The 40,821-nt window shown below is 66.6% G+C and carries 32 protein-coding genes and 2 pseudogenes; 14 read left to right on the top strand and 20 right to left on the bottom strand.

Annotated elements, in window-relative coordinates; genetic code table 11:
• The 3 genes and pseudogenes from ASF98_RS13535 to ASF98_RS13545 all read right to left on the bottom strand — a co-directional run.
• Window positions 1–438, bottom strand: a 438-nt coding sequence (locus tag ASF98_RS13535) for an ABC transporter substrate-binding protein (protein ID WP_162242332.1), incomplete at its 3' end; no start/stop codon positions are given.
• A 123-nt stretch (window positions 439–561) separates the two neighbouring features.
• A pseudogene (locus ASF98_RS13540) lies at window positions 562–1,878 on the bottom strand (aspartate aminotransferase family protein); the annotation flags it as partial.
• 33 nt (window positions 1,879–1,911) lie between these two features.
• Complete coding sequence (locus ASF98_RS13545) at window positions 1,912–3,078, bottom strand: RtcB family protein (RefSeq protein WP_055802647.1); 1,167 nt, start codon at window positions 3,076–3,078, stop codon at window positions 1,912–1,914.
• Between the two features lie 206 nt (window positions 3,079–3,284).
• Between ASF98_RS13545 and ASF98_RS13550 the strand changes: the two genes are divergently transcribed.
• Window positions 3,285–3,626 (top strand): GYD domain-containing protein, encoded by a 342-nt coding sequence (locus ASF98_RS13550; RefSeq protein ID WP_055802649.1) that lies wholly within the window; start codon window positions 3,285–3,287, stop codon window positions 3,624–3,626.
• Window positions 3,627–3,632: 6 nt separating this feature from the next.
• On the opposite strand, the gene ASF98_RS13555 is transcribed toward ASF98_RS13550, so the two are convergent.
• The 6 genes and pseudogenes from ASF98_RS13555 to ASF98_RS13580 all read right to left on the bottom strand — a co-directional run bounded on the left by ASF98_RS13555 (window position 3,633) and on the right by ASF98_RS13580 (window position 10,614).
• Window positions 3,633–4,643 carry a GTP pyrophosphokinase gene (locus ASF98_RS13555; protein WP_055802651.1) on the bottom strand — a complete coding sequence of 337 codons (1,011 nt, stop codon included), beginning with the start codon at window positions 4,641–4,643 and terminating at the stop codon, window positions 3,633–3,635.
• Window positions 4,644–4,815: 172 nt separating this feature from the next.
• A complete protein-coding gene (locus tag ASF98_RS13560) occupies window positions 4,816–6,237 on the bottom strand; it encodes a sulfate adenylyltransferase subunit 1 (protein WP_055802655.1) in 1,422 nt (473 codons plus the stop codon).
• Window positions 6,237–7,259: a sulfate adenylyltransferase subunit CysD gene (gene cysD / locus ASF98_RS13565; RefSeq protein WP_235505926.1), complete on the bottom strand. Its 1,023-nt coding sequence runs from the start codon at window positions 7,257–7,259 to the stop codon at window positions 6,237–6,239. Before cysD ends, ASF98_RS13560 begins: the two co-directional genes overlap by 1 nt.
• Entirely contained in the window at window positions 7,256–8,035 is a 780-nt protein-coding gene (locus ASF98_RS13570; RefSeq protein ID WP_082506843.1) for a phosphoadenylyl-sulfate reductase, read from the bottom strand. The genes cysD and ASF98_RS13570 overlap by 4 nt, the downstream gene beginning before the upstream one ends.
• Complete coding sequence (locus tag ASF98_RS13575) at window positions 8,032–9,777, bottom strand: nitrite/sulfite reductase (RefSeq protein WP_055802657.1); 1,746 nt, start codon at window positions 9,775–9,777, stop codon at window positions 8,032–8,034. Before ASF98_RS13575 ends, ASF98_RS13570 begins: the two co-directional genes overlap by 4 nt.
• Before the next feature lie 54 nt (window positions 9,778–9,831).
• A pseudogene (locus tag ASF98_RS13580) lies at window positions 9,832–10,614 on the bottom strand (sirohydrochlorin chelatase).
• A 61-nt stretch (window positions 10,615–10,675) separates the two neighbouring features.
• Between ASF98_RS13580 and ASF98_RS13585 the strand changes: the two are divergent.
• A complete protein-coding gene (locus ASF98_RS13585) occupies window positions 10,676–11,347 on the top strand; it encodes a trimeric intracellular cation channel family protein (protein ID WP_055802661.1) in 672 nt (223 codons plus the stop codon).
• Window positions 11,348–11,361: 14 nt separating this feature from the next.
• Window positions 11,362–11,787, top strand: coding sequence for a hypothetical protein (locus ASF98_RS13590; protein ID WP_055802665.1), 426 nt, complete (start codon window positions 11,362–11,364; stop codon window positions 11,785–11,787).
• Between the two features lie 139 nt (window positions 11,788–11,926).
• On the opposite strand, the gene ASF98_RS13595 is transcribed toward ASF98_RS13590, so the two are convergent.
• The 4 genes from ASF98_RS13595 to ASF98_RS13610 form a co-directional block, all read right to left on the bottom strand.
• A complete protein-coding gene (locus tag ASF98_RS13595; RefSeq protein ID WP_055802667.1) occupies window positions 11,927–12,766 on the bottom strand; it encodes an endonuclease domain-containing protein in 840 nt (279 codons plus the stop codon).
• A 421-nt stretch (window positions 12,767–13,187) separates the two neighbouring features.
• Window positions 13,188–14,291 carry a polyprenyl synthetase family protein gene (locus tag ASF98_RS13600; protein WP_055802669.1) on the bottom strand — a complete coding sequence of 368 codons (1,104 nt, stop codon included), beginning with the start codon at window positions 14,289–14,291 and terminating at the stop codon, window positions 13,188–13,190.
• Between the two features lie 9 nt (window positions 14,292–14,300).
• Window positions 14,301–15,635, bottom strand: coding sequence for a geranylgeranyl reductase family protein (locus ASF98_RS13605; RefSeq protein ID WP_156372408.1), 1,335 nt, complete (start codon window positions 15,633–15,635; stop codon window positions 14,301–14,303).
• Window positions 15,636–15,646: 11 nt separating this feature from the next.
• The gene (locus ASF98_RS13610; RefSeq protein ID WP_235505927.1) at window positions 15,647–16,420 is read right to left on the bottom strand and encodes a demethylmenaquinone methyltransferase; all 774 of its coding nucleotides are present in this window, start codon (window positions 16,418–16,420) and stop codon (window positions 15,647–15,649) included.
• A 131-nt stretch (window positions 16,421–16,551) separates the two neighbouring features.
• Here ASF98_RS13610 and ASF98_RS13615 point away from each other — a divergent pair, with 131 nt between their 5' ends.
• From ASF98_RS13615 to ASF98_RS13630, 4 genes are all read left to right on the top strand, one after another.
• Entirely contained in the window at window positions 16,552–17,985 is a 1,434-nt protein-coding gene (locus tag ASF98_RS13615) for an isochorismate synthase (RefSeq protein WP_055802673.1), read from the top strand.
• A 187-nt stretch (window positions 17,986–18,172) separates the two neighbouring features.
• Window positions 18,173–18,976, top strand: coding sequence for an ABC transporter substrate-binding protein (locus tag ASF98_RS13620; protein WP_055802675.1), 804 nt, complete (start codon window positions 18,173–18,175; stop codon window positions 18,974–18,976).
• Window positions 18,977–19,070: 94 nt separating this feature from the next.
• Window positions 19,071–19,862: an amino acid ABC transporter permease gene (locus ASF98_RS13625; RefSeq protein ID WP_055802677.1), complete on the top strand. Its 792-nt coding sequence runs from the start codon at window positions 19,071–19,073 to the stop codon at window positions 19,860–19,862.
• Between the two features lie 11 nt (window positions 19,863–19,873).
• A complete protein-coding gene (locus ASF98_RS13630) occupies window positions 19,874–20,686 on the top strand; it encodes an amino acid ABC transporter ATP-binding protein (RefSeq protein WP_055802679.1) in 813 nt (270 codons plus the stop codon).
• Window positions 20,687–20,846: 160 nt separating this feature from the next.
• Here the strand turns inward: ASF98_RS13630 and ASF98_RS13635 are convergent, their stop codons facing one another.
• Window positions 20,847–21,821, bottom strand: a complete 975-nt coding sequence (locus ASF98_RS13635) for a type IV toxin-antitoxin system AbiEi family antitoxin domain-containing protein (protein ID WP_055802681.1) — start codon at window positions 21,819–21,821, stop codon at window positions 20,847–20,849.
• A gap of 179 nt (window positions 21,822–22,000) precedes the next feature.
• Window positions 22,001–23,800 (bottom strand): 2-succinyl-5-enolpyruvyl-6-hydroxy-3-cyclohexene-1-carboxylic-acid synthase, encoded by a 1,800-nt coding sequence (gene menD / locus ASF98_RS13640; protein ID WP_200939366.1) that lies wholly within the window; start codon window positions 23,798–23,800, stop codon window positions 22,001–22,003.
• A gap of 265 nt (window positions 23,801–24,065) precedes the next feature.
• Here menD and ASF98_RS13645 point away from each other — a divergent pair, with 265 nt between their 5' ends.
• A complete protein-coding gene (locus ASF98_RS13645; protein ID WP_055802683.1) occupies window positions 24,066–25,166 on the top strand; it encodes a LacI family DNA-binding transcriptional regulator in 1,101 nt (366 codons plus the stop codon).
• Window positions 25,167–25,247: 81 nt separating this feature from the next.
• Here ASF98_RS13645 and ASF98_RS13650 read toward each other — a convergent pair whose 3' ends face one another.
• Genes ASF98_RS13650 through ASF98_RS13665 form a run of 4 tightly spaced genes read right to left on the bottom strand, consistent with a single transcriptional unit; the run spans window position 25,248 to window position 30,002 of the window.
• Window positions 25,248–26,690, bottom strand: coding sequence for a glycoside hydrolase family 32 protein (locus ASF98_RS13650; protein WP_055802708.1), 1,443 nt, complete (start codon window positions 26,688–26,690; stop codon window positions 25,248–25,250).
• 23 nt (window positions 26,691–26,713) lie between these two features.
• On the bottom strand, window positions 26,714–27,616 hold the full coding sequence (locus ASF98_RS13655; RefSeq protein WP_235505932.1) for a carbohydrate ABC transporter permease: 903 nt from the start codon (window positions 27,614–27,616) through the stop codon (window positions 26,714–26,716).
• Between the two features lie 8 nt (window positions 27,617–27,624).
• On the bottom strand, window positions 27,625–28,584 hold the full coding sequence (locus tag ASF98_RS13660; RefSeq protein WP_055802686.1) for a carbohydrate ABC transporter permease: 960 nt from the start codon (window positions 28,582–28,584) through the stop codon (window positions 27,625–27,627).
• Window positions 28,581–30,002: an extracellular solute-binding protein gene (locus tag ASF98_RS13665; RefSeq protein ID WP_055802688.1), complete on the bottom strand. Its 1,422-nt coding sequence runs from the start codon at window positions 30,000–30,002 to the stop codon at window positions 28,581–28,583. Before ASF98_RS13665 ends, ASF98_RS13660 begins: the two co-directional genes overlap by 4 nt.
• A 345-nt stretch (window positions 30,003–30,347) precedes the next feature.
• Between ASF98_RS13665 and ASF98_RS13670 the strand changes: the two genes are divergently transcribed.
• The 6 genes from ASF98_RS13670 to ASF98_RS13695 all read left to right on the top strand — a co-directional run bounded on the left by ASF98_RS13670 (window position 30,348) and on the right by ASF98_RS13695 (window position 38,688).
• Entirely contained in the window at window positions 30,348–31,442 is a 1,095-nt protein-coding gene (locus ASF98_RS13670) for a LacI family DNA-binding transcriptional regulator (RefSeq protein ID WP_055802690.1), read from the top strand.
• A 440-nt stretch (window positions 31,443–31,882) separates the two neighbouring features.
• Window positions 31,883–33,157, top strand: coding sequence for a sugar ABC transporter substrate-binding protein (locus tag ASF98_RS13675; protein WP_055802692.1), 1,275 nt, complete (start codon window positions 31,883–31,885; stop codon window positions 33,155–33,157).
• Between the two features lie 23 nt (window positions 33,158–33,180).
• Window positions 33,181–34,119 carry a carbohydrate ABC transporter permease gene (locus tag ASF98_RS13680; protein ID WP_055802712.1) on the top strand — a complete coding sequence of 313 codons (939 nt, stop codon included), beginning with the start codon at window positions 33,181–33,183 and terminating at the stop codon, window positions 34,117–34,119.
• 13 nt (window positions 34,120–34,132) lie between these two features.
• Window positions 34,133–35,068, top strand: coding sequence for a carbohydrate ABC transporter permease (locus ASF98_RS13685; protein WP_055802693.1), 936 nt, complete (start codon window positions 34,133–34,135; stop codon window positions 35,066–35,068).
• Window positions 35,069–35,119: 51 nt separating this feature from the next.
• The gene (locus tag ASF98_RS13690; protein ID WP_442854038.1) at window positions 35,120–37,066 is read left to right on the top strand and encodes a glycoside hydrolase family 3 protein; all 1,947 of its coding nucleotides are present in this window, start codon (window positions 35,120–35,122) and stop codon (window positions 37,064–37,066) included.
• The gene (locus ASF98_RS13695) at window positions 37,063–38,688 is read left to right on the top strand and encodes a glucoamylase family protein (RefSeq protein ID WP_055802695.1); all 1,626 of its coding nucleotides are present in this window, start codon (window positions 37,063–37,065) and stop codon (window positions 38,686–38,688) included. Before ASF98_RS13690 ends, ASF98_RS13695 begins: the two co-directional genes overlap by 4 nt.
• Window positions 38,689–38,792: 104 nt before the next feature.
• Here ASF98_RS13695 and argS read toward each other — a convergent pair whose 3' ends face one another.
• Complete coding sequence (argS, locus tag ASF98_RS13700; protein WP_200939367.1) at window positions 38,793–40,592, bottom strand: arginine--tRNA ligase; 1,800 nt, start codon at window positions 40,590–40,592, stop codon at window positions 38,793–38,795.
• Between the last annotated feature and the right edge of the window lie 229 nt (window positions 40,593–40,821).

The following is a 40,821-nucleotide window of genomic DNA, read 5'->3' on the forward strand; positions in this document are numbered from 1 at the left end:
CACCAGCTGCGCGCCGCCTGCAGCGGCGCCGGCGATGATGCTGACGGACTCGCCCTTGCTCTTCACGAACGAGTTGATCGCCGGGTTCGGGCCGATGTACGTCGCATCGATCGCGCCGGCATTCAGCGCCTCGATCGCGGCCGGGCCGGCGTTGAACACCTGCGTGCTCAGCTTGGTCTCACCCAGGCTCTTGGCGATGAAGCCCTGCTTCACGCCCACCAGCGCCGGGGCGTGGGTGACGTTGCCGAAATAGCCCAGCTTCAACTCAGCAGCAGGCGTCGGAGCGGGGGCCGCTGCCTGGGCTGAGGAATCACGGGACAGGGTTGACGCCACCACGGCACCGGCGGCAATGAGCAGCACCAGGCCGAGGGCAACCAGGACCTCCACGGCGCGCTTGCGCTTCGGGTTGTTGCTCTCTCCTGCCACGATGCGAATCATTCCGGGCTGGGGACTTGTCATTGTTTCACCATAGGGAGTGACATAAACCCGTTCAATGAAGCGGAAACGGGGGGTCACGCGGGTTCATCTAGCGTCACATTCGGACGCCCTCAGGCAGCACGGCTAGGCGACGTAGGCGTCGGCTGCCGCAAGGGCATCATCAAGAATGGCAAGGCCCGCGGCGGCGTCGGAGCGGTCCACGTTGAGCGGAGGCGCCACATGGACCCGGTTGCCCAGGACCAGCGGCAACAGGCCGCGCACAAGGCACGCCTTGACGACCGAGACCATCGGTGCGTTCGCCGTACCAGTGGCCCCGGCCGGCACAAGCGGCTCTTTGGTCTGCCGGTCGCGGACCAGTTCGAGGGACCAGAGGCCGCCGATGCCGCGGACGTCCCCGACGGACCCGTGCTTGTCGGCGAGCGCCCTGAGCCCTGGCCCCAGGACGTCCGCGCCGAGGCGGGCAGCTGCTGCGACTGTGTCCTCCTCGTGCATGGCATTGATGGCGCCGACGGCGGCTGCGCAGGCGAGCGGGTGGCCGCTGTAGGTCAGGCCCGCCGGGTACGGGCGCTTGGTGAACATCTCGTAGACCGCATCCCCCACGAGCACGCCGCCCAGCGGCACGTATCCGGAGTTCACGCCCTTCGCAAACGCCATCAAGTCGGGTGCCACGCCGTCGTGGTCGACGCCGAACCAGGCTCCCGTGCGTCCGAAACCGACCATGACCTCGTCCGCGATGTAGACGATGCCGTGGCGGTCGCACAGCTCGCGAACCCCCCGCAGGTAGCCGGCCGGTGGCACGATGACGCCCGAGCTGCCGATCACAGATTCCAGGACCAGGCCTGCGATCGTCGACGGGCCTTCCAGGAGGATGACCTGTTCGAGGTGGGCGAGTGCCCGCTCCGATTCCTCCTCCGGGGTGCTCGACCCGAACGCCGACCGGTACAGGAAGGGCCCGAAGAAGTGGACGGCACCGGCCGAGCCCGTGTCCGAGGCCCAGCGGCGCGGATCGCCGGTGAGGTGGATGGAGGCCGCCGTCGAGCCGTGGTACGAACGGTAGGCCGCCAGAACTTTGGGCCGTCCGGTGTAGAGCCGCGCCATCCGGACCGCATGCTCGATGGCCTCCGTCCCGCCGGTGGTGAACAGCACGTGCCCGAGGCCCTTCGGTGCGACCTCCACAATCAGCCGCGCTGCCTCGCTCCGGACATCGGACGCGTGGCCGGGTGCGAGCGTGCACAGGCGGTCGGCCTGCTCCTTGATCGCAGCCACGATGCGCGGATGCTGGTGGCCGAGGTTGGTGAACACCAGTTGCGAGCTGAAGTCCAGGTAGCGCCGTCCGGTGTCGTCGATCACATAGCTCCCGGAACCACCGACCAGGGTGGGCACGTCGCGCGGCCCCTGCACCACCCAGGGGTGGAAGACCAGGTCGTCGGGATTCATGACATCCTCCGTTTCTCTTCGTTGGACTGCCCGGGTTCAGTCGCCTTTGACGTTGACGAGCTGCCGGAGCCTGTGGCCGATCCTCACCAAGTCCTGCGCGTCGCGCATGACGACGTCAATGGGCTTGTACGCCGCCGGAATCTCGTCGATGAAAGCTTCCGTGGCACGGAACTCAATCCCCTGCATGGCCTTTTTCAGCTCAGCAAGGGAGAACGCCTTACGCGCCGCTGTCCGTGAGTACTCCCGGCCTGCACCGTGCGGCGAGGAATTCAGCGCCACGCGGTTGCCAAGCCCGGCCACTACATACGACGCCGTTCCCATGGAGCCGGGAATGAGTCCGGGATCGCCGCGCTCGGCTTTGATGGCCCCCTTCCGGGACACCCAGACGGACTTGCCGTAGTGCGTCTCCTGCCGGGTGAAGTTGTGGTGGCAGTTGATCCGTTCCCGTTCCAGCACCTTTCCGCCCGTCCAGTTGCCGAACTGGCTGATCACGCGGTCCATCATTTCCTCACGGTTCAGCAGGGCGAACTGCTGGGCCCAGTGCAGTTCCTCGATGTACCGCCTGAACTCGGCCGTGCCCTCTTCCAGGTAGGCGAGGTCGGCGTCGGGAAGCGCGATGCGTTTCTCCCGCGTGAGGCGCTGCGCGACGCTGATGTGGTGCTGCGCAATCTTGTTGCCCACACCGCGGGAACCGGAGTGCAGGAACAGCCAGATGGCATCCGTCTCGTCCGCGCAGACCTCGATGAAATGGTTGCCTGATCCCAGCGAGCCAAGCTGGAGCTCCCACTTCGGGACGTACTGGCCGGGATCAAACCTGGCCTTGGCAGCCTGCTTCCTCAGCTCCGCGATGCGTGGTTCGGCCGTGGCCATGACCCTGCGGTTGTTGTGTCCGGCCGAAAGCGGGATGACGTTCTCGATGGCCTCCCGCAGGCGTTTCCGGTCCGGTGGGAGGTCGTTGAGGAAGTACTGCGTCCTGACGGCAATCATGCCGCAGCCGATGTCCACCCCCACCGCAGCCGGAATCACGGCGCCCAGGGTGGGGATGACGGAGCCCACAGTGGCGCCCTTTCCCAGGTGGGCGTCCGGCATCAGCGCCAGATGCGGATAAATGAAGGGCAGCCGGGACGTTCTCACGGCCTGCTCCCGCGTCTGTGCGTCCAGGATGGAAGCCCAGTTGATGAGCCGGCTGTTGATGCGTTCCACGATCTTCCCTCCCGGCGGGATACGGCGAAAGTAAGGCCGCGGCCCGGCTGTGTCAACACCCCCGTGGCGACTCATGGGAGGGGATCCCGGCAGCCATTGCCGGACCGGGCGGCGGACTGCCATCCTTGCTGGACCGGCACTGCCGGCACAGCCCGCCGCCAGCCACCGGCACAACCAGCCACCCGCCAAGAGGAAAGGACGAGACGATGCCGCTCTACCTGTCGAGGTTCAGCTACACACCGGACACCTGGGCCAAACTGATCAGCAATCCCGAGGACCGCAGGAAGGCCGCCAAGACATACATCGAATCCGTCGGCGGCAAGCTCCACGGCTTCTGGTACGCCTTCGGCTCGCACGACGGCTACAACTTGTGGGAGGCACCGGACAATGTGTCCATGGCCGCGGTTGCACTGGCGATCAGCGGAGGCGGCGCGCTCAGCTCATTCGAAACGACGGTGCTTCTGAGCGTCGACGAAACACTGGAAGCCCTTCGCAAGGCCGATCAAATCAGGTACCGGCGTCCCGGCACCGGAGGAATGGATCCATAAAGGGCCTCAGTCCTGCATACGCTCCAGCCGGTACGTCAGTTTCGCCTCCCGCTTGGGGTCGTCCCCCAGGGATTTGGTGCGCGCAATGTAGTCCACGCCCCAGGTCTTCAGCAGGAAGTCGTCGGCGATCCGGACGTGGCCGGCGGGGAACTTGTAGTCCATTCTCTTGGCCACCCCGGACCAGTCGGCGGTGCCGAAGAGCTCCTCGGCATCGGCCACTGTCCGCACACCGTTGGCGGCAAGCAGGTCCCCCAGCCAGCCGTACTGCCGGGCCTGGCTCCTGGGGTGTTCGGAGAGCAACCGGGCCAGCATGTCCTGGAGGATGTCCCCGGTGAGCTCGGTTGCGGCGGGGTTGGCGGCGAACTCGGCCGTGCTTTCGGCCTGACGGCGTTTGACGATGTCGTTGATCGCCGAGAACTGGGCGTCCGCGAGTTCGATGAGGGTTGAGGCCATGGTGAACGCGCGGTCCACTTCCGCGTTGGCCTCCGCGAGGCTCTTGTAGCGGATGTCATGCTCGAAGGCAGCCCATGCATGCTGCAGCACGGTGCGGATTTGGACTTCGAAGCGATCCCCGATGAACGGCTGGCAGCCCACGGGAACGTTCTCGGCGGGGACTTCCAGGATCAGGTGCCGGCCGGCGTAGCCGATCTGGCCGTTGCGCCGCTGGGAGCTTGTTTTGTCATCGTCCTCGCGGCAGTTGAACTGCCCCTTGAGTGCCGTTGCAACGTCCGCGATGTCGGGTTCGAGGAACATAATCACCCGGACACCGATGAGGTCGTCGAGCTGCTCGAGTCCGTGTTCATACTTGAATCTGCCGTCGGCAGTGAGCCGGTCCAGCTTTCCCTTGACCGAACCGGGGTCCTTGACGCGGGCCTGCACGGTGTGGTGGTTGAGGCCGTCGTCGCGGAGCCGGGCGCGGATGGCATGCCCGATGGCATCGGAAGCCGCATTCAGCCGGGGCAGCAGCGCACTGTATTGCTCCAGGGAGCTGGCAACAACGGAATCATGATCTTCCAACCGGTCCCCCTCAGATCGTCGCGCAGCGCATCTACCCAGCAGAGTATCCAAGGCAGCGATTTTCAGCTACTGCCGGGCTCCGGGTCCTCCGGACAAAAACAGCGGCCTGTTCGCAGAACCTGTCCTCGAGGGTCAAGTTTGGCGAACAAGCCGCTGTTTCGTGCTGCAGGAATCAGATCGAGTAACGCTCATCCTCGTGGTCGCCCGGGTGGTCGTTGACCAGGCCGGCGGCCAGGGTGTTGCCGTCCAGCGGATCAATCACCAGGAAAGCACCGGTGCGGCGGTGGTGCAGGTAGTTTTCCAGCGGCAGCGGGGCGGCGAGCCGGAGCTGCGCGTGGCCGATGTCGTTGAGTTCCAGGCTGGACGCGCCCTCCAGCTTGAACGTGGCGAGGTCCAGTTTGCCGCTGACGCTGCGGACCAGGGCCTGCACGGTCCGGGTGCCGTGCTTGACCAGCACCTTGGCGCCTTCGCGGAGCGGCTTCGGGGACAGCCAGCACAGCGCGGCGTAGAGGTCTGCCGAGGCTTCGCGGACGGTGCCTGCGGCGGCGATGGTGTCACCGCGGGCGACGTCGAACTCGTCTGCCAGGCGCAGCGCCACGGACTGCGGTGCCACGGCTTCGGTGAGCTCGGCGCCCGCGAAGTCGATGCCCGTCACGGTGGTGGTGCGCGGGTCCTGGCCGGGGGTCAGCACGCTGACCTTGTCGCCCACCTTCACCGAGCCTTCAGTGATCTGCCCGGCGTACGCGCGGTAGTCGCGGTAAGCCTCGACGTCGAGTCCGCCGGCAACCGCGTCGGGAGCCAATGCCCCCTGCGGCCGGATGACCAGCTGCACGGGGAAGCGGAAGCTCTCCAGGTGGCTTTCCAGTTCGTCGGCGGCGGGCAGGGTCTCGAGCACCTCGAGCAGCGCGGGCCCGGTGTACCAGGGGGTGCGCTCCGAGCGCTCCACCACGTTGTCGCCGTCGAGCGCGGACACCGGAACCACCAGCAGGTCGGTGATCCCGTCGGAACCGAGGCCCAGCTCGCGGCCCACCTGCTGCACGTCGGCTTCGATCTCGCGGAACACGGACTCGCTGAAGTCCACCAGGTCGATCTTGTTCACGGCCACAATCACATGGGCCACGCGCAGCAGCTGCAGCACGGACAAGTGACGGCGGGTCTGCTCCAGGACACCCTTGCGGGCGTCGATGAGTACGACGACGGCATCCGCGGTGGACGCGCCGGTCACGGTGTTCTTGGTGTACTGCACGTGCCCGGGGCAGTCGGCCAGGATGAAGCTGCGGCGGTCCGTGGCGAAGTAGCGGTAGGCGACGTCGATGGTGATGCCCTGCTCGCGCTCGGCGCGGAGGCCGTCGGTCAGGAGGGCCAGGTCGATGCCGCCTGCCGAGCCGCCGAAGCCGCGGTCTGCGGACGTGCGGGCAACGGCGTCGAGCTGGTCGGCCAGGATTGCCTTGGAGTCGTGCAGGAGGCGGCCCACCAGGGTGGACTTGCCGTCGTCGACAGATCCGGCGGTGGCGAAGCGGAACAGCGAGGCATGCGCGAGCGGTGCGTCGTCAAGAAGGGCTGCCGCGCGGGCTGTATCGATTTCGGTGCTCATTAGAAATAGCCATCCTTCTTGCGGTCTTCCATGGCGGCCTCGGAGATGCGGTCATCCGCACGGGTGGCGCCACGTTCGGTGATGGTGGAGGCGGCAACTTCGATGACGACGTCGCGCACCGTGGCGGCGGCTGACTCAACAGCGCCGGTGCAGGACATGTCGCCCACGGTCCGGTAACGGACGGTCTTGGTGATGACTTCCTCGTCGGGGCGCGGCTGGGACACTTCGCCCACTGCGCGCCACATGCCGTCGCGGGCAAAGACCTCGCGGTCATGGGCGTAGTACAGGCCGGGCAGCTCGATGTTTTCGCGCTCGATGTAGCGCCACACATCCAGCTCGGTCCAGTTGCTGATGGGGAACGCGCGCACGTGCTGGCCCACGGTGTGGCGGCCGTTGTACAGGTTCCACAGCTCGGGACGCTGGTTGCGCGGGTCCCACTGGCCGAATTCGTCGCGGAGGCTCAGGATGCGCTCCTTGGCGCGGGCCTTGTCCTCGTCGCGGCGGCCGCCACCGAAGACGGCGTCGAACTTGTTGCGCTGGATCGCGTCCAGCAGCGGGACGGTCTGCAGCGGGTTGCGGGTGCCGTCGGCACGCTCGGCCAGTTCGCCTGAATCGATGAATTCCTGGACCGAGCCGACAACCAGCTTCAGGCCAAGGCGCTCAACAGTGCGGTCGCGGAAGTCGATGACCTCGGGAAAGTTGTGTCCGGTGTCGACGTGCAGCACGGGGAAGGGAACCTTGCCCGGCCAGAACGCCTTGGTGGCGAGGTGCAGCATGACCACGGAGTCCTTGCCGCCGGAGAACAGCAGCGCAGGCTTCTCGAACTCGGCCACTACCTCGCGGATGATGTGGATGGCCTCGGACTCGAGGGTGTCCAGGCTGGAGAGCCTTGCCACTGCTTCTCCACGCGGCTTAGACACACTCGCTCGTTCCTCGCTCGCGCGATGCGCCGCTTTCGGAGAATCAGCGTCAAGTTCCAGCACAGACAGCTCCAGGTCCTCGTTGGTGGTTTCGATGCTCATACGTGTAGTCCGCATTCTGTCTTGTCGGTTCCTGCCCAGCGGCCGGCGCGGGGGTCATCGCCGGGCGCTACCTTGCGGGTGCAGGGCTGGCAGCCAATGGACGGGTAGCCCTGTGAAAGCAGCGGGTTGACGGGAAGGAGGTTGTCGTCGGAGTACTGCACCAGCTGGTCGAAGCTCCACGCTGCCACCGGGTTGACCTTGACCAGGCCGTTGGTTTCGTCCCAGGTGATCAGCGGGGTGTTGGTGCGGGTGGGGGCTTCGTCGCGGCGCACGCCGGTGAACCACAGTTCGTAGCCGGCGAGCGTGCGGCGCAGCGGGGCCACCTTGCGGAGGGCGCAGCACTGGGCGGCGTCCCGTGCAAAGAGGTCCTTGCCGAGGAGTCGGTCCTGCTGCTCGACCGTGTTCTCCGGGAGGACATCCACCACATTGACGCGGAGGTTTGCGGCAACCTCGTCGCGCGTGGCGTAGGTTTCCGGGAAGTGGTAGCCGGTTTCCAGGAACAGTACGTCGACGCCGGGAAGCTGGTCGGCGACCAGTGCAGGCAGCACGGCGTCGGCCATGGAGCAGGCCACGGCGACGGCGGGCAGGTCGAAGTTCCGGGCAACCCAGGCGATGACGTCGCGGGCCGGAGCGTCCCAGCCGAGCTCGGCAGCGCCCGCCTCGGCCAGTGCTTTGAGCTCGTCGTGGGAGCGGAGGGTTGCGGCGGTCGAGCTTGTCGAGACCGGGGTTTCGGCGGGCTCAACCACCGGGTCTACTCCAAGTGCGTGCTTGCTCATTGCAGGTCCTCCTCATCTGCTGCGTGGGCCCACTCGGCGAAAGTCTGGCCTTCGGTGTGCTCGGCCACGAACTTACGGACGACGCGCTCGACGTAGTCCGGCAGGTCCTCGACGTAGACCTTCAGGCCGCGGACGGTGCGTCCGAGGCCAGCCTCTTCGCGGGTGGAGGAAGCCAGCCCGCCGCCCAGGTGGACCTGGAAGCCGGGGGTGGGGTCGCCGTCGGGGGTTGGCAGCATCATGCCCTTGAGCCCGATGTCCGCGGTCTGGATGCGGGCGCAGGAGTTGGGGCAGCCGTTGATGTGCAGGGACAGGGCGTGGGGCAGCTGGCCGCTCTCGGCGAGGTCCGCGAGGCGGCGTTCCAGCTCGGCCACGGCGGTGGCGGCGGTCATCTTGGTTTCCACGATGGCCAGCTTGCAGTATTCGATGCCGGTGCAGGCGATGGTGCCGCGGCGGAACACGGACGGCCGGGCGGAGAGGCCCAGGGCGTCGAGCTCGGCCACCAGCGGTTCAACCTCGTCCTTGGGCACGTCCAGCACCACGAGCTTCTGGTGCGGGGTGGTGCGCAGTCGGTAGGAGCCTCGGGCTTCGAGGGTGTCAGCCAGCTTCACCAGCTGCGCGCCGGAGAGCCGGCCGGCAATGGGTGTGGCGCCGATGAAGAACTTGCCGTCCTTCTGTTCGTGCACGCCCACGTGGTCGCCCGGTGTGGACGGCTTGGGCGCGGCGGGGCCGTCAGCCAGCTTGTAGCCGAGGTATTCGTCCTCGAGGATCTGGCGGAACTTTTCCGGACCCCAGTCGGCCATCAGGAACTTCAGGCGCGCCTTGGTGCGCATGCGGCGGTAGCCGTAGTCGCGGAAGATGCTGGTGACGCCGAGCCACACGTCGGCAGCCTGCTCAGGCGTGACGAACGCGCCGAGGCGCTTGCCCAGCATGGGGTTGGTGGACAGCGCGCCCCCGGCCCAGAGGTCGTAGCCAATGCCGAGTTCGGGGTGCTTGACGCCCACGAGGGCGAAGTCGTTGATCTCGTGCACCACGTCCTGGCTGGGGTGGCCGGTGATGGCGGTCTTGTACTTGCGCGGCAGGTTGGACAGCAGCGGGTTGCCGATGAATCGCTCCCCCAGCTCGGCGATGAGCGGGGTGGGGTCAATGATCTCGTCCTTGGCGATGCCGGCCACCGGCGAGCCGAGGATGACGCGGGGAACGTCGCCGCAGGCTTCGGTGGTGGACAGGCCGTTACTTTCGAGGCGGCGCCAGATCTCGGGGATGTCCTCCACACGGATCCAGTGCAGCTGGATGTTCTGGCGGTCAGTGAGGTCCGCGGAGTCCCGGGCGAAGTCGACGGAGATCTGGCCGATGACGCGCAGCTGCTCGGTGGTGAGCGCACCGCCGTCGATCCTCACGCGGAGCATGAAGTACTTGTCCTCGAGCTCGTGCGGCTCCAGCGTGGCGGTCTTGCCGCCGTCGATCCCGGGCTTGCGCTGCGTGTAGAGGCCCCACCAGCGGAAGCGGCCGTGCAGGTCCTGGCCCGGAATGGAGTCGAAGCCGTCCTTGGAGTAGATGGACTCGATACGCTCGCGGACGTTAAGGCCGTCGTCCTCCTGCTTCCAGGTTTCGTTGGCGTTGAGCGGCGTGGTGCCGTCCACCTTCCACTGGCCGTGCGGCTTCGCTGCCGGTCGGTTGGCGCGTGCGGGTCGCTTGGCGGCAGCGGAGTCCGCGGACGCTCCGGCTAGAGCTGTATCAGTCATGCATCGACTGTAGGTCCCACCGGAAAGCCGTCACAAAGGGTCAGAAACGCGAGGTCACCTAGGGAAATATTTCGTCATGAATCGCCGGGAAGCCTTGAAGTAGCCCGGGGCCTGTGCTTGGTCCGGGGGCTTTTAAGCACCCGCTGCGACGGCGGCGTCATAACGGTCCAGCGCGATCTGAGCCATGAGCCGGGACGGCAGCAGCGGCTCCGTGACGATGTCCGCTTCGGCCTTGGCCAACTGGTCGTGGAAGAAGCCGTGGGCCAGCAGGTAGGAGGCGATGATCACCCGTCCCTGCCCCTCGCCGCCGGGGTATTCGGCACGGAGGGAGGCGACGGCGTCGGGCACTGACGGTTTGGCGGCCGCACCGTAGGCAGGAACAATCCTGTTGCCCCGCAGAGCCCGGAGGTGTTCGGCGAGCTCCTCGACGCTGACCGAGGCTTTGGGGTTGGTGGATCCGGCGGCCGCCAGCACCACGGCGTCGTGCTCGGTGGCCCCGGCTTCCCGCAGCCGCTGGTCCAGGATCTCCGCCAGCCGGGGGTCCGGGCCGAGCGGCTCCGAGGCACTGGAACCTTCCCTGCTGCGCGCCGCCTTCGCGATGTCCACCTTGGTGTGGAAGCCCACGCTGAGCAGCAGCGGCACGATGACGGCCGCTTCTCCCTCCGGCAGCCCGGCCATGACGTCCACCAGGTCCGGGTCCTGGACATCCACATAGGCTTCCCGGACATCCAGGCCGGGGCGCAGCGAGCTGATGTCGGCACGGAGGCCGTTGACCTCGGCGCCGCCCAGCGGGCTGGACGTTCCGTGGGCACAGGCGATCATGATGGGGCTATTCATAGGGGCTAGCGTAACGTTGGAGCAGCCCCATCCGCCCCTTCCACACTGACCGGGACGCCCATTGACCATCTCATTCGACGCCGTTCAGGTATGGCTGGATCTGGCCGGCGTCTTCTTCTTCGCGGTCTCCGGATCCCTGCTGGCGGCGCGGAAGCAGTTCGACATCCTCGGGTCCCTGCTGCTCGCCTCCCTGGTGTCCCTGGGCGGCGGCGTCATCCGCGACATCATCCTCAACAGCGGCCCTCCCGCGGCGTTCACCAACCCGGCGTACCTGGCTCCCCCGCTGCTGGCCACCGTGCTGGTGTACTTCCTGTTTTCCAGCGTCCAGCGCTACACGTCGCTGCTCATCCTGTTCGACGCCGGCGGGCTGGCACTGTTCTGCATCACCGGCACGCTGAAGGCACTCTCCGCCGGGATGAACCCGGTGGCGGCGGTGCTGCTGGGGGTCACGACGGCGGTGGGCGGCGGCCTCCTGCGCGACATCACTGCCAATGAGGTGCCCCAGCTCTTCGACCCCAAGGACCTCTATGCGCTCCCCGCGTTCACCGGGTCGGCGCTCACCACCATCCTGTGGGTTTCGGGTTCCTTCAACGCGCTCACGGCCGGCACCGTCGCCGCCGTCGTATTCGCCTTCCGGGTGACGGCCTGGCGCCGTTCCTGGTACGTTCCGCTGGCCGTCCGGGGGTGGCACCGGCTGGGCCTGGGGACGGCGGAAAAGGGCGGCCGCGATTAGCTAGGATAAGAACCATGACTGACATGTTCCTCGAGAAGTTCCGCGCGCTTGTTCCGAAGTATCTCGAAGACGAATGGCAGGAAGAGGACGGGCTGTCCCCCGAAGAGCTCGACGAGGCCCTGTCCGAGCACCAGTTCCAGGTCCCCTTGGTCCTGCGGGAGTTCTACCAGGCAGTAGGCGGCTGCGAAGACCTCATGGAGGCCTACCACTACTTCTGGGACCCCGAGGAACTCGAAGTTGATGACGAAGGCTTCCTCATGTTCCTTGAGGACGAGGAAGAACAGTTCACCTGGGGTTTCCGCGTGGGCGACCTCGGCGTCCCGGACCCCATCGTGTACCGCCGCAACAACGCCCGCGGCCAGTGGAAGAGCGAAGAAGGCACGTTCTCCGAGTTCGTGTTCGACATGTTCGAGTGGGCGTTCGAGGGCGAAGAGGACTAGGGTCCCTGGTTCCGCCGCTCCGGTGGCGGCCACCGTCGCCGTCGTGACCTTGTTTCAACCCCGGAGCCCGGCGCCACGCCGGAATCCGGGCGTGTCCGGCGGCTGGCTGCCGTAAACAAGGTCACGACGGCGTGGCGGCTCACCATGGCGCGAACCCGCCATCGGCGTGAAGGCGCAGTATGGCGCGGATCTCCTCCACCATGGCTTGGGGATTGTGCACCACGTCGTCGTAGTAGTAGCGGAGGGTCAGCCGGCCGCCCAGGATGCTGGCCCTGCTCCGGCGATTGTCCTTCTTGATCTGTCGAGGTTCAAAATGGGACGCTCCGTCGAGTTCCACCACCAGCCAATCGTCCACGAGGCAGTCGACTTCACCGACGCCGGGCAGTTCAACATGCATGCGAACTTTGAGGCCCGCACGGACAAAATGCGTGTGGGCCAATATTTCCAGTATTGAGTCCGCCCTGGGAATCAGGAGACCCAGCACGGCGCGTGCCCTGCCGTTTCGTTTCCCCGGCAGCTTCTTCAGAAGGAACTCGCCCGTGATGTCCCCGCGCTGGGCGGCGCATTGCACCATCACCAACGCATCCAACTCGGGCAGGCACCTCAGGGCATGCAGCAGCACGTCAGCGAGTCCGGCCACCGGTAGCGACGGATGCTTGGGGTGGGTGCAGGGTGAATGATCCACCACACCCGGCTTGGGGACTCCGTTCCCGCAGCTCAGGTGAAATGCCTGTGCCGGGTGCAGCGTCCAGAGGTTGTAATGGGCGGCGGCCGAGATACACGTGAGCAGTCCGTTTGACCGAAAAGCGGCCACCACGCCGTCGTCCGCGGTTCCTGTCGAGTAGACGCCCCGCAACGGACGGAACAGCAGGCCCGTTGTCACCGCGGCCTCAAGCTCCACCCGCTGGAAGCCGGAGGCCACCAGCTGACTTCGTTTGGCCGCACCACCCCGAAGCCGCAGAAATGTGAGGAGGTCCATCAAGCCAGCGTGGGTCCGGCATTCAGGCTGCAACATCCCGTGGCAAGGCTATGTGGACAACCTTCAGCCGCCGTGCCGACCTGGTTTCGACGCCATTGGCCTGCAACACGCCGTGGCGTAGGCGCTGTGGTCGAGGAAGTCAGCGATACAGGGTCACGACGGGACAGCCAGGGAGCAGCCAGGTTCAGCCAAAGAACTGTGACACGCCGATTAACACTCCGGCTCGCATTCGTGACAAAGCTGTCATAGACTTATTCACGGATCCACTAAATGCCTCCGGTGGATCTGATGCGAACGGAGAAATGGCCCCGGTTCGACGCAGCGTATGACTCGTATTGCTGCAGAGAACCGGGGCCATACCGTTTTAAGGCCGCGAGTTTAACGCCGGGAGCCCAAGAGGCCTTAGTGAGGCCAGCGGGTATTAGCTCGCGCGGTCCACCACGGCCAGGGCGAAGCTGGTGAGCGAGGACTTGACCACGCCTTCAGGCAGCGGCGCCAGCGCGGCGATGGCTTCATCGGCCCAGGCGCGCGCCACAACCCACGATTCCGCAGTAACCCGGTGGTCCCGCAGGCCGGCCACGGCGGCAGCGAGTGCCTCATCCGAGGAGAGGTCGCCGTCGATCAGCTTCAAAAGTTCGACGGCGGACTGGTCACCTTCGGCGGCGGCGTTGCGCAGGAGCAGGACCGGCAGCGTGGGCACGCCTTCGCGCAGGTCCGTGCCCGGGGACTTGCCGGACTTGACCTTGATGCCGGTGACATCGATGACGTCGTCGGCCAGCTGGAAGGCCACACCGATCTTCTCGCCGTACTCCACCAGCAGCGGCTCGTAGGCTTCGTCGGCACCGGAGAAGATGGCGCCGAGCTGGCCGGAGGCAGCCACCAGGGAACCGGTCTTGTCCGCGATGACGGACAGGTAGTGCTCCACGGGGTCCTCGTCGGGGCGGGGTCCCACGGTCTCGTGCAGCTGGCCCAGGCACAGCCGTTCGAAGGTGCGGGCCTGGATTCCCAGCGCGCGCGAGCCGAGCTCGGACACCAGGATGGACGCGCGGGCAAAAATCAAGTCGCCGGTGAGGACGGCCACGGAGTTTCCCCAGACCTCGTGGGCGGTGGGCGCGCCGCGGCGGAACGGGGCCGAGTCCATCACGTCGTCGTGGTACAGGGTGGCCAGGTGCGTCAGCTCGACCACCACGGCAGCCTGCACCACGGCCGGGCGCGAGGCGTCACCGAGGTGGGCGCAGAGCAGGGCCAGCAGCGGGCGGATGCGCTTGCCGCCGGCTTCCACCAGGTGGCGCGACGTCGCGTCAGCCAGCGGATCGGAGTTGGCAATGGCCTCGCGGAGCTTCTTTTCCACCCGGGCAAGGTTGGTGGTGAGGGCGGGGCCCAGCTCCGGGTCTTCCGCGATGGCGGCAAAACCGGCGGGCAGCTGGAGCCCGGTGGCGATGGCGGTGGTGCTGGGCTCGGGCTCCCTGGCGTCCGGCAGGCCGTGTCCGGCGTGGGTCCAGCTGTGCTTGGCAGAGTTCGTCACGGGTTAACCCTAACTTTTTGTTGCGGAAACCGCGGAGGTGTAGCTGGACGGGGACAGGGTGGTGTTGGACGTGGCAGGCACCAGGGCCTCCAGGAGCCTGATCACCCTGTCCTCGAATCCCTTGGCTGATTCATCCGTGACGTTGGCCATCAGCCGGACTACGAACTTCATGAGGGCGGGCAGCGGCATGCCCGTCCGGAGCGCGAGCTTCATCACCGACGGCTTGCCGATCACCGAGGCGAACGCGCGGCCCAGGGTGAAGTGGCTCCCCCACTGGCCGCGCACATAGTCCGCGTACCCCTTGAAGTGGAGGTCGGCGTCGTCGTGTGTCCACTTGGCGTAGCGGCTCTGCCAGGTGCTGGCGTCGATGACGTATTCGGCCGCAAAGCGGGCGGATTCCATCGCGTAGGAGATGCCCTCGCCGTTGAACGGGGACACCATGCCGCCGGCGTCGCCCAGGAGCAGCAGGCCGGGATAGTAGTGCGGGGTGCGGTTGAAGCCCATGGGCAGGGCGGCGCCGCGGATCTCGCCCACCTGGTTTTCCGGCGTGAAGCCCCATTCGGCGGGCATGCCGGCTGTCCATTCGCGCAGGACCTGTTTGTAGTCGAGCTTGCCGAATTCCGCGGAGGAGTTCAGGATGCCCAGGCCCACGTTGGAGGTGCCGTCGCCCACGCCGAACACCCAGCCGTAGCCGGGGAGGAGTCCGCCGTCCCGGCCGGGGAGCTCCAGCCAGCCTTCCATCCAGTCGTCGTCGTGGCGCGGGCTGGTGAAGTAGGTGCGTACGGCGACGCCGAGCGGGCGGTCGTCGCGCTTCTGGATGCCCGTGGACACGGCGGTTCGGGACGAGTTTCCGTCTGCTGCCAGTACGACGTCGGCATGGAAGTCGCGCGTCTCGCCCGTCTTGCGTCCGGACTCGTCAAGGAGGGCCGCGCGGGCGCCGATGACTCGGCCGTCCGGCGCGCGCAGGGCTTCGGTGACGCTGTGCCCTTCGAGGATGGTGGCCCCGGCAGCCTGGGCATGGCGGGCCAGTTCCTCGTCGAAGCCCAGGCGGGTGCGGATCAGGCCATATGTGGGGAAGTCGGAGACTTCCGGCCAGGGCAGCTCAATGGTGCGGCCGCCGGCGATCAGCCGAAGGCCCTTGTTGCGGCGCCAGCCGGCCTCCTCGGAGTGCGGGAGGCCGAGCTTCTGGATCTCGCGGACGGCGCGGGGAGTGAGCCCGTCACCGCAGACCTTCTCGCGCGGGAACCTGGTTTTCTCCAGCACCGTGACGGGGATGCCGGCCTTGGCGAGGTAGTAGGCGGCTGTGGACCCTGCGGGGCCGGCGCCGACGATCAGTACGTTCACGGCAGGTTCGGCTAGCCCGCGGGCCGGGTGATGTTGCGGCGGAGCTTGGCCACGGGGCCGGTGTGGTTGGCGATGGCCGAGGCACTGCCGGACAGTGGCTTGTGCGCGCGGTGCACGGCCACGATGCCGCCGCTGAGGTTGCGGTAGGTGACCTTTTCCCAGCCGGATTCCTGCAGCCAGCCGGCCAGGTGGTCCTGGTCCGGCCAGGCGCGGATGGACTCGGCCAGATAGACGTACGCGTCCGGGTTGGAGGAGACCTTCACGGCGATGGCGGGCAGCGCGCGCATCAGGTATTCGGTGTACATGGTGCGCCACAGGGGAATCACGGGCTGGGAGAACTCGGCGATGACCAGCTTGCCGCCGGGCTTGGTGACGCGCAGCATTTCCGCCAGGGCCTTCTTGGGCTCGTTGACGTTGCGCAGACCGAAGGAGATGGTGGTGGCGTCGAAGCTGTTGTCAGCGAACGGCAGGCGGGTGGCGTCACCGGCGATGAAGTCAATGTCGGGGCGGCGGCGTTTGCCCACTTTGAGCATTCCCAGGGAGAAGTCGCAGGCGATGACGTCGATCCCCGCGTCCGCGTAGGGCTCGCTGGAGGTGCCCGTTCCGGCGGCGAGGTCCAGCACGCGCTGGCCGGCCTTCACGTCCATTGCTTCGACGACTACCCGGCGCCAGCGGCGCGTCTGTCCCATGGACAGGACATCGTTCACGACGTCGTATTTGGGGGCGACGTCGTCAAACATCGTGGCTACTTCGTCCGGACGCTTATCCAAGGATGCTCGGTTCACCATGACATTGTCTCAAATGTTGGGCGGACCCACGAACCGGGGCCCGGGCAGCGCGGCGGCGGCCGCACCGGCAGCGCGGCGGCGGGGGTCAACAGGGTGCCGGCCACACTCGGGAGTACTGTTATCTCATCATGACGAGCACGCTCCGCACCGGCACTATTAAGACACTGACAGTCCCCCTGGATGGAAGATCATTCTCCGGGGGGCTGCCGTCATTTCTGGTACGGGACGACGTCCTCTGCTGGACCCGCCGCGAAGCCGGGCTGGTGGGCTTCGGCGAAATCGCCCGCTTCACTGCCACCGGGCCCGAGCGTTTCCTCGAGGCCGACATCTGGTGGCGGCACCTGGTCCTCGAGGCGGACGTCACCGACTCCGTGGACTGCCCCGGCACCGGTCCCGTGGCCTTCGGCTCCTTCGCGTTCTCCAAGGTGTCCACGCACCGCTCCCGGCTGATTGTTCCCGAAGTCGTGGTGGGGGTCCGGGACGGCCGCGCCTGGCTCACCCAGTTAACGTTCGACGACGGCGAACTCACCGAAGCGGGCGCCCTCGCCGCCCTGGAGCGCTGGCTTGACGCCGACCCGCTCGACGCCGACCCGCTCGACGCTCCGGGCGACGGACCCGAGGACCTGACTGCCGCCGTCGGACTCCCCCCGGCCGGCAGTTCCGCGTCCGGCGGCCGTCCCGGCGGCGGCAGTGCCGCGAACCTGGGCGCCGACGTCGTACCTAAACTTGAAACCGGATCGCTCAGCGAGCATGACTGGATGGCGGCAGTGACGGCCGGCGTCGCCGAGATCCGCACCGGCAAACTGGAGAAACTGGTGCTGGCGCGGGACATTGTGGCCACAATTCCCGAAGGCGTGAATGCCGCCGAGATCCTCCGCCAGCTGGCCGTCAGGTACCGCGAATGCTGGACCTACGGCGTCGACGGCCTGGTAGGTTCAACCCCGGAAATGCTGATCCAGGTGGAGGGACGCACGGCGCAGGCCCGGGTTCTTGCCGGAACCCTGGACCGGCGCGACGCCGAGGGAATGGACGGCTCGCCGCTGGAATTCGCCGAGCGCGTGCTGGCCGGGTCCGAGAAACAGCGGCACGAACACGAGATCGCGATCCAGTCGCTCACCACGCAGCTGGCGCCGTTTTCCGAGGCGATGAACGCGCACAGCGAACCGTTCATCCTGGAGCTGCCCAACGTGTGGCACCTGGCCTCGGATGTGAAAGCCGAGCTGACCGAGGTGGAGGGACACGTGCCCACCTGCCTCGCCCTCATCAACGCGCTGCACCCCACGGCGGCGGTCTGCGGAACCCCCACCACTGTGGCCGGGGCGCTGATCCGCAAGCTGGAGCACATGGATCGCGGACCGTACGCCGGTCCGGTGGGCTGGCTGGATGCGGCGGGGAACGGCGAATGGGGCATCGCGCTGCGCGGCGCCGTCGTCGAGGCGCCGGACACCGTGCGGCTCTATGCCGGCTGCGGCATCGTGGAAGGCTCCCATCCCGAGGCCGAGCTCGCGGAGACCTGGGCCAAGTTCCGGCCGATGCTCGAGTCGCTGGGCATCAAGAGCTAGAGCCACGGGGAAGGCCTGGGCCGAAGTCCGGGATTACAGACAATGCTGCGGCGTGGGGTCTTGCGCTAGCCTCGGTATTAGTTATCCAATAGTGAAACTAAGTTTTCTGTGATGCACATCTCTTATTCGGCGATACACTATAAGCCGTTTTAGTCACGCATACCCCTGCAACAAAAGGTAAGAAACTATGCAGCCCATGTCCTCCGCCACGGCAAAGCTGGCCGCCAAAGCAGCCGCAATCCTCGCCGTCGGCGCCCTCTCCCTCACGGCCTGCGGCGGCAGCTCCACCCCCGCTGCGTCGTCCGCGGGCGGCGTCCAGCTCATCAACGCCGGCAAGCTGACCGTCTGCTCCGACGTTCCCTACGAGCCGTTCGAATTCCAGAAGGACGGCAAGATCGTCGGCTTCGACATGGACATCGCCGCCGAGGTCGCCAAGGACCTGAAGGCCGAGCTCAGCGTCGTGGACAGCTCCTTCGAAGCCATTGAAACGGGTACTGCCCTGACCGGCTGCGACGTCTCGATCTCCTCGGTCTCCATCACGGACACCCGCAAGGCCGTCATGGACTTCTCCGACCCGTACCTCAACGACGATCTGACCCTGGTGGCCACTGAGGCTTCAGGTATCACGAACATCGACGGCGCCAAAGGCAAGAAGGTGGGCGTGCAGCAGGCCACCACCGGCGCCCAGTACGCCAAGGACAAGGGCCTCGACGCGCAGCAGTTTGAAGACACCGGACTCCTGGTCCAGGCACTCAAGGCCGGCACCATCGACGCCGCGCTGGGCAACCAGTCCGTGCTTGGCTACGCCATCAAGGATGACTCCAAGTACAAGCGCGTGGAGAACTACGCCACGGGCGAGAAGCTGGGCATCGCCATCAAGAAGGGCAACACCGCCATGGCTGACCAGGTCAACTCCACCCTCAAGCGCCTGACCGACGACGGCTCCCTGAAGAAGTACGAGACCACCTGGTTCGGCGAAGCCGCCAAGTAGCACCCCGGCCTGAGACCGACGCAGTTGAGGCCCCGTACCGCTGGACGAGAGTCCGTACGGGGCCTCAACTGCGCAAAACGAATGTGAGAACACCATGGCAATGACCGCACGTCAACGAGCCAAAGTCAGCCTGTACGTCCAGGCCGGAATCTTCGTTGTGGCTGTGGCCGCGCTGATTTTGGCCACGGACTGGAAGACCATCGGCACCAGCGTCTTCAACTTCGGCAAGATCGGCCCGATGTTCCCGGACATCTTCCTGTCGGGCCTTAAGAACACCCTGATCTACACGGCCCTGGGCTTCATCGTGGGCCTGTCCGGCGGGCTGCTGCTGGCACTCATGAAGCTCTCCAGCTTCCCGCTCTACCGCTGGATCGCCACCGGCTACATCGAGTTCTTCCGCGGCATCCCCGCACTGCTGGTGTTCATCGCCTTCGGCTACGGCGTTCCGCTCGCGTTCGGCGTGCAGTGGAACGTGACCATCGTGGTGATGATTTCGCTTGGCATGGTGGCCGCGGCCTACATCGCAGAAACCCTCCGCGCCGGCCTGCAGGCCGTGCCCAAGGGACAGCTCGAAGCCGCCCGGTCGCTAGGCATGCCGCAGTGGCGGGCCATGGTGTCCATCGTGATCCCGCAGGCATTCCGGATCGTGCTGCCGCCGCTGACCAACGAGGTCATCCTCCTGACCAAGGATTCCTCGCTGATCTACGTGCTGGGCCTCACCGCCTCGCAGTACGAGCTCACCAAGTTCGGCCGCGATGGCATCTCCAGCCTCGGCGCAGGGCTCACCCCGCTCCTCGTGGCCGGCGCCTTCTACCTGGTGATCACCATCCCGCTGAGCCTCTTGGCCCGGAAGTTCGAAAGCCGCTCCGCGCGGACGAAGCGATAGGCAGGACAGTCATGAACGACGTCGTACATCCCTCAGGCAACGCGGGCACCCGCGGTGCCGCCGTGAAAGCCGCCGGAGTCTCCCTCAAGGACCTCCGCAAGTCCTACGGCTCCAACGAAGTCCTCAAGGGCATCAGCCTGGACGTTGCCCCCGGCGAGGTTGTCTGCCTGATCGGCCCGTCCGGCTCCGGCAAGTCCACCCTCCTGCGCTGCGTGAACCTCCTCGAGGAGCCCAACGAGGGCACCATCCATGTGGGCGGCTTCGAGGCCACCGACCCGGACGTGGACATCGACAAGATGCGCCGCAAGGTGGGCATGGTGTTCCAGCAGTTCAACCTGTTCCCGCACCTGAACGCCCTGCAGAACTGCACCATCGCGCAGACCAAGGTGCTCAAGCGCGGGCAGGCCGAGGCGGACAAAGTGGCACACGCCAACCTGGAACGCGTAGGCCTGGGCCATCTGGCCGACCGATTCCCGGACCAGCTCTCCGGCGGCCAGCAGCAGCGCGTGGCCATTGCCCGCGCGCTGAGCATGGACCCCGAGCTCATGCTGTTCGACGAGCCCACCTCGGCCCTGGACCCGGAGACGGTGGGCGACGTCCTGTCCGTCATGCGGAACCTGGCCAAGGAGGGCATGACCATGCTGGTGGTGACGCACGAGATGGGCTTCGCCCGCGAAGTGGCCGACCGCGTGGTGTTCATGGACGGCGGCGTCGTCGTGGAGGAAGGCGTGGCCGAGCAGGTCATTAGCGCCCCCACGCAGTCCCGCACCAAGGAATTCCTGAAGCGCGTGCTGGACCCGACCCACATCGACATCTCAAAGTAGGCTCTTCGGTCGCGGTTTCGGGCCGGACCCGGTTCGGTTTCGGGCCGGTTTCGGGCCGGGTTCGGGCCGGGTTCGGGTCGGTTTCGACGCGGCCTGTGCCTTTCGACGCGCAAATGCCCTGGCGCACCTGGAATTCCGGGTGCGCCAGGGCATTTGGGCGTCACGGGACCTTTTGCGCGTCGAAAGCGGCTGAACGGGCACGACGGCGGGGCACCCCGGCCGCCGCCAGCTTGAGTTCCAGCCGGCCCGGCTGCATCAGATCGGCCCACACCCACCGGACGACGGTGAACCCGATGGCGCGGATCCGGTCCTCGCGGTACTTTTCTTCGACCACGACCTGGGACGGCGTACGCCCCCTGAGATACTCCGGTTTGAGGTACTTCTCCTCGCCGTCAAACTCACCAACCACGTTGGCCCGCTTCCAAGAGAAGTCGGTGTAACCAATCAAACCCTGCTCATCCCGAAGTTCCTGCTGGAGGACCGGCACTTCAAATCCTGCAAGGTGAAGGAGCGAGCGGCTGTAGGACTCCCCCGCGGAACCGGCCCGGGCATCAGCGAAGTTCAGCGCCGCGTGGATCCTGCGCTGTCTGGCCGCGCTATAGATTGATCCGATTCCCGCCCTGAGCTCGTCTTTGCTAAGGGCTGGCAGCTGTGCGGCAGCGTCCGGCCGAAGTACATGATCCAGCGGGACCACAGCCTCGGCGAACGGGGTGAACGCAGCCAGATCCAGGACTGTGCGGACCCGGGACGTGACCAGCAGCCCGTCCCGCCGTACTACTTCCAAGCTGGACGGTGCCGCGAAGTGGCGCCTGACCCCCGCCCGCGACCTCCCGCCGTCGTTCGTTAGTGCCAGTGCCTGAACAGAGTGGGCGGCGCCAATGGTGGGAACTCCCCACACACTTGCCGCGGAATGCCTGGCAAAAATGGTGGGCTTTTCGAACATCTCACCCGCCGCGCGGATCTGCAGCCGGTACTTTTGCCAGTCTTTCAGCTCCCGCCAGGCTGCCCCGTCCGTGTACACACCATGGCGGATCCTCACCAGGGCGCCGCACCGCACCCGCTTCGCCAGGTCCTTGGCAGTAAGCCCGTGCAGTCCGCAGTCACGGGCAAGGAGGAGGGTCGGAAGGTCCGGCATGCTTCCAAGCTGTCAGGAACATGCCGCAGGCACCAGGGACGTGTGCTCGTATGTGGAGAACCCTCGTGGCACCTTTTCGACGCGCAGATGTCCCGGCGCGCGGGTTATGCGGGGCGCGGGAGCACATTTGCGTGTCGCAGATCCATTTGCGCGTCGCCAGGCCGGAAGCGCGTCGCGGGCTACGGAGCCAGCACACCCCGCACTGCGTCTCCCACTGCGGCCTTGATCCGGCCGTGCAGCTCCCGGAGGCCCTGCCGGTCCGTGCGGACCTCAATAATGCTGCGGCCCTGCCGCGGCGCGGTAAGCGCTTCGGCGAGTTCCGCCGTCGTACTTACCGAGCAATGTTCGACGCCGTACGCTGCGGCGAGTGCCGCGATGTTGACTCTGTGCGGGGTACCGAAGAGCCGTTCAACGGCGTTCCCGTACGCACCGGATTCCTGCACGGCGCCGTGCTCCAGGAGGTTGAAGATCGCCCCGCCGCCGTCGTTGAGGACCACGATGCGCAGCAGAGGGTCGTTTTCGGCGAAGCCCAGGAGGAGGCCGCCGGCGTCGTGCAGGAAGGTGACGTCGCCCACCAGCAGGGTGGTTTCCTGCCGGCCGCCCCACGCGATGCCCGTGGCGGTGGAGATGGTGCCGTCGATCCCGGCGAGCCCGCGGTTGGCGAAGACGGTGGCTTGCGGTTCCTGGGTGGGCTGACCGGCGAGGTCCACATCGCGGATGCCGTTGGAGGAGCCCAGCATCAGCTGCCCGCGCGCATGCTTCCACACCAGTGCGCCCACCGTTGGTCCCGTGGCGGACGGCTCGTCGGCCAGCGCCTGGTCGAGCGCATGCTGGGCGGCGGCACCGGCCAGAAGCCATGCATCGAGCCACGCCGCGGAGCCGCGGCCGGAGAAATCGGCGAGGTCGCTGAGGTTGTCCAACGGGAGCTCTGTGCGGCGGCCCGGCTCATACCAGGCCACGGGAACGGGCTGGTAGAGGGCCGAGGGGACATCGGCACGGGCCAGCAGCTGCGCCACCGGCCGCGACAGGGTGGGCCTGCCGAACAGGACGACGCGCTCGATTGGCTGCGCGGCCTCCGGGCCGAAGTGTTCCAGCAGCAGACGGTAGGGGCCCACGGCGTTGGGTCCGAACCGCGAGTTGGAGGACGGCTCGGCCAGCAGCGGCAGGCCGTGCGCGCGGGCGAAGGCTTCGGCGACCGGCCCGGCGTCGTGCCCTGCGAGCACCACGGTGCGCCGTTCCTCCAGCCCGGCGTCAGCGGGCGTGAGGGTGAGCGGCTCCGGGCCGCGGCCGATCTGCCAGATTCCGGGACCAGCTGCTTCCGGCAGGTGGTCGCCAGCTGCCGGAACCAGCGGATCGCGGAAGGCAAGGTTCAGCTGCACGGGTCCGGGCGGGGTGTCCTCAAAGGCGCCGGTGGCCGCGCTGAGGGCGGTCTCCACGGCGCGCTGCGGGTCGGTGCCGGCGGGGACGTCGACGGCGAACCGGACGTGTTCGCCGAAGAGGTCCAGTTGGTCCGTGGTCTGGTTGGCACCGGTCCCCCGCAGTTCGTCGGGCCGGTCGGCGGAGAGCACCACCAGCGGAACGGCGGCGTGGTTGGCTTCCATCACGGCCGGCATGAGGTTCCCGACGGCGGTGCCCGACGTTGTGAGCACCGCAACCGGCGCTCCCGTGGACAAGGCCAGGCCAAGGCCGGTGAACCCGGCCGAGCGCTCGTCGATCCGGACCAGGAGTTCCACGCGGCCGGCGGCGTCGGCCTCGGCGAGGGCGTAGGCCATGGGTGCCGACCGCGAACCGGGCGAGACCACCACGTACCGCACGCCGCCGTCGAGCAGGGTTTTGACAGCCACCCGGGCGGCCTCGATCGCGGTGAGGGTGCCTACTGCCGATTCAGTTGGGGTGCCTGCGGGCTCGCCTTCGGAGAGGGGGGCATCCTCGGCGGCGGTGTAGGCATCGAGCGGGTCCAGCGGGTTCTCAGAAGTCACCAAACCAGTCTGCCACCAACCCCGGACGCTCTCTCACTTCCTGCCGGTCTCACGCCGACGCTCTCTCACTTTATGCCGGTCTCACGCCGACGCTCTCTCACTTTCTTCAAGGAAGTGAGAGAGGGTCGCCAAAAGGCGCGCAGGAAGTGAGAGAGGGTCGTCAAAAGGCGCGCAGGAAGTGAGAGAGCGTCGCAAGCCGCTCACCAGCTCACACGAGTTAGGTAAACTGCAGCAAAGCAGTGTTTCCCACCCGGAGGATCAGCCCATGAACCGCAAGGCCACCGCACTGGACGTCGCCAAGCTGGCGGGCGTCTCGCGCAGCGCTGTGTCGCTCGTGCTCAACGGGCGGGGCGACGGCAACGTTGCCCTCGAAAGCCAGCAGCGCATCCGGGAAGCGGCGGCTGCGCTCAACTACTCGCCGAACAAGATCGCCCTGAGCCTGCGCAACCAGCGGTCGCGCGTCATCGGCATCGTGTCGGACCAGGTCGTCACCAGCCCGTTCGACGGCAACATCATCGCCGGTGCGGACGCGGTGGCACGGTCGCACGGCTTTGTCACCGTGGTGATGGACACGGAGCTGGACGAGTCCCGGGACGAAAGCGCCGTGGAAACGCTGCTGGACCGCCAGGTGGACGGGCTGATGTATGTGACGGTGGGCCTGCGTCCGCTGCACGTCCCGCCGAACATGGCCCGGGTCCCGTCGATCCTGGCCAACTGCTTCGACGACCGACCCGAGGCAGGGCTTCCGGCCGTGATTCCCGACGAGGTCCGCGGCGGACGCGAAGCTGCCGAGCACGTGATGTCGCTCGGCCACCGGGACATCGCCTTCCTGGCCGGCGACTCCCTGACCCCTGCGGCGCCGCGGCGGATCGACGGCTACCGCGATGCCTTCAAGGTCGCGGGCATGCCTGTCAACGAGGACCGGGTCATCCAGGTGGGCTGGGATATTGACGCCGGATTCCACGGCGCCATGAAACTCCTCGACGGCGTGGAACCATCCGACCGCCCCACCGCGATCCTCTGCGCTAACGACCGCCTGGCTATCGGCGTCGTGCTGGCCTGCTACCGGCTGGGGCTGAACGTTCCGGAGGACGTGTCCGTCATGGGCTACGACGACGAATTCCGCGTCGCCAAAACCATGGTCCCGGCGCTCAGCACCATGGCCCTTCCGCTCCGGGAAATGGGCGAAGCGGCCATGACGGCGCTGCTCACAGAGGTGGAAGCGGTTCCGAACGGAAAGGACGACGACGGCGGCCCGGGCGCCAGCGCCGGTGCCGGCACTGAGCACACGACCAGCTCCCAGACGATGGTTCCCTGCCGCCTGGTGGTCCGGGATTCCACCGGGCCCGTCCCCGCCGGACGCTAAGGCCAAGCGAGCGCTGACCCCCGCCGGGCGCTGACTCCGGCCGGGCGCTAAGGCCGGGCCGGTATAGCCGCGCGGTACTCGTCAGCCCTGCTTCGCGGGCTGCTCCAGTTCCCAGACGTCCGCCGTGACACCGGACGGAAGCTGCAGCTGCCAGCGTTCCCCCGCAGCCGGGTAGGCCCGCAGCGTCGTGGCCACCGAACCCGCCCGGTAGACCTCCACCAGTGAGGCATCCACGAAGACCCGCAGCGCCTCCCCCGGTTCGATGGTTCCGCTGAACACTGTCTGCCGGCTGCCGTCCCCCACGAGCAGGAGTTCGACGGCGGTGTCCCCGCCACCGCCGGAACCGTCCCCGCCGCCCGAACCAGTCCGGCCTGTCACTAAGACCTCGGCAAACGCAGGCAGCACAACGGATCCGGCGGCGTGGCTGGCCGTCATCGCTCCACGGTAGGCGTCGATTTCCGGAGCGGGGCTGACAGCAAGGGCACCGTCGACCACCGAGAGCTCACGCGGGAATGTCAGGACACCGGCCCAGCCGGCGGCGTCAATTTCGTCCTGGCTGCGGCCGCGGCGGCCGTCGCGGCCCGGTCCCTCGTTGGCCCAGCCCCACAGCAGGGCCCTGTCTTCGAGTGCCACGATCTGGGGCGCATAGAAGTCACGCCCGAGGTCGGACTTGCCGCCGCCGCGCGGCGTGAACACCGGCAGTCCGGTGGCCGGGTCCTCGGTCAGCGAACCGACGAGATGGCCCACGCCGTTGGCGTGTTCGTGCGCGTCACCCGAAAGCCAGAGCGAAAACATCATCAGCCAGGTTCCGGAATCGCCTGCGCCGCCGGAGGAATCCACGGACGCATCCGGCACCCGCACCAGCTGGGGGCATTCCCAGATCTCGGCCGGCGTGGACTCGGCGGCCACCGGGTTCTCCGAGGTCAGCCAGATGCCTTGGTATTTCCAGTCGGACATGTCCTCGACCGTGTACAGCAGCAGCGCGGCGTGCCCGCTGGCGAGCCCGGCGCCCTGCATGGCGTACCGCTTCCCGTTGAACCGGAAGATGAACGGGTCCCGCACCGCAGTGACCTGTCCGTCGTCGGGCATCGAAGCCGCCACGTGCCCGGTCTGCTCCCAATGGACCAGGTCCTCCGAGCCGCGGGCGATGACAACCTGCGAGTGGCCGCCGTCGCCGCGGACGCCCGAGTAAGCGGCGGTGGGAACACCGCCGTCGTCCGTCACCACACCGGTCCAGCAGCCGTACTCATCCGGCCCGCCGTGCTGCGGGCGCAGCGCCACCGGGTGTTCCTCCCAGCGCACCAGGTCCGCGGAGCTCACGTGGCCCCAGGCGATTTTGTGGTGCCGGGCGGAGTCCGGGTTGTACTGGAAGAACACGTGGTAGCGGCCGTTGATGAAGCTGATGCCGTTGGGGTCGTTGATCCAGCCCCGGGCGGGGCGCGGGTGGAAGTGCGGGAACGCGGGGTCGGGGTGGGAAGCGGCGACGTCGTCGAAGTGGACGGCGGCGAGGTCCGTGGCGGGCATTGCGGGGCCTTTCGGTGAGTAGGTCATTTTCCGGTGCCGGCCGTGAGGCCGTCCTGGAGTGCGCGCTGGCCGAACATAAAGACCACCAGCGCCGGAATCATGGACAGGACCACGCCTGCGAGAACTACTGAGATGCTGCCGGTCCCCAGGTTGCCCTGGAGCGAGACAAGTCCCAGCGGAAGCGTGAAGTTTTGCTCGGAGATGGTCAGGATGAGCGGGCGGAAAAACTCGTTCCAGTGGAAGTTGAAAGCGAGGATTCCCACGATCGCCATGCCGGGCATCGCCAGCGGTGCATATACGGAACGGAACGTCCGCCAGGGGCTGGCTCCGTCGATCGAGGCGGCCTCGGCCAGCTCGGCGGGGAGCCCCATGAAGTACTGGCGCATCAGGAAGGTACCGAACGCCGTCGGAATGGCCGGGAGGATCAGCGCCAGCAGCGTGTCCGAGAGGCCCATGCCGCGGATCAACATGAAGACGGGCACGATCGTGACCTGCACCGGCACCATCATGGTGGCCAGCACGATCGAGAAGAGTGCACCGCGGCCGCGGAACTTCAGGTGCGCGAAGGCGTAGCCCGCCATCGCCGCGGACACCATCTGGCCCACCGCGATCAGCCCGGTCACCAGGGCACTGTTGAGGACGAGGAGAAAGATATTCAGCTGTTGGAATACTTCACCGTAGGACGTGAAATCCGGGTTCCACGGGAAGAACGACGGCGGCAGCTTGAACGATTCCGACGGCGACCGCAGCGAGGTCGACAGAGTCCAGAGCACCGGGCCCAGCGTCAGGGCTGCCGCGATCAGCAGCAGGCCGACGCGGAGGGCGAAACTCCAGCTGAACCTGCGCCGCTTGGGAGACGTTTCGGGAAGGCCTTCCGAGAGCCGGGGGGAATGCCCAGCCAGGCCGTGGTCTGTAGTGGTTGTCATGGCTGGCCTTACTGGTAGAAGACGAATCGTTTGCTGAGCCGGAACTGCGCGGCCGTAATGGCCATGATGATCAGGGTGAGAAGCACGCCGATGGCGGACGCCTGACCGAACTCGAGGCGCTGGAAGGCCGATTCAAAGATGACCATGACGGCGGTGCGAGTGGAGTCGCCAGGGCCGCCGCGGGTCAGCACGTAGGGCTGGTCGAACACCTGCAGGGCGCTGATGATGGCCATCACCGAAGCCACGAGGGTGGTGGGGCTCAGGAGGGGCAGCGTGACGTGCAGGTGCTTGCGCCAGCCGGTGGCGCCGTCGATCGATGCCGCTTCGTATGTCTCCACGGGAATGGAAGCCAGGCCGCCGATGAACAGCAGGAAGGAGAACCCGAAGTTCTGCCACACGTAGACAAGGATCACGACGGCGGCGGACCCGCCCGGTGTGGTCAGCCACGGCACCGCGGGGATGCCTACCAGGGACAGGAACCAGTTCACCACGCCGAACTGTTCGTTGAAGAGGTATCGCATGAAGATGGATACCGAGGCCGCGGACAGGATGAGCGGGAAGAAGAAGGCCGAACGGAAGAACACGCGCAGCCAGGCCGGCATCTTCTCCTGCACCATGATGGCCAGCGCCAGGGCGAGCCCCAGCTGGAAGGCCACCGCCACCACCACGAACACGATGGTGTTCAGGAAGGACACGCGGACGGTGGGGTCCTGGACCACTTCGGAGAAGTTGTCGAAGCCCACGAACGTCGGCGCGGAAATGATGTCCCAGCGGAAGAAGGCAAGGACCACGGAGGCCACGATCGGGATCAGGGTGAACAGGCCCATGCCGAGGATGGTGGGGGCGAGGAAGATCCAGGCCAGCCAACGCTGGCTGTGCCGCGACTTGGCGGTGGGTTGGTGCTGGGCCGGCACGGACTGCCCGGCCGCCTGCCTCGGCCGCTCCCGCGGCGGGGTGGTGGTGCTCATGACTGCCTCCTCAGGGCCAGTTCAAGGTCGCGCTGCATTGAGGCGAGGGCCTGCTTGAGCTGGCGCTCGTCGCCGCTGACAGCCAGCGAAACGTTCTTCATCAGGGCCGTTTCAACGGCGGCCTGCTGCGGTGGGGCCGGGATGGGGCCGGTGGTGGGGAACCGGTCCAAGGTGTCGTAGAAGACCTTCCAGTTGGCGGGTCCCTTGCCGGCGTAGAGCTGCTCGTTGACCATGGAGCGGCGCGCCGGCGTCGTAATCGGGTTGGGGAAGATCAGTTCCATGGCTTCGCGGCTGGAGCTGAACTTAATCCATTCCCAGGCGGCGTCCTTGTCCTTGGCGGTCTTCATGATCGCGTAGCCGGCGGTGCCGAACTGGTGCCGCTGGGTCTTCCAGCGCGGGAAGAACTGGACGTCGAAATCGCTTTCGCCCATCCCGGCCTCGTGCAGGCCCTGCACCCAGTAGCCGCCGGCCGGCGTCGTACCGATGCGGTTGGACGCGAACAGCCCGACAAGCGAGCTGCCGCCGCCTTCCTCAGGGCGGACGCCGAGCCCGTCCTTGACCAGTCCGCGGAGGTAGTCGAAGGACTCGAAGACGCGGTCGTCGTTGGCGTTCGGCTCCAGCCACTGGTATCCGCCTGAACGGAGGCTGCGGGAGGGATCGTTGGCGTAAAAGCCATCCCAGAGCCACTCCCCGCCGGTGGACCGGGTCTCTTTCAGGAAGCTGGTGTCGTTCGCGTAGAGCCACGGAACCACCCCGCCGAAGAGCCTGTTGGTCCAGTAATACGGGGTGAAGTCCGAGGTCCGGGCCTTGCGCATGGCGGCGAGGCTGTTGCGGAAGTCCAGGTGAGTCCAGTCATCCGCCGGGCGCTCCAGTCCGGCCTGCGCGAACGCGGTGGTGTTGTAGTACATGTTGGCCGCGTTCCAGTCCATGGGGAGCTGGTACAGGCTGCCCTTGTACATGAAGGCCTCCACCAGGCTGGGGTGCACGTCGTCGAAGAACTCCCGCATGTCCGCGGCGTCGCGGCGCACGTACTCGTCGAGCGGATGAGCGAGCTTTTCCGCGAACAGCTGGGCGCCTTCGGTGGCCACGTAGACCACGTCCGGCGGCGTGCCTGCAGCCACCATGGTGAGGATCTTGGTGAAGAAGTCTTTCCAGTCCACGGCCTGGATGGCCTGAACCTTGACCTTGATCTCCGGGTGGAGTCGGGTGAAGGCGTCGATGGCGCGCTGGCGGGCGGCGGCGTCCGCGGCGGTGCCCATGATGGCGATGCTGAGGCTGTTGTCCCCGCGGCCCGGAATGTCCGTTCCGGAGAGCCGCGGCCACGATGCCACGGTTGCTCCGATAATTCCCGCGCCGAGGGCACCAAGGGCGGTACGGCGGGTGATTTCCCGCAGGTGCCCGTTTGTGGCTCCGGTCATGTCAATTTCCTTCCTAACACGTGTTAGGAACTGTAGATGAACGACCTAACACGTGTCAAGCATCACAACCCTGCGCCTCACTGCGACGCTCCCTCAATTCCTGCCGCTTTTTTCGAAACCCTCCCTCACCTCCTGCCGCTTTTTTCGAAACCCTCTCTCACCTCCTGCCGCAAAACGAGAAGCGCCCTCCCACCTAGCCCTGACATCGTCCATGACCTGGCAGACCGCGGCGTCGGAGAGAGAGCGTTCCCCCAAAACGCGCAGGATCTGAGAGAGCGTTGTAACGGTCGCTCACTCCATAGGGGAATGCTAAGCGCATAGACTCATGGGAGAAGGAGAAGTGAAATGGCAAAAGGTCCCACGGTTTATCACGTCGCGGAGCGCGCGGGTGTTTCCATCGCGACTGTCTCGTTCACATTCCGGCAGCCCGACAAAGTGAAGGCGTCCACGCGCGAACTTGTCCTCGCTGCCGCGGAAGAACTGGGCTACGTCCCCAGCGCCAGTGCGCGCGGCCTGGCCAGGGGCCGGACGGGCGCCCTGGGTCTATTTGCCTACGACTACCTGCTGGACCCTGCCGACGGAATCCGCGGCGAAGGCCAGGACCCGCTCCACCCCGCGGAGGCCGACCTTGAGCGCCGCAATGAGGATCTTCGGCTGTTTCCGCTGTATGTGGACGAGGTCCAGCGCGGCGTTGAACTCGAGTGCTGGCGCCGGGGGCAGGCGCTGCTCGTAGGCGGCGGAAATCCGGAAAACAACGAGGCCGTGCTGTCGGACATTGCCGGCCGCGTTGACGGCCTGGCCGTGTTTCCGCGGTCCGTCCCGAGCGAAGCCCTCGCGCGGATCGCCCGGCGCATCCCCGTGGTGGAAGTCTCCGAGAACGTGCATAACCGCGAACTGGACCACGTCACGGTAGATAACATTTCCGGGGTGCGGGCCATCACCGAACACCTCATCTCAGCTCACGGACTCTCGGATTTGATGTTCCTCGGGGGCATGCCGTCCTCGGACAATGAGGAGCGGCTCGAGGGGTTCCTCGGGGCACTTCAAGATGCGGGACTGCCAACAACGCGCGAGCCGAAATACCCGTGCGGCAGCGAACAGTCCCTCACGGAAGTCGTCAGCGACATCTGCCGGCAGGGCTCATTGCCCGAGGCCTTTGTGTGCGCCACCGATCAGGACGCACTGGTGGTGATGGACGCCTTGGCCGCCGTCGGCGTCGGGATTCCTAAGGATGTTGCCGTGACAGGCTTCGATGGCATCGCTGCCGGGCGGGTCATCAAGCCGTCGCTGACCACCGTGCGCCAGCCCATGGAACAAATGGGGCGCACCATGGTGGAACTGCTCCTGGACCGGTTGGACCATCCCGACAAGCCGCCGGTGGCCCGCAGGCTTCCCGTCCGCGTCGTGCTGCGTGAAAGTTGTGGCTGCCAGCCGGGCTAGAACCCGCGGCCACGCCAAACAACAGAGGCGCCCGACGACGGCGCCGCCCGGGCGGCCTCCCTCGTCTTCGCCCTCCCCCACTGGAGTTACTCCCCCACTGGAGTTGCACCCCCACCGCGCACTCCGCCGCGCCCCGGAAAAACGCACTCCGCCACGCCCCGGGCCACCCCACCGCCGCCCCTTCCGGCGACCCCAAAGCCCCTTCGGGACACCCCACCGCCGCCCGATGCCCACTCCCCGGGTATCAACTTTCTTTGGACTAACTGTTGCCAACATCACATTCAATGCGCTTAGATTAGTCCGAGCGATAAATCAAAGCGCTTAGATACTTTGCAGAACGGTGCCCTCACAGGCCCGCCCCGCTGCACATCGGGCCAAGCACCGGCCCACGCATCAGCCGAAGCCGGCCGAGCATGCGGGGACCCACGAAAGGAACAATGATGATCCGTCCGAACGCAACGAAGGCAGCCGCCATCGGCCTTGCCGCAGCGCTGCTGATGACCGGCTGCGGCAGGGACTCCGCGGGTTCATCCGCAGCGTCATCGGCCAAGCCCATTGCCTCAGGCCAGGCATCCGGCACCATTACCCTGTGGGCACAGGGCAGTGAAGGCGAAGCCCTTCCGGCATTGCTCAAGGAGTTCGAGGCCGAGAATCCCGGCGTCAAGGTCAACGTCACGGCCATCCCCTGGGACGCGGCGCTCAGCAAATACCAGACAGCCATCGCCGGCGGAACAACACCGGACGTCGCCCAGATGGGCACCACCTGGATGGGCGATTTCGCCAGCTCCTTCGACGCGACGCCGAAGGAGATCGACGCCAGCGACTTCTTCCCCGGTTCGGTGAAGTCGACCGAAGTCGAAGGAACCACCTACGGAGTGCCGTGGTACGTCGACACCCGCGTGGTCTACTACCGCAGCGACCTGGCCGAGAAGGCCGGCATCACCAAGGCGCCCGAAACCTGGGATGACTTCAAAGCCCTTGCCAAGGGTCTCCAGGAGAAGGCCGGGGCAAAATACGGGGTCCAGCTGCCCGCCGGCGTCGCCGGCTCCTACCTGGACACCCTCCCGTTCCAGTGGTCCAACGGCGCGAAGCTGATGAACGACGACGGCACCAAGTGGACCCTTGACACCCCGGAAGCGGCAGAGGCGCTGAAGTACTACTCCAGCTTCTTCGCTGATGGGCTCGCGTCCAAGGCCGTGTCCACGGGAACCACTGCCGAAGCATCCTTCGTGGACGGTTCCGCCCCCATGATGATCAGCGGCCCGTGGCACGTCGGCCTGCTCAACAAGGCCGGCGGCGCGGGCTTCGAGGACAAGTACAAGGTTGCCCCGATGCCCAAGGAGAAGACCTCAACGTCCTTCGTCGGCGGCTCCAACATGGTGGTGTTCAAGAAGTCCGAGAACCGCGATGCGTCCTGGAAGCTTCTTCAGTGGCTGTCCAAGCCCGAGGTCCAGCTCAAGTGGTACAAGGCCACCGGCGACCTCCCCTCGCAGCAGAGCGCCTGGGAGGATCAGTCACTGGCATCGGACAGCAAGCTCTCCGTCTTCGGCGACCAGCTCAAGACCACCAACAACCCGCCGGCCGTTTCCACCTGGACCCAGGTTGCCGCCGCCGCTGACAGCGAAATCGAACAGATCGTCAAGGCCGGCAAGGACCCCGCGGAGGCGTTGAAGTCCCTGCAGCAGGCCGCAGATTCGATCGGCACCGGGAAGTAACAGTGGCCACCACCACAAACGTGATGCCTGCCGGCACCAAAAATGCCGGCAGGCCTCCGGCCCGCGCCAGGGTCCGCGCAGGACAGTCCCGGCGCCGCCGGAACGCCCTCACGGCATGGCTGTTCGCGCTGCCGTTCGTCCTCATCTTCGGTGTATTCATGCTGGGACCGCTGGTCTCATCGTTCCTGATGTCCTTCACGGACTTCACCAGCCGCGACATCGAGAACCCCTTCGCGGTGGGATTCGTCGGACTTGAGCAGTATGCCGCGCTCTTCCGGAATCCGCAGTTCCTGCACTCGGTGCTGAACACGGCCTATTTCGTGGCGGCCGGGATTCCACTCACTACCGTCCTGGCCCTCGCGCTTGCCGTGGCCCTGAACAACGGCATCAGCCGCTTCCGCACGGCCTTCCGCGTTGGCTTCTACACGCCCGTGGTCACCAGCATTGTGGCCGTTGCCGTTGTATGGCGGTTCATCCTCCAGCCTGACGGACTGCTGAACGTCATCCTCGGCTGGATGGGCATCGCCGGCCCGGACTGGCTGAACAGCACCACCTGGTCCATGCCGGCCCTGATCATGCTGGCCGTCTGGCGGAACCTGGGCACGCTCATGATCATCTTCCTGGCCGGGCTGCAGGCTGTCCCAGGCGACATCCTCGAAGCCGCGGAAGTGGACGGCGCCAACGCCTGGCAGCGGTTCACGCGGATCACCCTGCCCATGCTCCGCCCTACCCTCCTGCTGGGAACCGTTCTGCTGTCCGTCGGCTTCCTGCAGTTCTTCGAGGAACCGTTCGTGATGACAAAGGGCGGCCCGCTGGATTCGACCCTGTCGGTCAGCTACTTCACGTACAACCAGTTCGGGTTCGGCAAATACGGACTGGCCTCCGCGGCCAGCTATGTGCTCTTCGTGGCCATCGCGCTGTTGAGCCTGCTGCAATTCCGAGCCCTGCGATCCAAGGACTGAGGACCCGATCCCCATGACGATCCCTGACACTTCAGCACCGCTTCCGGCCACCGCAGCACCCGTTGCGCCGGAACCGAAAAGTGCGCCGCCCGCCAGAACCGAACCCAAAGCACGACGGCGGTCCAGCCGCCGCGCGCCGGCGCGCCGCACGCTGACCTACGCCGTCCTGGTGGTTGCCGTTTCCGCCACCCTCCTGCCGTTCGCCTGGATGTTCCTCGGCGCCTTCAAGACCCAGGGCGAGCTCCTCCGCCGGCCCATCACCTGGTGGCCCGAGCAGCCCACGCTGGACAACTTCCTGGTCTGGTTCAACGAGCTGCACATCGGCACGTTCTTCCTGAACAGCGTGGTAGTGGCTGTGTTCACGGTCCTCGGCAACCTGCTGTTCTGCTCCATGGTGGGCTACGCGCTGGCCAAGATGGATTTCCCGGGCAAGCGCTTCCTGTTTCTGCTGGTCATGGTCATGCTGATGGTCCCGGGCGTGGTCACGTTCGTGCCCCTGTTCGTGATGGTGAGCAAGCTGGGCCTGGTCAGCACCTACCCGGCCCTGATCCTGCCGTTCCTGGCGGCCCCGATGGGCGTGTTCCTGATGCGCCAGTTCATCATGGGCATCCCGGACTCCCTGATCGAAGCGGCCCGGATCGACGGTGCCGGCGAACTGCGCACCTTCCTGCGGATCGTTATGCCCCTGTGCGGACCGCCGCTGGCCACCCTCGGCATCCTGACCTTCCTGGGGTCCTGGAACAATTTCCTCTGGCCGCTGGTCGTTGCCCAAAGCGAAGAGATGTACACCCTGCCGGTGGCACTGTCGCTGTATTCCACCGGCCAGAACGCCACCGACTACGGGCTCCTCCTGGCCGGATCGGTCCTGATCATCACGCCCATCATCCTGCTGTTCGTCGCCCTGCAGCGGTACTTCATCCAGGGCGTCGCAGCCACCGGCATCAAATAGGCCCCCACCTCCCCTGCCCTTCCAGACTTCACCTGACGCAAGAGAGCACCCATGACTTCACATACCCACACCAGCCCGCGCCACGCAAACCACGGAAACCACGCAATCCACGCCACCTCCGTGGCTGACGACGGCATCCGTTACCGGGACCTCAACGGCAACGGGATCATGGATCCCTTCGAAAACCCGGACCTCAGCCCGCACGAACGCGCCGCCGACCTCGTGGCCCGCCTCAGCCTCGAGGAAAAGGCCGGGCTGATGTTCCACACGGTCATCGAAACCGGCCCCGACGGCACCCTGCTGGAGACACCCGGCAACATCAGCAAGTCGCCCACCAGCACCGTGATCCTGGGCAAGTTCATGAACCACTTCAACATCCACGCGCTGGGCACCGCCCGCGAGGCTGCCCGCTGGAGCAACACCCTGCAGGCCCTTGCCGAGCAGACCCCGCACGGCATTCCGGTCACGATCTCCACGGACCCGCGCCACGCCTTCATCGAGAACTCCGGCGTCTCGTTCACCGCGGCCCACTTTTCCCAGTGGCCCGAGCCGATCGGCCTGGCCGCAGCCGGCAGTGCCGACCTCATCCGCCGCTTCGCCGAGATCGCCCGCACGGAGTACACCGCCGTCGGCATCCGTGCCGCGCTGCACCCCACCGTGGACCTCGCCACCGAGCCGCGCTGGTGCCGGCAGGCTGGAACTTTCGGGCAGGACTCGGAGCTCAGTTCGAAGTACGTGGTGGAATACCTCCAAGGGTTCCAGGGCGACGAGCTGGGTCCGGACAGCGTTGCCTGCACCACCAAGCACTTCCCGGGCGGCGGTCCGCAGCGCGACGGCGAGGACGCGCACTTCCCCTACGGCCGCGAACAGGTCTACCCCGGCGGCCGCTTCGACGAGCACCTGGCTCCGTTTCGGGCCGCCATCGCGGAGAAGACCAGCGCCATCATGCCCTACTACGGCATGCCGATCGGCGTCGAGCTGGACGGCGAACCGGTGGAGGAAGTCGGCTTCGGCTACAACAAGCAGATCATCACCAACCTGCTCCGGGACAAGCTCGGCTACGACGGCGTGGTGCTCAGCGACTGGGAACTGGTCAACGACAACATCGTGGGCGACCAGGTGCTGCCGGCCCGGGCGTGGGGCGTCGAAGAGCTCACGGCCCCCGAGCGGATGCTGAAGATCCTCAACGCCGGCGTGGACCAGTTCGGCGGCGAGGAATGCACCGAACTGCTCCTCGGCCTGGTCCGCGACGGCCTGGTCAGCGAGGAACGACTCGATGAATCCGCGCGCCGCCTGCTGCTGGTCAAGTTCCAGCTCGGCCTGTTCGACAACCCCTTCGTGGACGAGGACGCCGCGGCCGAAATCGTGGGCAACGCCGAGTTCCGGCGTGAGGGCCACCGCGCGCAGGCACGGTCCGTCACGGTACTGGCCAACGGAACGCACGACGGCGGGACCGCCCTGCCGCTGGCCGGCTCACCCGCCGTCTACGTCGAGGGAATGGACCCGCTGAGTTTCGACGGTTTCGGGACTGTGGTGCAGGATCCCGAGCAGGCGGATGTTGCCGTGATCCGGTTGCACTCCCCCTGGGACCACCGCGACGACCTGTTCCTGGAACAGCACTTCCACGCCGGAAGCCTGGACTTCCCGCCCGGGCTGGTGTCCCGGCTCCGCACCCTGGCCGCGAAGGTTCCGCTGATCATCGACGTGCGGCTGGACCGGCCGGCCATCCTCACGCCCTTGGCCGGGTTCGCTGCGGCCCTGGTGGGCACCTTCGGCGTCTCGGACACGGCCCTCCTCGATGCCCTGTTCGGAAGCGTTGAGCCGCAGGGCAGCCTCCCGTTCGACATTCCGAGGTCCATGGACGCCGTGCGTGCTTCGCGCTCGGATGTCCCCGGAGACACCGCCGATCCCCTCTTCCGGTTCGGACACGGCCTGCGGCTGCCGCACCTGCCGCAGGCCGGAACCGCCACCGCTACCCAGTCAGGACTGAGCTCATGAACCAGCGCTGTGATGCAACCCTGGGATTCTCCACTGCCACCCGCCGCCAGCTCCTCGCCGGTGCGGCTGCCTTTGCCATCACCGGACTCGCCGCCGCTACGGCGAAACCCGGCTTCGCAGCGCCCGGCGCGCAGTCGCCGTCGTACTTTTCCCGCGCACGAAACCTGGGCGGGGTGGACCGCAAGGTCATCACCCGGTGGGCGCAGGACACCTGGAAGTCCCTGGTCGCGATGACCGATCCCGTGACCGGACTGCCGGCCGACTACATCGGCGAGTCCATCACCGCACCGAAGCGCAGCGGCTTCACCTCGCCCACCAACATCGGCGGCTACATGTGGAGCACCGTGGTGGCCCGGGAGCTGAACATCATCAGCGCCAGCGAGTGCCGGGAGCGGCTGACCCGCACCCTCACCACCCTGGCCGGCCTCAAGCACCACGAGCCCAGCGGCATGCTCTACAACTGGTACGACGAAGCCACCGGCGAAGTCATCACCGTGTGGCCCGAGAACGGAAACCCCGTGGCGCCGTTCATGTCCAGCGTGGACAACGGCTGGTTCGCAGCAGCGCTCATGGTGGTCCGCAACGCCGAGCCGAAGGTCGCCGGGCTGGCCAACACAATCCTGGGCAGGATGGACTTCGGGATCTTCTACAACAAGGACGCCCGGCCCGGTGTGGCGGCGGGGCTGCTGCGCGGCGGCTTCTACGACGTCAAACCACCGGTGGAAACGGTCCAGGGCAACTATCTGGGCAAGGGCGCTGACGTCTACTACACGATGAACCACTACGACGTCACCAACTCCGAGCCGCGGATCGCCACCTACATCGGCATTGCCCTCGGCCAGCTTCCACCGGCGCACTACTTCGCCACCATGCGGGTCTTCCCGGACACCTGCGACTGGTCCTGGCAGGAGCAGAAGCCGGCGGGCGAGACGCGGACGTACCAGGGAATCGATGTGTTCGAGGGCGCCTACACGTACCGCGGAATGCGGATCGTGCCGAGCTGGGGCGGAGACATGTTCGAGTCCCTGATGCCGGACCTGTTCGTCCCTGAATCCACCTGGGCGCCGAAGGCATGGGGCATCAACCACCCGCTCACCGTCCGCGCCCAGCGGGAGTTCGGCTTGGACGATGCGCAGTACGGGTACTGGGGCTTCTCGCCCGCCAGCCACCCGAAGGGCGGCTACTCCGAGTGGGGCGTCGACGCCCTGGGCATGAGCAGCGACGGCTACCCATCCGACGTCGAACGCACCAGCGTAGACACCGGCTTCGACGGCTGCCGGCCCGCCGGCAACCCGACGCCGGCCTGGGGCGACGGCGTAGTGACCCCGCACGCCGCCTTCCTGGCCATGGAGTACGAGCCCCGCGAGGCGTACGACAACCTGGTGAAGATCGAACGCGACCTCGCCGCCTATGGCGCCGGCGGCTTCTTCGATGCGGTGGCGGTCAAGTCCGGAACCATCGCCCGGCGCTACCTTTCGCTGGACCAGGCCATGGTCCTCGGCGCGATCGGCAACGTCTTCGGCGACAACGTGATCCGCCGCAACTTCATCCAGGGCGAAGTCGAGAAGGTCATCAAACCGCTGATCGAGGTCGAGGAGTTCGGCGCGGGGCTGGTCGGCTAAGCCCGCCCGCCGATCCCCGACGCTCTCTCACTTCCTGCCGCCTATTCCCGGACGCTCTCTCACTTCCCGCGGTCATGCCGCGAGAAGTGAGAGAGCGTTGGGGGCTACATGTTCTCCGGAGTCTCGATGCCCAGCAGGTCCAGCCCCTCGGAGAGCCTGTGGAGGACGAGTGCGCACAGGGCGAGTCGTGACTGGCGGACGGACTCGTCCGCCTTCAACACCGGGCACTGGTCGTAGAACGAGGTGAACAGCTGCGAGAGTTCGAACAGGAACGCACACAGCCGGTGCGGCTCCAGCAGTTCGCCCACCCTCCGGAGGGTCGCGCCGTACTCCAGCAGGTGGAGCGCCAGGGCCCGCTCGGCCGGTTCGACGACGGCGATACTCGCTCCCGCCGTCGACTCCCCCGCCACGTCGCCAGAGTCCGCCACCTCGCCAGAGTCCGCCACCCCGCCAGACTCGAAGGCCGACGCAGTCGCGGCCTCCTCGGCCTTCCGCAGGATGGAGCGGATCCGGGCAGCGGCGTACTGCACATAGGGGCCCGTGTTGCCGCTCAGTGCCAGCATCCGGTCGAAGTCGAAGACATACTCGGTGTCGTGCCCCACCGACAGGTCCGCGTACTTCACGGCCCCGATCCCCACCTGCCGGGCGGTGACGGCGCGTTCGTCCTCCGAGAGGTCGGGGCGGCTCGCATCCACCACGGCGCGGGCGCGGTCCACGGCCTCGTCCAGCAGGGCCATGAGCTTCACCGGAGTGCCCGAGCGGGACTTCAGGATCTTGCCGTCTTCGCCCAGCACGTTGCCGATCTGCACATGCGTGGCCTCTACGGTGTCCGGCAGCCATCCGGCTTCGCGGGCGGTTTCAATGACCATCCGGAGGTGGACGTTCTGCGGGGCTCCCACCACATACAGGATGCGGTCGGCATGGAGTTCCTGCACCCGGTACCTGATGGTGGCGAGATCGGTGGTCGCGTACCCGTAGCCGCCGTCGGATTTGCGGATGATGAGCGGCAGCGGCTCGCCGTCCCTGCCGGTGAAGCCCGCGGGGAACGTGCACAGCGCCCCCTCGCTCACACGGGCCAGGCCGCGCTCCTCAAGTTCCTGGCACAACTGTGCTAAATGGGGATCGTAGGAGCTTTCGCCTGCGATGTGCTCGTCCTCGAGGCTGACTCCCAGCGTGGCGTAGATGGCATTGAAGTAGACCTTCGAATGGTCCACCAGCCGCTGCCAGACCTCCAGCGTCTCCTCGTGGGCCGACTGGAGTGACACCACGCGAAGGCGTGCCCGCGTCGCGAAGTCCGCATCGCCGTCGAACTTTGCCCGCGCCGCCTGGTAGAACGCGCTGGGATCTTCCACCAGCAGCGCGGCCTCAGGTGAATCCTCGCCGATCTCCAGCCAGTGCTCGATCAGCATGCCGAAGGGCGTGCCCCAGTCGCCGATGTGGTTCTGCCGCATCACCGTATGGCCCAGCGCCTCAAGGACCCGGACCAAGCTGTCCCCCACCACGGTGGTGCGGAGGTGCCCCACGTGCATTTCCTTCGCGACGTTTGGGGAGGAATAGTCGACGACGACGCGACGGGCTTGCGTCTCCGGCCCGCCTTGGGGCTGGGAAGCCTGGGTGGGGTCAGCCTGGGCGTTGAGCAACTCCTCGATCCAGGTGCCGTCAAACGTGAGGTTGATGAAGCCGGGGCCGGAGATCTCCACGGCGGTGCAGAGGCCGTCAAGCTCCAGTGCCTCGACGATCCGCCCGGCAGCCTCGCGTGGCGGCAGTCCCACCTTCTTGGCAAGGGCCATGGCGGCGTTGATCTGGATGTCGGCGAACTGCGAGGGCCGGACCACCGGATCGGTGTCCCGGAACTCTTCGCCGAACGCTTGGGCAATAGCTGCCTGGACTCTGGGGACAACCATCTCGGCCGGATTATTCACAAACTCAAAATTATCAGCCCAACCCCCTTCCGACGCTCTATCACGTCCTGCGGCTAAATCCGGAACCCTCTCGCACTTCCTGCCGCCAAAAAAGAAACGCTCTCTCACCTCCTGAAGTGGTCCCCGATAGTTGGACTGGCTAAATGGGATTCTAGGCCGCACGGGTCTGGGCACGGTATTGCACCGGACTCAGACCCTTGAGCTTTGTAGA

It is taken from the genome of Arthrobacter sp. Leaf337 (assembly GCF_001423745.1).
Taxonomy (GTDB): Bacteria; Actinomycetota; Actinomycetes; order Actinomycetales; family Micrococcaceae; genus Arthrobacter.

Bases quoted from the DNA above. Each gene is read 5' to 3' on its own strand.
- ASF98_RS13550 (WP_055802649.1), top strand. From the start codon at position 3,285: ATGCCGCTCTACCTGTCGAGGTTCAGCTACACACCGGACACCTGGGCC.
- ASF98_RS13560 (WP_055802655.1), bottom strand. From the start codon at position 6,237: ATGAGCACCGAAATCGATACAGCCCGCGCGGCAGCCCTTCTTGACGAC.
- cysD (WP_235505926.1), bottom strand. From the start codon at position 7,259: ATGAGCATCGAAACCACCAACGAGGACCTGGAGCTGTCTGTGCTGGAA.
- ASF98_RS13570 (WP_082506843.1), bottom strand. From the start codon at position 8,035: ATGAGCAAGCACGCACTTGGAGTAGACCCGGTGGTTGAGCCCGCCGAA.
- ASF98_RS13575 (WP_055802657.1), bottom strand. From the start codon at position 9,777: ATGACTGATACAGCTCTAGCCGGAGCGTCCGCGGACTCCGCTGCCGCC.
- ASF98_RS13590 (WP_055802665.1), top strand. From the start codon at position 11,362: ATGACTGACATGTTCCTCGAGAAGTTCCGCGCGCTTGTTCCGAAGTAT.
- ASF98_RS13595 (WP_055802667.1), bottom strand. From the start codon at position 12,766: ATGGACCTCCTCACATTTCTGCGGCTTCGGGGTGGTGCGGCCAAACGA.
- ASF98_RS13615 (WP_055802673.1), top strand. From the start codon at position 16,552: ATGACGAGCACGCTCCGCACCGGCACTATTAAGACACTGACAGTCCCC.
- ASF98_RS13620 (WP_055802675.1), top strand. From the start codon at position 18,173: ATGCAGCCCATGTCCTCCGCCACGGCAAAGCTGGCCGCCAAAGCAGCC.
- ASF98_RS13625 (WP_055802677.1), top strand. From the start codon at position 19,071: ATGGCAATGACCGCACGTCAACGAGCCAAAGTCAGCCTGTACGTCCAG.
- ASF98_RS13630 (WP_055802679.1), top strand. From the start codon at position 19,874: ATGAACGACGTCGTACATCCCTCAGGCAACGCGGGCACCCGCGGTGCC.
- ASF98_RS13635 (WP_055802681.1), bottom strand. From the start codon at position 21,821: ATGCCGGACCTTCCGACCCTCCTCCTTGCCCGTGACTGCGGACTGCAC.
- ASF98_RS13645 (WP_055802683.1), top strand. From the start codon at position 24,066: ATGAACCGCAAGGCCACCGCACTGGACGTCGCCAAGCTGGCGGGCGTC.
- ASF98_RS13650 (WP_055802708.1), bottom strand. From the start codon at position 26,690: ATGCCCGCCACGGACCTCGCCGCCGTCCACTTCGACGACGTCGCCGCT.
- ASF98_RS13655 (WP_235505932.1), bottom strand. From the start codon at position 27,616: ATGACAACCACTACAGACCACGGCCTGGCTGGGCATTCCCCCCGGCTC.
- ASF98_RS13660 (WP_055802686.1), bottom strand. From the start codon at position 28,584: ATGAGCACCACCACCCCGCCGCGGGAGCGGCCGAGGCAGGCGGCCGGG.
- ASF98_RS13665 (WP_055802688.1), bottom strand. From the start codon at position 30,002: ATGACCGGAGCCACAAACGGGCACCTGCGGGAAATCACCCGCCGTACC.
- ASF98_RS13670 (WP_055802690.1), top strand. From the start codon at position 30,348: ATGGCAAAAGGTCCCACGGTTTATCACGTCGCGGAGCGCGCGGGTGTT.
- ASF98_RS13675 (WP_055802692.1), top strand. From the start codon at position 31,883: ATGATCCGTCCGAACGCAACGAAGGCAGCCGCCATCGGCCTTGCCGCA.
- ASF98_RS13680 (WP_055802712.1), top strand. From the start codon at position 33,181: ATGCCTGCCGGCACCAAAAATGCCGGCAGGCCTCCGGCCCGCGCCAGG.
- ASF98_RS13685 (WP_055802693.1), top strand. From the start codon at position 34,133: ATGACGATCCCTGACACTTCAGCACCGCTTCCGGCCACCGCAGCACCC.
- ASF98_RS13690 (WP_442854038.1), top strand. From the start codon at position 35,120: ATGACTTCACATACCCACACCAGCCCGCGCCACGCAAACCACGGAAAC.
- ASF98_RS13695 (WP_055802695.1), top strand. From the start codon at position 37,063: ATGAACCAGCGCTGTGATGCAACCCTGGGATTCTCCACTGCCACCCGC.
- argS (WP_200939367.1), bottom strand. From the start codon at position 40,592: ATGGTTGTCCCCAGAGTCCAGGCAGCTATTGCCCAAGCGTTCGGCGAA.